Origin of the sequence: Sinomicrobium oceani (genome assembly GCF_900119185.1) — a bacterium.
In the GTDB taxonomy this organism is placed as follows: Bacteria; Bacteroidota; Bacteroidia; order Flavobacteriales; family Flavobacteriaceae; genus Sinomicrobium; species Sinomicrobium oceani.
Window position 1 is genome coordinate 1 of sequence record NZ_FPJE01000029.1, and the last position, 49,196, is coordinate 49,196.

Below are 49,196 nucleotides of genomic sequence, written 5' to 3' on the forward strand. Positions count from 1 at the left end.
GAGGAAGCGGGTGCTGTTTGCCAAAGCATATTAAACAAAAAAACCGGCATGTCATTCTGGATCCGCCGGTTTTTTTATGTGTTGTTCTCTCTTTAAGGTATTTACTGATCTGCCGTATTTACTGTTTCCGCTTTAATGTGTTTGGAACGAACCTTGAATTTCCGGCGATGGGGGCGTAATTTTCCGTAAGACCCCATGATTATTTTACCTCTTTTCGTTTTTTTGTCTCCTTTTCCCATTTTTTAATCATTTGGTTAAACTTAGCCACAAGTTACTAAATTCTATAGAAAGACAAAAACGGATTCGGGTGTGAGACGCTAACGAATCGTACGGATAAAATCCGGGATGCCGTCTTTTCCCTTGTCATTCAGAGATTTGATGAAAGCAGAGCCTATAATGGCGCCTTTAGCCAGATGGGTGGCGGCGCGGAATGTTTCTTCATTGCTGATCCCGAAGCCTACAATTTGAGGGTTTTTCAGCCGGAGGTTATGAATGCGCTCAAAATACTGTTGCTGTTCTTCTCCGAAAGTACTTTTTGCTCCGGTAACACTGGCAGAGCTTACCATATAGATAAAACCGTCCGAGACCGAATCGATAAAGCGTATTCTTTCGTCCGGGGTTTGCGGTGTAATGAGAAATATGTTGGCCAGGCCGTATTTTTCGAACATATCTTTGTACTCTTCTTCGTAAACATCCACCGGAAGGTCCGGAATGATGAGTCCGTCTATCCCCGTGTCCGCACATTTTTTGCAGAAATCTTCCACGCCGTATTGCATAATGGGATTGAAATAGCCCATGATAATAAGGGGAATGTCTACAGTTTTACGGATATCCCGGAGCTGCTCGAATACCCTGGCTGTAGTCATGCCGTTTTTCAGGGCTTTCGTAGAGCTTTCCTGAATGGTGGGGCCATCGGCCAGCGGATCGCTGAAGGGGAGGCCTATCTCTATCATATCCACCCCGCTGTCCTGAAGGCTTTGGATGATGGAGACCGTGTCTTCCGGCCCCGGATAGCCTGCTGTGAAATATATGGACAGGATTTTTTTATCTTCCTGTAACTTTTTGTGTATCCTGTTGGTCGTCATTCTTTATATTTTTTTTCGGTGCCTTTCAGTACCGTTGAGATTCGAAATATGATGTGCCCGGTTCCCGGAGGAAAGGTGTGTTCCCAAGCGGGTTTATCACGATTTAAAGTCCGAAGTGATCGATATATGTGCTGAGGTCTTTGTCTCCCCTTCCGGAAAGGGCAACCACAACCACATCATCACTTTTAAATGAGGTATTTCCGAAAATGGCCAGGGCGTGGCTCGATTCTATAGCGGGAATAATACCTTCTGTTTTACACAGCTCGAGTCCGGCTTTCATGGCTTCGTCATCCGTGATCGATTTGAAAGTAGCACGGCCCGAGGTACAAAGGTGGGCGTGCATAGGTCCTACTCCCGGATAGTCAAGCCCGGCTGAAATGGAATAAGGTTCGGTAATCTGTCCGTCAGGAGTTTGCATGAGCAGGGTCTTGCATCCGTGAATGATACCCTGATGTCCGAGGACGGAAGTTGCGGCGCTTTCCCCGGAATCAATTCCTTTTCCGGCAGCTTCCACGGCGATAATCTTCACTTGTTCTTCATCCAGAAAGTGATAAAAAGTTCCGGCAGCATTACTTCCTCCTCCGATGCAGGCTACCACATAATCGGGATTTTCGCGTCCTTCTTTTTCCTGGAGCTGAGCCTTGATCTCTTCGGATATTACGCTCTGGAATCTCGTCACCATATCCGGGTAGGGATGCGGGCCAATAGCCGACCCGATAATGTAGTGCGTATCTACCGGATTGTTGATCCAGTCGCGGATAGCCTCATTAGTGGCGTCTTTCAGGGTTTTACTCCCGGAGCGTGCGGGGCGGACTTCAGCGCCGAGCATTTTCATACGGGCTACATTCGGTGCCTGTCGTGCAATATCGATCTCTCCCATGTAAACAACACAATCCATTCCCATGAGTGCACAAACCGTAGCGGTAGCCACGCCGTGCTGCCCGGCACCTGTTTCGGCGATGATCCTCGTTTTTCCAAGCCGTCTGGCCATGAGGATCTGGCCTATGGTGTTATTGATCTTATGGGCGCCGGTATGGTTGAGGTCTTCCCGTTTGAGATAGATTTTTGTGCCGTATTTTTCGGACATCCGTTTTGCAAAATAGAGCGGGGAAGGACGACCTACATAATCTTTAAGGAGCTGATCGAATTCTTGCTTAAACGAAGGTTCGCTCATGACTTCGAGATATTTCCGTCGGAGTTCTTCGACATTCGGGTATAACATCTCGGGGATAAACGCACCTCCGAATTCACCGTAGTAACCGCGTTCGCTGACATGATAAGCCCCTTTACCCGCATTTCCTCCGATCGGGGAGGCAATTTTTACTGGTGCTGACATAATATTTTTGATTTAAATTCTTGTAATTGTTTTGTGTTCTTCCTGCCAGGCTCCGTTTCGAACCTGCTGTTTACATCGATAGCGTGGCATAGCGCGGCCACTTTGTTATACCCCGGACTGTTCAGGAATCCGGTGATCAGTCCGGTTTCTTCCGGTCCGATTCCTCCGCTCAGGAAAAAGGGTTTCTCCGAAGGGTAATTCCGGAAGACACCCCAGTCGAACGTGTAACCGTTTCCTCCGGGTTGCTCGCCTTTGGTGTCGAAGAGAAAATAATCCACATCATCTTCGAAAGGGTGCAACCGACTAAAATCGAATTGGTCTTTTACCGAAAATACTTTGATGATTTCCACTGCTGGTAAAACCTGCCGGAGTTCCCGGCAGAATACCGCATGTTCCCCGCCGTGAAGCTGCACGGCCTGTAATTGATATTGCGTGGCTTTTCGGGTTATCTCATGTATGGTCGCATTGACGAATACCCCGGTTTTTTTTATTTTCCCGGGAATCTCCGGAATAATTCCGTCGAAATATCGCGGAGATTTGTCATAAAAAATAAAGCCGAGGTAGTCGGGCCCAAGCGCAGCGACCTCCAGGATGTTTTCCGGGTATTTCATGCCGCACACTTTGAGTAGTGGTTGATGGTGATATGCTGAATGTTCGGCCATTTAACGGAGGATGTCTGTAATAAATGCACCGGCGCTCCGGCCGGGATCTTCTGTTTTCATAAAGTTTTCTCCTACCAGAAAGCCCTCGTAGCCATATTGTTGCAGGTCTTTTATAGTAGCCGGATCACTGATGCCGCTTTCGGATACTTTGACGAACTCATCGGGGATGATGCCGGAGAGTTGTTTACTGGTATTGATACTGACCTCGAAAGTTTTCAGATTACGGTTGTTTACCCCGAGCATATCGATACCGGGCATAATGGATTTGCGGAGTTCTTCTTCGTTATGAACTTCGAGCAGTACATCGAGCCCGAGCGATTTGGCAAATCCGGAAAGGAATTTAATCTCTTCTTTGGTCAGGACCGCGGCAATAAGAAGTATGACATCTGCTCCATATGCCCTGGCTTCGAGGAGCTGATACTCGTCCATGATGAACTCTTTTCGGAGCAGGGGAAGGGTAGTGGCTGCCCTGGCCTGTAACAGGTCGTCGAGCGATCCGCCGAAATATTTGCCATCGGTAAGTACCGACATACCACATACTCCTGCGTTTTCATATCCTGCGGCTACATCAGCAACACTCAAGGCCTGGTTTATTACGGCCCTTGACGGCGAACGCCTTTTGTGTTCGGCAATAATACCGGATTTGCTGGCTTTCAGTTTGCCCGCAAGCGATGTTGTTGTACGGCTAAAAAGGACAGCGTTTTCCAGTTGAGAGACCGGGACTATACTTTTTTTGAGTTCGACCTCTCTGCGTTTATCAGCTATGATCTTGTCTAAGATGTTAGACATAAGGTTCTGTTTTTAAGGTTCCTGATAATTAATATTTGTTTGTCGTTTACCTGCTGATTTCCTGTAGTTTGCGGAGGGATTGCAGAGCCTTTCCGGAGAACAGGCTTTCCTTTGCCATATCGTACCCCTCCTTTGGAGTGAGGTCTTTTGCGGTGGCAATGGCCATTCCTGCATTGGCGCAGACTACATTGTTCTGGGCTTCTGTTCCTTTTCCGCTGATAACGTCCATAAAAATGGCAGCCGATGCTTCTATGGTTTCACCTCCTTTAATAGCCGCACTGTCCAGGCTGTTCACCCCGAAGTCTTCCGGGGTAAGCATTTGTTCGGAGTTGTTGCGGATTGCTTTGGCCGGACCGGTGAGTGAAAGTTCGTCATACCCGTCGAGCGCGTGCAATATGGTATAGTTTTTATCGGTATTCTGATAGAGATATCCGTACATTCTTGCAAGTTCGAGGTTGAATACCCCGACCATCTGGTTTTTGGGAAACGCTGGATTCACCATAGGGCCGAGCATATTGAAAAATGTTTTTACGGCAAGCTCTTTACGGATCGGACCGACGTTTTTCATGGCCGGGTGGAAGAGCGGTGCGTGAAGGACACAGATATTGGTTTTGTCAATAGAACGTTTCAGGAAATCGGGATCGTTTGAGAATTTGATACCCAGGAATTCCATAACATTGCTGGAGCCGCATTTAGAGGAAACACCGTAATTACCGTGTTTGGTAACCGGAATTCCGGCCCCTGCCGTGATGAACGATGCCAGTGTGGAAATATTGAATGTGTCTTTTCCGTCTCCACCGGTTCCGCACAGGTCAATAGCTTCATAGCCGTCCAGTTCTACGGCGATGCAGAGTTCCAGAAGCGCATCGCGAAAACCTTCCAGTTCTTCTACGGTTATACTCCGCATCATATAGACCGTTAAAAATGCTGCGATCTGGCTGGTGTTGTATGACCCTTGTGAAATATTAACCAATACGTTCCTGGCCTCTTCCTTGGAGATGGTTTCGTGGTTGATCAGTCTGTTTAGTATGGCTTTCATTATTGTTTTTTTATCCGAAGTCCGAAGTATAAAGCCGGAGTTCGGAGTTATTTGATGTTTTTCTTCAGTACCATCATCATATCGGATGATTTATTTTCGCTCCGGACTTGTGACTTCCTGCTATTAGCTGTTACCGCTTTTAAGCCAGTTTTTCAATATTTTTTTGCCATCCGGTGTGAGGACGGATTCGGGGTGATACTGTACTCCTTTTACATCGTATTCGCGGTGACGAAGCGACATCACCTGTCCGTTCTCGTCGAAAGAAGTGGCTTCGAGCGTATCGGGAAGTTCCGGGGCTACTACCCACGAATGGTAGCGGCCGACTTCAATGTCTTTATCGAGGCCTTCGAAAAGAGGTTCGTCTTTTACGATAATCTTTACGGTAGTAGCTACACCGTGATACACCTTGTTCAGGTTAATGATCTTTCCGCCGAAGACTTCGCCTATGGCCTGCTGGCCGAGACAAACCCCGAGAATGCTCTTTGTCGGAGCGTATTTCCGGATGATGTCTTTGAGAAGGCCGGCTTCGTCGGGGATTCCGGGCCCCGGAGACAGTAATATTTTGTCAAAATCTTCGGCTTCTTCCAGCAGGAGCTGGTCATTACGCTTTACGGTAACTTCTCCTCCGAGGTCTTCGAGATAATGTACGAGGTTGTATGTGAAACTGTCGTAATTATCGATAACCAGTATTTTCTGTGTTTTCATCACTTTGCTGTTCTTGTATTGATAGGACGTGATTAAATGCTTTCGGCCAAGTCCATGGCTTTGTTAAGTGCCCCGAGTTTATTAAAGACCTCCTGTAATTCGCTTTCGGGACTCGATTCGGAGACGATCCCTGCCCCCGCCTGATAATGAAGCCTGTGATTTTTGCTGAGAAAGGTCCGGATCATGATGGCATGATTAAAGTTGCCTTCAAAATCCATAAACCCAATGGCTCCGCCATAAAAGTCCCGGTTACAGTTTTCGTACTTGTCGATGAGCTGCATGGCCATATGTTTGGGAGCCCCGCTGAGTGTACCCGCAGGAAACGTATCGGCGACAACCTGCATGGTAGAGGCCTTTTCATGAAGTTTACCGGTTACCTTAGAGACAAGGTGGATGACATGCGAGAAGAATTGTACTTCCCGGTAGGTCTCTACTTTGACATGATGTCCGTGCCGGCTCAGATCGTTACGCGCAAGGTCTACAAGCATTACATGCTCGGCATTTTCCTTGGCATCTTCGGCCAGTTGCCTGGCCAGAACCGTATCCTGTTCGTCATTTCCGGTACGGCGGAAGGTTCCGGCTATGGGGTGTATCTCTGCTTTTCTGTCTTTGACAACGAGCTGTGCTTCCGGTGAAGAACCAAAGATCTTAAAGTTACCATAGTCGAAAAAGAAGAGGTAAGGAGAGGGGTTTATACTTCTCAGGGCACGGTACACATTAAATTCGTCTCCTTTGAATTCCTGGGAGAATCTTCTGGATAATACAAGTTGGAAGACATCGCCGCGATAACAGTGTTTTTTGGCGTATTCCACACTTTTTTTGTATTCCTCATCGGTGAGATTGGATACGGGAGCCCCGGTTTTGAAAAAATTGTACGTGGCGAAATTTTTGGACTGGAGCAATTGCTCGATCTCCGGGATATTATTGGTGCCGTCCGTACTGTGACAGAAAATATAAGCCTCGTTTTTAAAATGATTGATGGCTATGATGTTCTGATATACGGCATAATAAATGTCAGGGATGTCCAGTGTGTCTTCCTTGCGGGAGATCTCAATATCCTCGAAATGTCGGACACCGTCATAGGCAATGTAACCGAAAAGCCCTTTGTTGATAAACTTAAACCCGTTGTCTTCGGTCTGGAAAGCACGGGCAAAATCATGTATGGCCTGGGGAACGTCGGTGTTTTTTTCTATGTCGGTCTGTGCGCTCTTACCGTCCGGATAGGAGGTGGTGATGATCCCTTTTTTCACCTCTATACTGGCTATGGGATTGCAGCATATATAAGAGAAGCTGTTGTTGTTGGCGTGATAATCGCTGCTTTCCAGCAGGAGGCTGCCGGGATACCTGTCTCTTATCTTAAGGTAAACGCTGACCGGCGTTATCGTATCTGCGAGTATTTGTTTGTAATGTGTGGTTAAATGTATCATTGTTCTTTCAAAGTTATATAGCGTACGGAAAACAAAAAAGGCTTGTCGTGATTGACAAGCCTTTTGTATTTTGGTTTTAAAAATACTTAACAGGGTCTTAGCTCACGACGTTCTGACGTAAGTTGCTCCACCACCAAGTATTGTTTAAAATGTTGTGCATTTGATTTTGTTTGCTACAAATATAGAAAGGAAAACGATAATTACAAGCTGCAAAATGCTTTTATAACAATTTTTTAGCTGAGATTTAAAAAAAAGGTCCTTTTTGAGAGCAAAAGGACCCTTTTTTGTCATAGGTATTTTTCTGCTTTACTTAGAAATTCAGATCGACAACCAGGTCGAATTCATCGTAAATGGTTTTGTCTCCAAGATTTTTGAAAAAGCTACCGGAATTGTACTTAACGTCATACTTACTTCGGTCAATTTTTATCGCTCCCGTTGCTTTATTTCCGTAAACAGAAAGTTCGAAACTTACCGGATGGGTTTTTTCTTTAATAGTAAGGTCTCCTGTTACTTTATAAGCATTTTTTCCGGTAGATTTTACTTTGGTGATCACCATTTTGGCTGTAGGATACTTTTGTACATCGAAAAAGTCTTCGGACTTCAGGTGGCCGTCAAGTTTATCTTTGTATTCACCTTCAAGGTCGGTAGCACTGATCGTGGTAAGATCTACTACGAATTCTCCTCCTGTAAGCTTATCACCTTCAAAAACAAGATGTCCTTCTTTGATGTCTACTACACCTTCGTGAGAACCGGTTACTTTATATCCTTTCCAGGTAACTTTACTGGTAGAGGTGTCAACGGTTTTCTTCTCTTTTTCGATAGTTGAAAAAGCTACGGCACTAAAAGCCACTGTGAGCGTTAAAGCTACTTTTGCAAATTTGTTTTTCATGTTTCAGATAATTGTGTATTGATGTTAAATGTTAAGATGTTACTTATATAGTGTGAAATAATTCTTCTGCAGTTTTCCTTACTTTCGGCAGGTGTTGCATATCATCTTCCGGGGCACGGTAACCTACCGCGGCAATAACGGCAGTATGTAGCCCTTGGGCTTTGAGCCCGAGTATACGGTCATAACCATCGGCATCAAAACCTTCCATAGGGCACGCATCGATACGGAGTTGGGCGGCTGTAGCCAGTAAATTTCCCAGTGCTATATAGGCTTGTTTAGCGGTCCAGTTACCTTTAATGTCTGTAGGTAACTGTACTACGGCATTGTTTATCATATTTGCGTATCCGGAAAGGTTTTCGACGGGAATATTCCGGGTTTTACTGATATTTTTCATGTAAGCTTCGGTATCGGAAGCCGTTACATCGGTTTTGGATGCGAAAACGATAAGACATGAAGCATCTGTAATCTGTGACTGTCCCCAGGATACTTCTCTGAGTTGTTTACGAATTTCCGGGTCTTGTATGATAAATACCTCATAAGGCTGCATACCGTAAGAAGAAGCGGATAAACGAATGGCTTCTTTCAGAGTATCCAGATGCTCATCGGATAATTTGGCCGCAGAGTTAAACTTTTTAGTCGCATACCTCCATTGTAGCGATTCTATAACATGATTCATTTTAATTCGGATTTTGTCGGATTGTATATTCATATTATGTTTAAATTCGGGTCAGCTCCTTAGGGTGTCCAGCACCTGATTGAGCATCTCCAGTTGATCTTCGCTCAGCCGGCTTACGATTTCTTTTTCCGTATCGGCTACTGCAATATTTACTTTTTCGAGAAGTGTGAGCCCTTCTTTAGTAATAAAGATCTCTACTTTTCTACGGTTTTTAGGGCATTGGATACGCTTTACCAGTCCTTTGTCTATCAGTTTGTCTACAATACGGGTGGTATTACTCATCTTGGCAATCATGCGGTCCTGTATGGTAGACAGGTTTGCAGGTTGCCCTTTTTGCCCTTTCAGAATACGCAAGACGTTGAATTGCGGTATTGAAATTTCAAAAGGTTTTATCGCATCGGATATACTGTTGTTTATTTCATTGGCCGTGTACACCAGGTTGATGATAGTCCGGGTGTGCATTTGCATATTCTGTGTTTTTATAACATCTTCAATTTTCATTGTCCATACAACATTTGTATGTACAAATATGTAATTGTTTTTAAGATTGTCCTTGCTAACATTTGCTAAATTTTTGTTAAATCGCAAACGAAGGAAGTCCTTATTTTTATCTTTATAAAGATGTGGTGTTGTTTAAATGATTAAAAATTAGCATATAACTTGCGGAAGATGCCGGTATGGAATGTGCTATGGGAATGTTAAAAAAAATGAGCTTCGGGAAGTATGGTGATAAGGATTTACGGAGCACCGAATAAAAAAATATGGAAATGAAACTGTGTGTAACCTGCTTGTTTTTTGTAATTTTGATTTCCTGTAACCGGGCTGGCAAAAAAGGAGTCCGGAAAGTTGACGAAGGGCTTAAAATGGGCCTTCCCAAAAATGTTGTGACTGACGGAGCTATTCAGATCGGTGTTTATGATTTTGAAGGGCTAGAGCCTTTACTGAACAGGAAGAACGGGAAGACCTATGTCGTTAATTTCTGGGCGACATGGTGTAAGCCCTGTGTGACAGAACTGCCGTATTTTGAACGTCTTGGGGAAAAGTATAAGGATAGCGGAGTGGAAGTGGTACTGGTGAGTCTTGATATGCCTGGCACATTGGATAAAAAACTCCTCCCTTTCGTGAAGCGTGAAGCGTTGACATCGAGAGTGGTTGTTCTCGACGATCCCCGGCAGAACGACTGGATACCCAAGGTAGCCGAGGAATGGTCCGGAGCCATACCTGCAACATTGATATATAACAAGGATCGACGCGCATTTTATGAGTCGTCCCTGACCTACACAGAACTCGAAGAAAACCTGAATGCTTTAACAGATACAAAATGAAACCACTACTACGAATCTCATTGTTACTCACCGTCGTATTGACCATGGGGTCTTTCAGCGGGCCTTCGCATCCTGTGGATGAAGGATACCGTATAGGAGATATTGCCGAAGATTTCAGTCTTATTAATATCGATGGGAAAATGGTATCCCTGTCCGATTATGAAAATGCCAAAGGATACCTTCTTATTTTTACCTGTAACACCTGTCCTTATGCACAGGCTTATGAAGACCGGATTATTGCCCTGGACAGAAAATACAGCAAGATGGGGGTTCCGGTTATTGCCATTAATCCCAATAATCCGGAAAAGTCTCCACGAGACAGTTTTGAGGAGATGAAGGTTAGAGCGCATCAGAAGAAATTTGCTTTTCCGTATTTGCTCGACAAGGAGCAAAAGATCTATCCCCTTTACGGGGCAACCCGTACTCCTCACGTGTTTTTGCTGGAACGTAAAACTCATGGAAATGAGGTTAAGTATATAGGTGCTATAGACGATAATTACCAGGATGCTGCTTCGGTAGAAAACCGTTATGCAGAAGATGCAGTCAATGCTATGCTTGAGGGGAAGGAAATACGGATTACAACAACCAAGGCTATAGGATGTGGAATAAAATAAATCCCTGGCCTTTGAAGAAGATAAATAATCCGTGTACATATAGTCGCGGGTTTTTTTGTTTTGCTTAATTTTGAAAAAAAGAAAAATTATGGCAGATTTAACTCAAGAAGAATGGGCGGAGCAGGTGGCTCAGCATAAAGAGGCTGTTGTTCTGGATGTTCGAACCGAAGAAGAATTTGAAGACGGTTATATTCCCGATGCGATCAATATAGATATCCGTCAGGGACAAGGGTTTATAGACGAACTCGAAAAGCTGGATAAGTCCAAGACTTATTATGTGTATTGTCGTTCGGGAGCCAGAAGTGCTCAGGCTTGTGCATTGATGGAACAGTTGGGCTTTGATGAAGCTTATAATCTCCTCGGTGGTATCCTGGAGTGGGAGGGAGACATCGTAGCATAAAATATAAAGAGTAAAAAAAGCGCCCTTTCTCCGTTTTTGTGAGAAAGGGCGCTTTTTTTTACTGGTTCTCGCTTCCCCAGTCTATTTTTCGGGAAATAAACATCACGATGGCCAGTATAACAAAAAGACCTGTACTTCCTGTGATGAGCGCATAGTTTTCGAGCTGTATGATGATATATATAAAGGTGTAAATTGCAACCAGCGACAACATAATAAACAGGGAGAACATCCGTGATTTCAGTATGGATAACGAATATGTGCTGATGAGCACAATCACGGAGGTGCCTGCTATGAGATAAGCCTTAAAAAAATTACTGTGCTCCGATATGGAAATCAGTAAAGTGTAGAACATAACCAGGGCGAGCCCTATCATCAGGTATTGAAAAGGGTGGATATGGATCTTGCTGAGGGTCTGGATCAGGAAAAAAACGAGGAAGGTCAGGCTTATCACCATAAAACCGTATTTGGAAGTTCGCTCGCTTTTCTGGTAATCGTCGACAGGGATCATGAAATTAACACCGAAGGCGTATGTTTCCAGATCGGGAAGCTGATTGATAAACTGTTGGGAGAAGGGGCGGTTGATCTCCAGTATTTTCCATTGTGCATCAAAACCGTTTTCGTGTATCTTACCGTCGTTATGTGGCAGAAATTTTCCGAAAAAGTTAGCGGTTTGCCATGGGGAAGTCATGGCTACTGTTGTTTGTTTTCCGACAGGGATAAAGCTCATTTGCCGGCTTCCGCGTATATCCAGCGTCATGGAAAAACCGGTATTTGCCGTGTGTGGCACATCTTTTTCTTTTAATACAGGACTTTCCAGGGTTTGCAGTGCCGGCCTGTTCCCGTAGTTTTCCTCCGCCACGTAGCGGGATTTCAAATCGTATGTATGCGATCCCATGGTAATTTTGGCCTGGTTGCTAACCCCTTTCTGATTGGACATCTTCATGACGATCCTGACCCTCTCCCACAGTATGTTGCTTTCTTTTATTTCCTGTTCTGTAAAGTCGGGTATAGAAAATGATCCGGACAAGGATGTCGAACTCTGGTACACACTGGTCTTGTAGATGCCGTAATATTTCTCTTCCGGATTCACCCGGGAATTGATGTCGAGAGCATCGGGGAAAACATAAAGATACGAAACTTCTTCAATGGTCTCCGTAAACATTTTTTTGGTGCTTTCTTCTACAACAGTCTTTTGGCGGAATGTTTTGTATGGAATCTCAAGAACAGGTCCGAATAAGATCACTTCGTCTCCCCATTTTTCGCTGATTTCATTCATTACCCCCTGTTTTCGTGACGATCTTTCCCGAATAAGATCTTTGACAAAGGATAATGGTATCAATAATATAAGGATGAGAAATCCTACCATAAGCATTCTGGCTGTTACGGATGTTCTGATCCAGGCGCCGAATTTTCCCCTGTCTTTTTGATGTTGTTCCATATTTTTATTTTTTAAAGTACTTTGTATTTCAAAGTTGTTAGTTAAAAAAATTATTGATTTCTGTTAATGAGTTTTTCGAGTGCGTCCAGGTGTTTTTTAAAAGCGGTTTTCCCGGTAGTCGTCACAACATATTTGGTATTTGGTTTTTTTCCTATAAATTGTTTTTGTACTGATATGTATCCGGCTTGTTCGAGTGCTTTGGCATGGCTGGCCAGGTTGCCGTCGGTTACATCGAGGAGCTCTTTCAGCGCCCTGAAATCGGCATGTTCATTTACCATAAGGACAGACATAATCCCCAGGCGTACGCGATGGTCGAAAGCTTTGTTTATATTGTTGATGATACCCAAAACCTACGCTTTGTCGTATTTGTAATACATAATAAGACCATAGATGATGTGCATGACGCCGAAGCCGATACACCAGAACCAGAATCCGTAACCTGGAAGCATGGCACAGATAAGCCCCAGGGCTATTTCCGTATAGCCGAGATAACGTATATCACCCAGGCTGTATTTGGAGGCATTGACAAGGGCCAGTCCGTAAAATATCAGCATCAAAGCCCCGGTTTGCCCGTATTTCTGCTGATTCAGTACGATTAGTATATATAGGCCTCCTGTAACCATGGGGATCAGGAAATTGATGATGAGTCTTCGTGAAGCACTGTCCCATATTTTTTCCCCGTTTTTTTTGGCTTTACGCGTGGTGAGGAATATAGCCGTAGCAGCACTCAGGAAAGCTACGAGAAAAAGGTCGAGGAGTACCAGCCGGAATATATAGCCATCCAGGATCAGATACGACCTTGGAGAGTTGGTTACGAGCAGGTAAGCGATCGCCGCACCGGTAAGGGCATAGATGCCCGCCAGTATTCCCGAAAGTCCGCTCAATGAAATAAAACGGGTGGACTTTTGCATCATAGTTCTGATGTCACAGAGGTCCTGAAGGTATTTGTTCGATTCCAAAATAAAGTACTTTGAAATGCAAAGTTAATTTTAAAACGGACATATACAAGATGGATTGTAAAAAATATGTCTATTTTATGATAGGGCTTGTTGTAATGGACTCAATTTTATATATTTATGTCTTGAAGTTTTTTCGAGCACTGTGTAAACTGTATTTTATCAACGTATAATCATTGTTTTTTAAGCGTGATATGAAAGAAGACTTTTTACATTATTTGTGGAAATTTCAAAAGTTTCAGGTCCGGGAGTTGCATACCGTTGCAAGAGAAAAGATAGAGATCATTACCCCGGGACAGCACAATCATTTATCGGGTCCGGATTTTTTTGATGCCAGGTTGCGTATAGGCGGACAATTATGGGCGGGCAATGTGGAAATACACATCAGGTCTTCGCACTGGTATGCGCATGGGCATGAGAAAGACAGGGCTTACGACAATGTGGTTCTTCATGTGGTATGGGAAGATGATGCGCCCGTTTTTCGGGGAGATAATACGCGTATCCCTGCTTTGGAACTTAAAACTGTAACCCCGGATAATTTGCAGCAGAATTACCGTAAGCTGTTGAAGAACAGTTGTAGTTTTATTAATTGCGAAAAAAGTATGGCTCGTGTAGATCCTTTTTTGCGCGATGCTTATCTCGAACGCCTGTTTTTTGAAAGGATGGAACGGAAGTCGGTAACGGTGCTGCAGGATCTCAAAAGATCCGGTAATGACTGGGAGGCCGTTTTTTTCAGGCAGCTCATGCGCAATTTCGGATTGAAGATCAACGGAGAATCTTTTCGAAGTGTCGCGGATTCAATAGATTTTAAGGTCGTACGTAAGGTACAACACGAAGTGCTTCTTATGGAAGCGTTGTTGTTTGGCCAGGCAGGATTGCTCGGAGAAGACGAAACACCCGATACCTATATGAAGGTGTTGAGGAAGGAGTATCTGTATTTGCAAAGAAAGTTCGGATTATCGTCCGCCGGGGTAGTACCTCCTTATTTTCACCGGCTGAGACCGGCCAATTTTCCCACGGTACGCTTGTCGCAGCTGGCTAATCTTTATTGCCAAAGAAAGACCCTTTTTACACTGGTTATGGAAACGGACCGGGTGGCCGATTTTTATTCCGTACTGGAGAGTAGTGCATCGCCCTACTGGGACGACCACTATACGTTCGGCAAAATATCCGGAAAGCATCGAAAAGTAGTTTCGCGTAATTTTATGGATCTGCTAATCGTCAATACGGTACTTCCCGTTAAGTTCTGTTACATGCGTTATCTGGGGAGGGAAGCGGATGAGCGCCTACTGGAACTGGCCCGTAGCCTGAATCCTGAAAAAAACAGTATTACTGCCGGTTATACAGGAATAGGGATCAAGCCCGGGGATGTGGCCGACAGTCAGGCATTATTACAGCTTTATCATGCATACTGTTCTGAAAATCGTTGTGTGGAATGTACTATAGGGCACCAATTGCTCAAGACCTGATAGAACGTGGTGTTTTGTTGTTGCAATGTGCAATTATTACGTATCTTAGCATCCGTGAAAACGCTGACCAACATCCGGTATTTTTTCGAAAAACACGGTTTTGCCGTTTCTTCCCGTCTGGCAGACAGACTGGGGATGAAAGCCAAAAATGTCCGGTTATTCTTTATTTATGTTTCTTTTGCAACCTTGGGAGTATGGTTTGCCGTGTATCTTACCCTGGCTTTCGTATTAAAACTCAAAGATATGGTCTATACCAAAAGAACATCGGTATTTGACCTTTAGCCAAAAAACAGCTTGTTTTAATTTTATGCTTTCCCGGTACTTTTTTTAAATTTTTTTTAGCTTTCAGGATGTGAAAACAGATTCAAAACTTGATTTAGACTCTTTTTTTTTGGATATTGCTCCCTTTTAACGAATTACCCTTTTATTCGTTAATTTTGAAATATTTTGTTGTAGTATATTTTTGAAAGATAAACACTAACACTAATCTAAAAATTTAATATGCATTTTATGAGAAATAAATTTCTCTCTCTTCTCTTAACACTAACTTCTTTTACAGTATTTTCACAAGAATTAACCCTGAAAGAAACCCTTGAAAATCCTTCTAACGTCATCAATGACGGTAGAATAGAGGTCCGGGTGGAAGGAGGTCAGGAGCCTTATACTTATAAATGGAGTAATCAGTCGACCCCCCTCAAGTCCAACACGGCATCCGGGCTTACAGAAGGGATACCCTACACCTTAACCGTCACCGATGCCAACGGGATGTCAGTCACCGAAAAGTACGAAGTCCCTGCCAAGTCGATTACAGAAATATTCAACGGAACCACGCAGCCTATAGTAGATGCAATTGGTTCCGTTTTGTTTTGGGACCCTTTTGCGGCAATGGGATTATACGATCCTGTGATGTATGACGACAATGGTAGTCCTCTTTTACATCCCAACGGAGATCCCAGAACAATAGCCGTACCTTTTATTGTAATATGGCTTATTATCGGGGGCCTCTTCTTTACCCTTCGGATGAAATTTATCAACATTCGTGGTTTTAAGCATGCCATTCAACTGGCCCGCGGACATTATGACGAGTCCGAGGCTCCGGGGCAGGTGACCCATTTTCAGGCTCTGGCCACTGCGGTTTCCGGTACGGTCGGATTGGGTAATATTGCCGGTGTGGCCATTGCTATTGCCGTAGGAGGTCCCGGCGCTACTTTCTGGATGATCCTGGCCGGGTTTTTCGGAATGTCATCCAAGTTCGTCGAGTGTTCCCTCGGGGTAAAATACAGAGAAATCCATGCCGATGGCCGGGTATTCGGAGGCCCGATGAGTTACCTGGTAAAGGGACTCAAAGCCCGTGGAAAAGAAAGGTTCGGTAAGGTACTTGCCGTGGTTTTTGCCATATTGTGTATCGGAGCATCTTTCGGCTCCGGTAATATGTTCCAGTCCAACCAGGCCTTCGATCAGTTACAGGGGCAGTTTCCGGTGCTGGAAGGAAATGGTTTCTGGTTTGGCGTGCTTATGGCGTTACTGGTAGGTGCTGTGATTCTCGGAGGGATAAAAAGTATAGCCAAAGTAACGGAAAAGATCGTGCCTTTTATGGCGTCGCTATATGTGTTTTTTGCCCTGGTGGTGATTTTTATGCATATCAATCATATCGGCAGTGCGTTTATGGAGATATTTGACGGGGCTTTTGACCCCGGAGCACTTAAAGGTGGAATTATAGGGGTGCTGATACAAGGTTTCCGTCGTGGTACCTTCTCTAACGAAGCCGGTGTGGGATCTGCTGCTATAGCACACTCCGCAGCCAAAACAAAGCATCCGGTCTCCGAAGGTTTTGTAGCTTTGCTCGAACCTTTTATCGATACGATTGTAGTGTGTACCCTGACGGCTCTGGTGTTGATCTTTACCGGAGTTCATGAAGGAGCAGAAGGACTTGGAGGAGCTCAGCTGACCTCTGCAGCTTTCGGAAGCGTAATCAGCTGGTTCCCTTATGTACTCGCCGTTGCGGTATTCCTGTTTGCCTTTTCAACGGCAATCTCCTGGTCGTATTACGGTATGCGTGCGGCTACGTTTCTTTTCGGGAAAAGCAAAAGAGTGGAGTTTATATACAAGATATTATTCTTAATGTTCGTAGTTTTGGGCGCTTCTATCAGCCTGGGGGCTGTTCTGGACTTTTCGGATATGATGCTGCTGGCCATGGCACTGCCAAATATTATCGGTTTGTATATCATGTCAGGTGAAGTTCGCTCAGATCTTAGGGAATATGTTCGTAAGCTGAATGCCAACGAACTCTTTAAGAAACCCCAACCAGTAAAACCGGCTAAGAGAGAGCACTAACTATTATTGTTGAAATATGACAAAGACTAAAGAATCCTGGGGCTCCAGGATCGGACTTATTCTTGCCATGGCAGGAAATGCCGTAGGGTTAGGGAATTTCCTGCGTTTCCCCGTGCAGGCCGTGCAGAACGGAGGCGGAGCATTTATCATTCCTTACCTGGTGTGTTTTCTCCTCATGGGAATTCCTCTGTTATTTATAGAATGGTCTTCCGGACGTTACGGAGGAAGGTTCGGAAATCACAGTACTCCTTATATACTGGATACGATGACCAAGGGAAGGGTGTTGAAGTATATTGGAGTATTCGGAATTTTCACCAACATTGCGGTAGCAGCCTACTATGCGTATATAGAATCCTGGACGATGTCTTATGTGGTTCATTCCCTGAAAGGTACTTTTTCCGGTATGGACCAGTCGCAGGTCGCTGATTTTTTCCTTTCGTATACGGACGTGCTGCACAGTACAACAGGAATACCCTTTGAGGCTGTGATCTTCTATATATTGTGCCTTGCTATTAATGTATATGTACTTTCCAAAGGATTGGGCGGGGTAGAAAAAGTGGCCAAGATCGGAATGCCGTTATTGATCATCTTCGGTGTGATACTGGCGGTGCGGGGACTAACGCTTGGAACCAGCGGGGCTTCGGAGATATTTCCGGATGCCAATGCATGGGACGGGTTGAATTTCCTGTGGACACCCCAATACGAGTCTATTCTGGACCTGAAAGTCTGGATGGCCGCAGCCGGACAGATTTTCTTTACGCTTTCCGTGGGTATGGGTACGGTACACTGTTACGCAGCCTATGTGAAAAGTAAGGATGATATTGCGTTGAACGCTGTTTCTGCCGGGTTTATGAACGAGTTTATCGAAGTGGTAATAGGGAGCTCTATCGTTATTCCTATCGCTGCAGGTTACCTGGGAATGGACTGGGTCATGGAAAATGCAGGCTTCGGAATGGCGTTCCAGACCATGCCTTATCTTTTTCAGCAATGGGGCCCTGTTTTTGCAGCGATAGCCGGGGTCATGTGGTTTGGTCTGCTGTTCTTTTCAGGGATCACCAGCTCTCTGGCCATGGGGACGCCCTGTGTGAGTTTTATGCAGGACGAATTCGGATGGAATCGTAAAAAGGGAGCCTGGGCCTTTGGCCTGGTAACACTTATTATGGGGCTGCCTACCGTTTTCTTTTTCGGAGAGGGAGTTTTTGACGAATATGATTATTGGGCGGGTACCGTGAGTCTTGTGGTATTTGCCATGATGGAAACGATACTCTTCTCATGGGTGTTCGGTTTAAATAAGGGCTGGCGCGAGATTACTATGGGGGCAGACATCAAAGTTCCCGGTATCTACAGGTATATTATCAAGTACATAACTCCGGTTATTCTTATAGTTGTTTTTCTCGGAACCGTATTTGCGCCTAAAGCCAATGACTGGTCGGGAAATATCCGGAGCCTGTTTTCCGGAAACGGATGGCCGCTGGATAATATGTCTATCATTAATAAAATTACCAATGTGGGGCTGAGGCAGCAATTGGCCGACGCAACGGATCCGGAACAGATCCGGGTTTTACAGGATAACCTGTTTGCTGTGAATATGGCCAGAGGATTCCTGTCTGCCCTGTTGCTGTTTATTTTGATATTAATTTATGTATCTTACAAAAAACGAGTCAGAGAAGGGAGGGTAACATCAGTATGAATACAACAGCACTAATAACGATGCTTCTTGCGCAAGGTATTGTAACCGCTATAGCAGGATACTTTTTTTACAAGGTGATGGTAACTCCTCCGAAACAGGAGCCCGATTCCTATGCGGAAAATGACGACGAAATTATCCGGCAGGAATAGTACGATCATCATTAAAATATTAGCTTATGAAAAAGTCCCGTTTCCGTTTTGACAAGAAAGAGAGAAGCGGGATTTTCTTTTTGCTGGCCATTATTTTTTTTACCCAAATCAGCTATCTGTGGTATAAAGCCCTGATGCCTGCAGTGAGGGAAGTAGAAGATGACCAGGTATTACTGGCGCTCAGGGAGCAGTTAGATTCGCTGGCAAATATTCAGGAGAGAGATACGGTATATCCGTTTAATCCTAATTACCTTTCGGATTATAAAGGCTATATATGGGGTATGAGCGTAACCGAAATCGATAGGTTACACGCCTATAGGAGCGCGGGGAATTTTGTGAATTCAGCAGAAGATTTTGCACGGGTTACCGGCGTGTGCGATACGGTTTTACATCGGATGGCGCCCTATTTCCGGTTTCCTAATTTTCCGGAGAAGGTTGCTTCTTCCAAAAAGATAAGCCGGAAAGTAATTTCTGATACCGGTAAAAAGTATGACCTGAACCGTGTCGGAGAGCATGAACTTAAAAAAGTATCCGGTGTAGGTGAAAAGCTTTCTGCGCGTATCGTGAAATACAGAAATTTGCTTGGCGGTTTTTCTGTTCCCGAACAACTTTATGAGGTTTACGGCCTGGACTCCGTAGTGGTGGAAAGACTTTTGAAATATTTTGAGATCGTAGATCCGCCGGAAATACGACAGGTCAATATCAATACGGCCTCTCTGAACCAGCTGGCCTCTGTAGTCTATATCAGTAAAGAAGATGCACGGGCTATTATAACCTATCGTACCCGGGTAGATACGATTTATTCGGTCGGTGAACTCCGTAAAATAGAAGGTTTCTCCAAAGAGAAAATTGCGAGAATTGAACTATATTTGACCGCACGATAAAAAACGGTGTGATTTTGGGAATATTTGTCACGGTAAAGGAGCGTTTTTTCTGTTTCTTTTAAATAAAGATACTTTTATCGGTTTATCCCCTTATGAGATCCCGAAAATCAAGGGGGGGCGGTGTTTTGGCTTTATTTTAAGATGAATTGCTTGTTTCGTGTTTTTGAACATCGTATTTTTGTTTCGTTTTGTTGTTTGATTATCATGTATTTAAAAAAATAATACGCTGAATGAATATCGATATAAATACCGCTATGAACTTCGAGTACTCGGAGACGCAGCAAATGGTTAAGTCTTCCGCCAAGGAGTTTGCAGAGCAATTTATCAGACCTCACGTAATGGAGTGGGATGAAACGCAGGAATTTCCTGTGCAATTGTTTAAAAAGGCCGGAGCGTATGGTTTTATGGGGGTTTTGGTGCCCGAGCAATACGGAGGAGCTGGTTTTGGGTATCATGAGTATATAGCAGTGATAGAGGAAATATCGAAGGTAGATCCTTCCATAGGGCTGTCAGTTGCAGCGCATAATTCTCTGTGTACAAATCATATCCTTGAGTTTGGTAATGAGGAGCAAAAGCAGAAATGGCTGCCTAAACTGGCCACGGGCGAATGGATAGGTGCCTGGGGGCTTACGGAGCACAATACCGGGTCCGATGCGGGAGGAATGAATACTACGGCTGTCCGGGAAGGCGACGAATGGGTGCTGAACGGGGCTAAAAATTTTATTACGCACGGAAAAAGCGGAGATGTTGCCGTAGTGATCGTGAGAACAGGAGAGAAAGGAGATTCCAGAGGGATGTCCGCCTTTGTGGTAGAGAAGGGAACTCCGGGATTCGGAAGTGGTAAAAAAGAAAATAAGCTGGGGATGCGAGCCAGTGAAACAGCAGAACTTGTATTTAACGACTGTCGTATACCTGATGCCAACCGGTTAGGGGAAGTAGGTGAAGGTTTTATACAGTCTATGAAAGTGCTCGACGGTGGGCGTATTTCTATTGGGGCATTGTCCCTGGGGATTGCCAGGGGGGCTTACGGGGCTGCTTTAAAATACTCGAAAGAACGTATGCAGTTCGGAAAAGCGATTTGTGAATTTCAGGGTATTTCGTTCAAACTTGTAGATATGGCAACGGAAATAGAGGCTTCTGAGTTGTTGTTGCATAAAGCGGCTTCAGGTAAGAATGCCGGAAAGGATATTACCAGGATTAGTGCTATGGCAAAAATGTATGCTTCCGAAGCTTGTGTGAAGATAGCTAATGAAGCGGTACAGATCCATGGTGGGTATGGGTATACCAAGGATTTTCCGGTAGAAAAATTCTACAGGGATTCTAAGCTGTGTACGATCGGTGAAGGGACTACGGAAATACAGAAGGTAGTGATTTCCCGTCATATCCTGAAGTAAAATGGGTGTCGGGGAGCGCTGATTGGTCCGTCTGGCTCCGTTTTTGTAGTATAGCGAAAAGAAAAAGCAGATTTGTTTGGATATGTAAGATGTATTATAGTATCTTTGCAATCCTAAATGAAAGGGGGTGGTAAAGATATGTTAATAATTCCAATTAAAGAAGGCGAAAATATAGACAGAGCGCTGAAGCGTTTTAAGCGAAAGTTTGATCGTACGGGGACAATGCGTCAGCTGCGTTCAAGACAGCAGTTCACGAAACCGTCTGTGAAAAAAAGAACTCAGATTCAGAAAGCACAGTACATTCAGCATTTGAGAGATCAGGAGGATATTTAATTTTCCGGATTATAAAAGTTAATAAAGGAGTCACCTGTACATTGTGTATAGGTGACTTTTTTTTATGCTTCTTTCTGAATGTTTAAAAAGGTGTATCTTTAGGTTTGATAATTTCTTGAGTGAATGTTATGGCTGTTACGTCATTTTTGGGATACCTGCGTTACGAAAAGAAGTATGCTGTGCATACGGTAAATGCTTATGAAAGAGATCTTCGTTTCTTTTTGGATTTTATCGGGAAGGAATATGATGTTTCCGAAGCTGCAGAAGTCTCTTACGGAATGATTCGTAGTTGGATAGTGAAGATGGTGGACGAGGGTATTTCCAACCGTTCTGTAAACCGTAAGGTCGCTGCTTTGAATGCGTATTATAAATTCCTGGTGAAGTCGGGAGGACTGGTCGTGAATCCGCTTGCTGGTCATAAGGCGCTAAAAACCCCGAAGAAAATTGAAATTCCGTTTTCGGAGGAAGAGATGCGGGCGGTTCTGAATGAGATCGTGTATCCCGAAAATTTCGAGGGCATCCGGGACAGGTGTATTATCGAATTGTTTTACGCTACGGGGATGCGGAGAAGTGAGCTGGTGAATCTGAAGATTTCCGATATCGATTTTTCGTTGCGTACCGTAAGGATTTTTGGAAAGCGAAATAAAGAGCGGCTGGTGCCTCTTATGGAGCATATGGAGGGATTGTTGAGGGTGTATATCAGGGAGCGTGAAGCAGTAGTGACAGAAGCCTCGGGGGATATCTTAATTTTAGTTAAAAATGGTAATAAAGTCTATGAAGCTCTTGTTTATCGGGTGATAAATCGCTACCTTAGTAAGGTATCTTTAAAGGTAAAAAAGAGTCCGCATATTTTAAGGCATACTTTTGCGACTCATATACTGAATAAAGGTGCGGATTTAAATTCGGTAAAGGAGTTATTGGGGCATTCCAGTCTGGCTTCGACTCAGGTGTACACGCACAATAGTATTGCGCAGCTGAAAAAAGTGTACGGGGAAGCTCATCCGAGGAATAAAAAATAAATCCTTTCCGGAATCAATTAATGTTTAACCCAGAAAGCGCTTGTGTTTTATCCGGTACGACAAATCAGAATCTCAGACCTTTGTTTTTTTAGTCCTGTGTTGTCTCGGTGAGCAGTTGCCGGACAGGGGATGGGGTCTAACCGCAAAGTACAGGTGGTTTCGTAATACCCAATGCAATGAGAGTAAACATGCAATCAGTGAATTTTACCGCTGACGGAAAGCTGGTAGATTTTATCCAGAAACGTATGGATAAGCTTGATAATTTTTATGACCGTGTCGTTTCTTCGGATGTTTATCTGAAAGTGGAAAACACCAGTGTCAAAGAGAATAAGGTTGTCGAGGTGAAAGTTCATGTTCCGGGGGATGAGTTTATGGTCAAAAAACAATGTAAAACATTTGAGGAAGGCATAGATAGTGCTGCCGGTTCGCTGGAGCGCGTGTTGCTGAAACGCAAAGAGAAGCTGAGGGCACATATATAAGTAAAAAATTCAGTAAAAATGTTTTGAATAAAAAAATAAATATATACATTTGCAGTCCGTTAGAAATAGCGGACTTTTTTTATGGTTTCAATCCGGTGGGAAGCAGTGTTGGAAAAGCCGGAAATACAAGGCTTTATTTCTTGTGGATGAAGCTGATGAGATCGGAAAAGTAGGTGTCGGGGAGATACTCAAGCGGCCAACGAGGACAGACTGTAAATCTGTTGGTTTTTACCTTCGCAGGTTCGAATCCTGCTCTCCCCACGAAAACTCGGTTTTTGGCCGGGAAAATGAAATACTGTTTTAAGATTTGCGGGAGTAGCTCAGTTGGTAGAGCGTCAGCCTTCCAAGCTGAATGTCGCGAGTTCGAACCTCGTCTCCCGCTCTGAAAAGGAATAGATCATTTGTTTTTAAATGCTCTGTTCGGTTTTGCGAAACCAATTTAATGCCGACGTAGCTCAGGGGTAGAGCGTTTCCTTGGTAAGGAAGAGGTCACGGGTTCAAATCCCGTCGTTGGCTCACGGAGAACTTGAATTTGAACACTAATATATAACTAAGATTAAATTATTAAATCATGGCAAAGGAAACATTTGATCGTTCCAAACCGCACTTGAATATTGGTACTATTGGACACGTGGATCATGGTAAGACAACTTTAACCGCGGCTATTACTAAGGTTTTGGCTGATGCTGGTTTTTCAGAAGCAAGAAGCTTTGATCAGATTGATAACGCTCCGGAAGAAAAAGAAAGAGGTATTACAATTAATACATCACACGTAGAATATCAGACTGCTAACCGTCACTACGCTCACGTTGACTGTCCTGGTCACGCTGACTACGTTAAGAACATGGTTACCGGTGCTGCTCAGATGGACGGTGCTATTCTGGTGGTTGCTGCTACCGATGGTCCTATGCCGCAAACTCGTGAGCACATCCTTCTTGGACGTCAGGTAGGTGTTCCGCGTATCGTAGTTTTCCTTAATAAAGTTGACCTTGTTGATGATGCCGAGCTTTTGGAGCTGGTTGATATGGAAGTAAGAGACCTTTTGAGTTTCTATGAGTATGATGGGGATAACGGTCCTGTAATTCAGGGTTCTGCTCTTGGTGCTCTTAACGGAGAGAAAGAGTGGGTTGATACCGTATTGGAATTGATGGAAGCTGTCGATAACTGGATCGAATTGCCTCAGAGAGATGTTGATAAGGATTTCTTAATGCCGGTTGAAGACGTGTTTACTATTACAGGTCGTGGTACTGTGGCTACCGGTCGTATCGAAACTGGTGTTGCTAAAACTGGTGATCCTGTAGAGATCATTGGTATGGGAGCTGAGAAATTGACTTCTACTATTACCGGGGTTGAGATGTTCCGTAAGATATTGGATAGAGGTGAAGCCGGAGATAACGTAGGTCTGCTTTTGAGAGGTATTGAGAAAACTCAGATCAAAAGAGGTATGGTTATTTGTAAGCCTGGATCTGTGAAGCCTCACGCTAAGTTTAAAGCAGAGGTTTATATCCTTAAGAAAGAAGAAGGTGGTCGTCACACTCCTTTCCATAACAACTACCGTCCTCAGTTCTATGTACGTACTACTGACGTAACAGGTACTATTTCTCTTCCTGACGGAGTAGAGATGGTTATGCCTGGAGATAACCTTACTATCACTGTTGAGCTTATTCAGCCTATCGCTCTTAACGTAGGTCTCCGATTTGCAATCCGTGAAGGAGGTAGAACAGTAGGTGCTGGTCAGGTAACTGAAATCTTAGACTAATTACGGTCTTTAAATTATAAGTAAAAGCCGGAAGACGCCTTTTATAACAGGATCTTCCGGCTTTACCAACGGGTGTAGTTCAAGGGTAGAATAGCGGTCTCCAAAACCGTTGATGGGAGTTCGAATCTCTCCACCCGTGCAAAGAAAATAGAAGATGACAATAGTAGGTTATATAAAAGAATCCTTCGTAGAGTTGAAAAATAACGTGACCTGGCCGACATGGGCTGAAGGACAAAAGCTTATGGTTGTGGTAGCGGTTTTTTCCATATTGTTTTCTTTGGCTGTTTGGGGAATTGATGTAGCTTTTGGTGAGCTTATCAGTTTGTACTACAGTAAATTAAGTTAACATACGAATAGATTGCTATGGCAGAAGCATTAGTGAAACGGTGGTATGTGGTAAGGGCAGTCAGCGGTCAGGAAAACAAGGTGAAGTCTTACATCGAAAACGAGGTGGCTCGTCTTGGTTATTCCGATTATGTTGATGAAGTACTGGTTCCGACCGAAAAAGTTGTTCAAATACGAAATGGTAAAAAGGTCAATAAGGAAAGGGTTTATTTTCCTGGCTACGTAATGGTTAAGGCGAACCTCGGAGGTGAGGTTACGCACATTATCAAGTCTATTACCGGTGTTATCGGCTTTCTCGGAGAGGTTAAAGGCGGAGATCCTGTTCCGTTACGAAAATCCGAAGTAAACAGAATGCTTGGTAAGGTTGATGAGTTGTCTGTGAAAACAGATAATGTGGTGATACCTTATGCTGTAGGAGAGACTGTAAAGGTTATAGATGGACCTTTTAACGGTTTTAACGGTACTGTGGAGAAAGTTAACGAAGAAAAACGAAAGCTTGAGGTGATGGTGAAGATTTTCGGTAGAAAGACCCCACTGGAGCTTAGTTACATGCAAGTAGAGAAAATTTAAATGTTACATATAGAAGTGTCTTTGCTTCCTTGATAAAGATGCTTCCTTGTATTAAATTCTGAACAATGGCAAAAGAAGTTAGTAAAGTAGTTAAACTACAAGTTAGGGGAGGTGCTGCGAATCCGTCGCCACCGGTTGGACCCGCTTTAGGTGCTGCCGGCGTTAACATCATGGAGTTCTGTAAGCAGTTCAATGCGCGTACACAGGACAAACAGGGTAAGGTTTTACCTGTTGTTATCACGGTTTATAAAGATAAATCATTTGAATTTATCGTAAAGACACCGCCGGCGGCAGTTCAATTGAAGGAAGCGGCTAAGATTAAAAGTGGTTCCGGGGAACCTAACCGTAAGAAAGTGGCCAGCATTACCTGGGATCAGGTAAGAGCTATAGCCGAAGATAAAATGCAGGATCTTAATGCGTTTACCGTGGAGTCTGCCATGAGTATGGTTGCAGGTACCGCAAGATCTATGGGATTAACGGTTACTGGTGACAAGCCTTTTTAAATCTTAAAAGACAAGGAAAATGGCAAAATTGACGAAAAAGCAAAAAGAAGCTTTAGCTAAAATAGACAGAAATAAGCTGTATTCGGTAAACGAGGCTTCCGCACTGGTAAAAGAAATTACCAATGTGAAGTTTGATGCTTCTGTAGACATTGCTGTAAGGCTTGGTGTAGATCCGCGTAAAGCAAACCAGATGGTTCGTGGCGTGGTGACTTTACCTCACGGTACCGGTAAGGATGTTAAAGTTCTTGCGCTGGTAACCCCGGATAAAGAAGCTGAAGCAAAAGAAGCAGGTGCGGATTACGTAGGTCTTGATGAGTATCTGCAAAAGATCAAAGACGGCTGGACAGATGTTGATGTGATTATTACCATGCCAAGTGTTATGGGTAAATTAGGGCCTCTGGGACGTATTCTCGGACCAAGAGGGTTGATGCCTAACCCTAAGACCGGAACGGTAACTATGGATGTCGCTAAAGCTGTTAGTGAAGTAAAGGCAGGTAAGATCGATTTTAAGGTTGATAAAACCGGTATCGTTCATGCTGCTATAGGAAAAGCCTCATTTACTCCCGAGAAACTTTCCGGGAATGCGAATGAATTGATTCAAACATTAATTAAACTAAAACCAACTGCAGCTAAAGGTACTTACATTAAGAGTATTCACTTGTCCAGTACAATGAGTCCTAGTGTACCTGTAGACCCTAAAGCAGTTTAATTGGTAGTTAATAATTCTTTAAATCATGACGAGAGAAGACAAAGCAACGGTAATCAGTGATTTAACTGCACAGTTGGCGGATAATACAAATATCTATCTCGCAGATATATCCGGCTTGGATGCGACAGCTACCTCTAACTTGCGTAGGGCGTGTTTCAAAGCAAATGTGAAACTGGCAGTTGTGAAAAATACATTGCTTTCCAAAGCAATGGAAGCGTCTGATAAAGATTTTGGAGAGTTGCCTTCTGTATTGAAGGGTAATACCTCTCTTATGTTTTCCGAAACAGGTAATGTTCCTGCGAAACTTATCAAAGATTTCCGAAAGAAGTCTGATAAGCCCCTTCTTAAAGGTGCTTTTATCGCAGAAGCAATCTATATCGGAGATGAGCAGCTGGATGCTCTGGTTAGCCTCAAATCCAAAGAGGAAGTTATCGGAGATATCATCGGATTGCTGCAATCGCCTGCTAAGAACGTTATTTCCGGTCTTAAGTCCGGAGGTGGTAAACTTGCAGGTATCCTGAAGACTTTATCAGAGAAGGAATAAGTACGCACTTAATAACAATTTATATTTAAAATTCTAAAAACGATAGAAATGGCAGATTTGAAAGACTTTGCAGAACAATTAGTTAACTTAACAGTTAAAGAAGTAAACGAGTTAGCTGACATATTAAAAGAAGAATACGGTATCGAGCCTGCTGCTGCTGCAGTTGCTGTTGCCGGAGGTGGAGCTGCTGCCGGAGGTGGAGAAGCTGCTGAAGAAAAAACTGAGTTTGATGTAATCCTGAAAGCTGCCGGTGGATCTAAATTGGCAGTTGTTAAATTGGTAAAAGAACTTACCGGTCTTGGATTGAAAGAAGCTAAGGAGATCGTAGATAGCGCTCCTAAAGCGATCAAAGAAGGAATTTCCAAAGACGAAGCAGAAGGAATCAAATCTTCTTTAGAAGAAGCTGGAGCAGAGGTTGAGCTTAAATAAGTTCCCTGAGCTTTAAAGCCTTGGTTTAGGTCTTTTCGCTATGTGCGAACTAGGCCTAAACCCTTTTGCATATATAATTATATGCGTTATATTACTTATATTTTAATCAAAATTTTGTCCATTGATGTTCACAAATCAGACTGAAAGAATAAGTTTCGCCTCGGCCAAGAACACACCGGATTATCCCGATTTCTTGGATATTCAGATCCAGTCATTCCAGGACTTCTTCCAACTGGAAACAAAATCTGAAGAAAGGGGACGTGAAGGTTTATACAATACCTTCATGGAGAACTTCCCGATTACTGATACACGCAATCAGTTTGTATTAGAGTTTTTAGATTATTTTGTGGACCCTCCCAGGTATACCATTCAGGAATGTATTGAAAGAGGGTTAACCTATAGTGTGCCTTTGAAGGCAAGGTTGAAACTGTATTGTACCGACCCGGAACATGAGGACTTCGAAACCATAGTACAGGACGTTTACCTGGGAACCATCCCTTACATGACGCCCAGTGGTACTTTTGTTATCAATGGAGCCGAAAGAGTAGTAGTTTCTCAGTTACACCGTTCACCGGGAGTATTCTTTGGGCAATCTTTCCATGCGAACGGAACCAAATTGTATTCTGCAAGGGTAATCCCTTTTAAAGGGTCCTGGATAGAATTTGCTACGGACATCAACAGTGTGATGTATGCATACATCGACAGAAAGAAAAAATTACCGGTAACCACGCTGTTCAGAGCTATAGGTTTTGAAAGAGATAAAGATATCCTGGAGATCTTCGACCTTGCGGAAGAAGTTAAAGTTTCTAAAACGGGACTTAAAAAAGTTCTCGGAAGGAAGCTTGCTGCAAGGGTATTGAATACGTGGCATGAGGATTTTGTAGATGAAGATACCGGAGAAGTGGTTTCTATCGAGCGTAACGAGATCGTGCTCGACCGGGATACCATTCTTGAAAAAGAACACATTGACGAAATTATCGATGCGGACGTAAAAACGATACTGCTTCACAAAGAAGACAGTCAGACGGCCGATTACGCGATAATCCACAATACCTTACAGAAGGACCCTACCAATTCCGAAAAAGAAGCGGTAGAACATATATATCGTCAGTTGCGTAATGCAGAACCGCCAGATGAGGAAACTGCGCGCGGAATTATCGATAAGCTTTTCTTCTCCGATCAGCGTTATAACCTCGGAGATGTAGGGCGTTACAGAATGAATAAGAAGTTGGGACTGAATATCGATATGGATAAGCAGGTCCTGACCAAAGAAGATATCATTACCATTATCAAGTATCTGATAGAACTTATCAGTGCCAAAGCAGAGGTGGATGATATCGACCACCTTTCCAACAGGAGGGTGCGAACCGTAGGAGAGCAGTTGTCTGCACAGTTCGGCGTAGGATTGGCCCGTATGGCCCGTACGATCCGCGAGCGGATGAACGTAAGGGATAACGAGGTGTTTACCCCGATAGACCTTATCAATGCCAAGACGCTTTCATCGGTTATAAATTCTTTCTTCGGTACCAACCAGTTGTCCCAGTTTATGGATCAGACCAACCCGTTGGCCGAGATTACACACAAAAGACGTCTTTCTGCCCTGGGGCCGGGAGGTCTTTCGAGAGAGCGTGCCGGTTTTGAGGTACGTGACGTTCACTATACGCACTACGGGCGTCTGTGTCCTATCGAAACACCTGAAGGACCGAATATCGGTCTGATCTCTTCCCTGAGTGTATTTGCCAAAGTAAATACCATGGGATTCATCGAAACACCGTATCGTAAGGTTGATAACGGGAAAGTCGATGTTTCGGAATTCGTTTATCTCAGTGCCGAAGAAGAAGAAGAAAAACTCATTGCTCAGGCGAATATTCCGCTCGATGAAGACGGAACGATCCTGAAAGATAAGGTTATTGCCCGCGAGGAAGGTGACTTCCCGGTGGTAGACCCCGGACAGGTACACTATACCGATGTGGCACCGAACCAGATCGCTTCCATATCGGCATCGCTTATTCCGTTCCTCGAACACGATGATGCGAACCGTGCACTGATGGGATCAAACATGATGCGGCAGGCCGTTCCGATCCTGAAACCCGATTCGCCAATCGTAGGTACCGGACTGGAAAGACGTGTAGCTTCTGATTCCAGGGTACTTATCAACGCCGAAGGTAATGGTGAGGTAGAGTATGTGGATGCACAGAAAATAACGATTAAATACGACAGGACAGAAGAAGAGCGAATGGTAAGTTTTGACGATGATTCCAAAACTTATGAGCTCATCAAATTCCGTAAAACCAATCAGGGGACTTCGATCAACCTGAAGCCTATTGTTAAAAAAGGTGACCGGGTAGAAAAAGGACAGGTCCTTTGTGAAGGATATGCTACGCAACAGGGAGAACTTGCTCTCGGAAGAAATATGCAGGTAGCCTTCATGCCCTGGAAAGGTTATAACTTTGAAGATGCGATCGTAATCTCGGAAAAAGTGGTACGTGAAGATATCTTTACGTCCATCCATATCGATGAGTACTCGCTGGAGGTCCGGGACACCAAGCTCGGTGCGGAAGAGCTGACCAACGATATCCCGAACGTATCGGAAGAAGCCACCAAAGATCTCGACGAACAAGGGATGATAAGGATCGGAGCCGAGGTTAAACCCGGTGATATCCTGATCGGTAAGATTACACCGAAAGGAGAATCCGACCCGACGCCGGAAGAAAAACTGCTCCGGGCGATCTTCGGAGACAAGGCCGGAGACGTAAAAGACGCGTCGCTGAAAGCTTCTCCTTCGTTAAGCGGGGTGGTTATCGACAAGAAATTGTTCTCACGGGCTATCAAAGACAAGCGCAAGAGAGCAAAAGACAAGGAAGATATCGCCAAACTCGACCTGGAATATAACACCAAGTTCGAGAACCTGAAAAGTGTACTGATCGAAAAACTGTTTACCCTGGTAAACGGAAAAACATCACAGGGAGTCCTCAATGACCTCGGAGAGGAAGTATTGCCTAAAGGTAAGAAGTACACCCTGAAAATGCTTAACGGTGTTGATGACTTCGCACACCTGGTGGGTGGTACCTGGACAACAGACGACCATACGAATGTGATGATTGCCGATTTGCTTCACAATTATAAAATTAAACTTAACGACCTTCAGGGAGCGTTGCGAAGAGACAAGTTTACGATCTCGGTAGGAGATGAACTTCCTGCCGGAATCATGAAACTGGCCAAGATCTACATCGCTAAGAAACGTAAACTGAAAGTAGGAGATAAGATGGCCGGACGTCACGGTAACAAAGGTATTGTGGCACGTATCGTTCGTCAGGAAGACATGCCTTTCCTGGAAGACGGAACACCGGTTGATATTGTGCTCAACCCGCTTGGGGTACCTTCCCGTATGAACATCGGGCAGATATATGAAACCGTACTCGGATGGGCTGGTAAGAAACTGGGAAGAAAATTTGCCACACCTATCTTTGACGGTGCTTCACTCGATGAGATCAATAAGTACACCGATCAGGCAGGTGTTCCGAGATTCGGACACACTTACCTTTATGACGGAGGTACGGGTGAGCGTTTTGACCAGCGTGCCACCGTCGGGGTAATCTATATGATTAAACTCGGCCACATGATCGATGACAAGATGCACGCCCGTTCTATCGGACCATACTCCCTTATTACCCAACAGCCGCTCGGTGGTAAGGCACAGTTCGGAGGGCAGCGTTTCGGAGAGATGGAGGTATGGGCACTGGAAGCCTACGGAGCATCCAGCACGCTTAGGGAAATCCTTACCGTCAAGTCTGATGACGTGATCGGTAGGGCAAAAACCTATGAGGCGATTGTGAAAGGAGAAGCCATGCCGGAACCCGGCCTGCCGGAATCCTTCAACGTGTTGATGCACGAACTCAAAGGTCTGGGACTCGACATCAGACTGGAGGAATAATTGATATAACGAGGTTACGGCAGCCGGTTTGTACAGGTTGCCGTTGCCCGTACCAAATTACACTTAATTCATTATCACCATACATCATGGCAAGAGGAAAAGATAAGAATACAGTAACGAGATTTAATAAAATCTCTATAGGCTTGGCGTCACCGGAGTCTATCCTCGCGGAATCCCGCGGTGAGGTTTTGAAGCCGGAAACCATAAATTACCGTACGCACAAACCGGAACGTGATGGTTTGTTCTGCGAACGTATTTTTGGTCCGGTAAAGGATTATGAATGTGCTTGTGGGAAATACAAGAGGATCAGATATAAAGGTATTGTATGCGACCGGTGTGGTGTAGAAGTTACAGAGAAAAAAGTACGAAGAGACCGCGTAGGACATATCAATCTGGTAGTTCCTATTGCACATATATGGTATTTCAGATCACTGCCCAATAAAATAGGATATCTGCTGGGACTTCCTTCCAAGAAGCTGGATATGATCATCTATTACGAGCGTTATGTGGTAATCCAGCCCGGAAATGCCAAAAATGCCGAAGGGGAGCAACTGAAGCAGATGGACTTCCTTACGGAAGAAGAATACCTGAACATTCTGGATAGTCTTCCGCAGGAAAACCAATACCTCGAAGATACCGATCCCAATAAGTTTATCGCTAAGATGGGAGCGGAGTGTATCATCGAACTGTTAAACAGGATCGATCTGGATGCATTGTCTTATGATCTTCGTCATAAAGCCAATAACGAAACATCAAAACAACGTAAAACAGAGGCCCTCAAGAGACTTCAGGTGGTAGAGGCTTTCCGTGAAGCACAGCAGAACAGGGAAAATAAACCGGAATGGATGATCCTTAAGGTAATCCCCGTTATTCCGCCCGAACTGCGTCCGTTAGTGCCGTTGGACGGTGGACGTTTTGCTACATCGGATCTCAATGACCTGTACCGAAGAGTTATTATAAGAAACAACCGTCTGAAAAGACTGATGGAGATCAAAGCTCCGGAAGTAATCCTCCGAAACGAGAAGAGGATGCTTCAGGAGTCCGTAGATTCCCTGTTTGATAATACCCGAAAATCTTCGGCAGTGAAGACAGAGTCCAACAGACCGCTGAAATCACTATCCGATTCCCTGAAAGGTAAGCAGGGACGTTTCCGTCAGAACCTCCTCGGTAAAAGGGTGGATTATTCGGCACGTTCCGTTATTGTCGTAGGACCGGAACTGAAAATGTACGAATGTGGTCTGCCGAAAGATATGGCAGCCGAAATATATAAACCTTTCGTGATCCGTAAGCTGATCGAACGCGGTATTGTAAAAACCGTAAAATCTGCGAAAAAGATCATCGACAGAAAAGAGCCTGTAGTATGGGATATCCTGGACAACGTGATCAAAGGACACCCCGTACTGCTCAACCGTGCCCCCACACTGCACAGGTTGGGGATCCAGGCTTTCCAGCCGAAACTGATAGAAGGAAAGGCCATTCAGCTTCACCCGTTGGCATGTACGGCATTTAACGCCGACTTCGATGGTGACCAGATGGCAGTACACCTTCCGCTCGGGCCGGAGGCTATCCTGGAAGCACAGTTGCTGATGCTTGCTTCGCATAATATCCTGAACCCTGCAAACGGTTCGCCGATAACCGTACCTTCTCAGGATATGGTACTCGGATTGTATTACATGACCAAGGAGCGAAGAAGCACCCCTGAAGAACCCGTAAAAGGAGAAGGGCTGACATTCTATTCTCCGGAAGAGGTGATTATAGCTTACAACGAAAAAAGAGTAGATCTCAATGCTATAATTAAAGTCAGAACCAAAGATTTTAATGAAGAAGGTAAGCTTGCGATACAGATCATCGAAACCTCGGTAGGTCGGGTACTCTTTAATGAAGTGGTACCGGAACAGGCCGGATTTATCAATGCCGTACTGACCAAAAAATCATTGCGGGATATCATCGGTTATGTGTTGAAAGTAACAGATGTACCTACTACGGCTGACTTCCTGGACAAAATCAAAAGTACAGGATATGGTATGGCATTCAAAGGAGGACTTTCTTTCAGTCTCGGGGATATTATTATCCCGGCTGAAAAACACCAGATGATTGCCGAAGCCAATGAGCAGGTAGATGGTATTATGATGAACTATAACATGGGTCTTATTACCAATAACGAACGTTATAATCAGGTCATTGACGTATGGACATCGACTAACGCTATGCTTACCGAGCTGGCGATGAAGCGTATCCGTGAGGATAAGCAAGGGTTTAACTCGGTGTATATGATGCTCGACTCCGGAGCGAGGGGATCTAAAGAACAGATCCGTCAGCTTACCGGTATGAGGGGATTGATGGCGAAACCTAAAAAGTCTACTGCCGGCGGTGGAGAGATTATCGAAAACCCGATCCTCTCTAACTTTAAGGAAGGACTTTCTATCCTGGAATACTTTATCTCTACCCACGGTGCACGTAAAGGTCTTGCGGATACCGCTCTTAAAACGGCGGATGCAGGATACCTTACCCGTCGTCTCGTAGATGTTTCCCAGGATGTTATTATCAATACGGAAGATTGTGGCACGCTCAGAGGAGTGGAAGTAGAAGCGCTTAAGAAAAATGAAGAGATCGTTGAATCTCTCGGTGAGCGTATCCTCGGACGTGTATCGCTACACGATGTATATGATCCGTTAACCGAAGAACTGCTCGTAGAGTCCGGTGAAGAGATCAGTGAAGAAATCGTTAAAAAGATCGATGCATCTCCGCTGGAGCGTATCGAAGTACGATCTGCACTGACCTGTGAGGCTAAGCAGGGAATTTGTGCCAAGTGCTACGGAAGAAACCTCGCTACCGGTAAAATGGTACAAAAGGGTGAGGCCGTCGGTGTTATCGCGGCACAATCTATCGGTGAGCCCGGTACACAGCTTACACTGCGAACCTTCCACGTAGGAGGGATTGCGGGTAACATCTCTGAAGAGAGTAAGCTGCATTCCAAATTTAATGGTCTTGTGACTATAGAAGACCTTAAAACGGTACGTAGTGAAAATGCCGAAGGAAAAGAAGTAGATGTGGTAATATCGCGTACTTCCGAAGTGAAGATCACTGACGAGAAAACCGGGATAGTACTCAGCACCAACAACGTTCCTTACGGTTCCCAGATATTTGTAAAAGACGGTCAGAAAATCACCAAAGGTGATGTTATCTGCCAGTGGGACCCTTACAACGGTGTGATTATTTCCGAATTCTCGGGAAGCATCGTCTACGAAAACGTAGAGCAGGGAGTTACCTACCAGGTAGAAATAGACGAACAGACAGGATTCCAGGAGAAAGTGATTTCTGAATCCAGAAACAAGAAACTTATTCCTACCCTGCTGATCAAGAGCAGTAAAGGAGAGACCTTGCGTTCGTACAACCTACCTGTCGGGGCACACATTATGGTTGATAACGGCGAAAAGATCAAAGAAGGTAAAGTATTGGTTAAGATCCCGCGTAAATCGGCCAAAGCCGGTGATATTACCGGGGGTCTTCCAAGGGTTACCGAACTTTTCGAGGCGAGAAATCCTTCCAATCCAGCTGTAGTTTCGGAAATAGACGGTGTCGTTTCTTTCGGAAAAATCAAGCGCGGAAACAGGGAGATCATCGTTGAATCCAAGATCGGTGAAATAAAGAAATACCTGGTAAAACTTTCGAACCAGATCCTTGTTCAGGAAAATGACTTCGTAAGAGCAGGAATGCCACTTTCTGACGGATCTGTAACTCCGGAAGATATCCTTAATATCAAAGGACCTTCTGCAGTACAGCAGTATCTGGTGAATGAAGTACAGGAAGTTTACCGTTTACAGGGGGTTAAGATCAACGACAAACACTTTGAAGTTGTAGTGCGTCAAATGATGCGTAAAGTACAGATCAATGACCCGGGAGATACGATCTTCCTCGAAGGACAATTGGTACACAAAGATGACTTTATCGAAGAGAACGACGGACTGTTCGGTAAGAAAGTGGTAGAAGATGCCGGAGAATCAACTTCATTGAAAGCCGGTCAGATTGTAACCTTACGTCAGCTGAGAGATGAAAACTCGCTCCTTAAGCGAGCAGATAAAAATCTGGTTGTGGCCAGAGATGTAGTGCCTGCTACCGCTTCGCCGGTACTTCAGGGTATTACCAGAGCGTCACTGCAGACCAAATCGTTTATCTCCGCTGCGTCGTTCCAGGAAACTACGAAAGTGCTCAATGAAGCAGCCGTTAGCGGAAAAGTAGACTCTCTGGAAGGATTGAAAGAGAACGTTATAGTAGGACACAAAATTCCTGCCGGTACCGGTATGCGCGATTACGATAATATCATTGTAGGATCGAAAGAAGAATACGATGAGATTATGAGCAGCAAACAGGAGGCAAGTCTTTACTAAAAAATAACAGTAAATAAAGACAGGGCCGGAATGTACATTCCGGCCCTTTTAATTCCGACACTTAAACCGTACGAAATGAGTGACCAGAATACGCCGAAAAAAGCTAAAATAGATATAGAGCTCGACGAGAGTATCGCAGAAGGGACCTATTCCAACCTTGCCATTATCAATCATTCCATCTCGGAATTTGTAGTGGACTTTATCAATGTAATGCCGGGAACCCCGAAAGCGAAAGTGAAGAGCCGTGTTATCCTCACACCACAACATGCCAAAAGGTTTATGAAGGTGCTGGCCGATAATATAAATCGTTTTGAAGCTGCACACGGAGAGATTAAAGATTATGATCAACCTCCAATTCCGCTGAATTTCGGACCTACGGGAGAAGCTTGAATATAAAGACCCGGACTATCTATACTGATATTCCGGGTTTTTTATTCGGACGTTGTGACAGGGAAGTATGGGGAATACTAAGGAAGCCCGTGTGCGAGTCCGGATAAACGGTATTGCTGCATTTCCCGGGAAGCGCTAAAATTTTGCCTGGATAGTGGATATATGAAGAGAATTTCAGAACTTAGCAAAATACAATATTTTGTAAATGAGGCTGCACCTTCGGTGATACATAGCCCGCTACGCAGGAAAAGCATCGGGTCGGATTTGTTTGCTAACAGTAAAATACAATATACGATGAAGAGAATATTAGTTTTGATGATTGCCGTATTTGCGATGTTTTCGGGATTGGCCCAGAACAGCGTCAACGGATATAAATACGTGATCATTCCCAAGAAATTTGATTTTCTGAAGAAAGAAAACCAATATCAGGTGAATGCTCTGACCAAGTTTTTGTTTGAGAAATACAACTTTTCGCCCGTTTATGCCAATAGTCTGCCGGCAGAAATAGAGCAGAGCAGCTGTCTTGCACTTCATGCAGATGTTAAGGACGATTCGAATATGTTTACGACAAAGCTGAAGGTAGAACTGACCAACTGTCGTGGAGAAGTTGTTTTTGTCTCGGAAGAGGGTACGAGTAAAGAAAAGGATTACAAGGCTGCTTATCACGATGCTTTGCGAAAGGCTTTTGCTTCGATAGCAGAGTTGAATTATAAATACGATCCTTCGTTGTCTATTGTTTCGCAACGTCAGAACGTATCCGTTCCTGCGGTATCAGCTGCTTCACATGCGGCTACAGAGACCAGAACCCGGACCGCTGAGACCAAAGAGGCTGCTCAGGCTACGGCGAGAAAGGTAGAGAGTAGAGTAAGTGAAGCTAAAAGCAGTGCCGATGTTTTGTATGCACAACCGGTTGAAAACGGCTATCAATTGGTAGACCGTACGCCGAAAGTTGTTTTTGTATTACAGAGTACCAGCGCGGATAATGTTTTTATTATAAAAGACAAAAACGGAATGCTGATTGAAAAAGACGGAAAGTGGATTGCAGAATATTACGAAGGAGGAGAACGCATTACACGTGAACTCGACATCAAGTTTTAGTTATACCTTATAACACGGAAATAGATAAAAAATAGATACCGTACTTCGTGTACAGTATCTATTTTTCTTTCTCCGGATCCCGGGGTTCTTCTTCCGGGAACTCTATAAAATTGCCGTTCTGGTCGAAATGTTTAAGAAAAGGATCGGCATTCTCATCGTAATCTTCTTTCTCCCACGAATATCTTACAGGTTTGGGCAAATTATCGCGGATGAGCACGGCGAGTATAAACCCACTGATAAAGCCTGACAGGTGTCCTTCCCAGGAAATTTCGTTATCAATGGGAAAAAGATACCATAACAGGCCGCCATACAGAAAAACGACCAGAAGCGAAAGTGCTATCAGCCGATAGTAACGGGTAAATATCCCTTTAAAAAAGATAAAACTGGTCAGCATGTATATAATTCCGCTGGCCCCTATATGATAAGCTTCCCTTCCGGTTAACCAGGTGAGAAAACCGGTGAGCAGCGTACCGTAGATAATAACCTTTGTACTTTGCTTTTCATAGAAATAGAGCAAGATACACCCCAAAATGAGTAAAGGGAAAGAATTGTTGTAAAGGTGTTTCACGGAGCCATGTAAAAACGGACTGCAAAGAATACCCCGGAGTCCCGAAATTTTTCTGGGAAGTATCCCGTAGTTGGTAAGATCGTAGCCAAACCGTACCTGTGCCCAATAAACAAACCATAAACTTAATACAAAGAAAAAGGGGTAGAGTATCGTAGTCGGAGCGAAGCGAAAATTTTGCTGGTCTTTTATCATGGAGGTGTGTTAACAATATCAAAAATGACTGCCAAAACGGATTGTCCGGTAAATGTTCATCAAAATAAATATAGTAATTTTATAGCATGAATGAACCACTTGCAGAACGAATACGTCCCCGAACCCTGGAAGATTATATCAGCCAGTCGCATTTGGTTGGTGAAACCGGGTCTTTAACCAGGCAGATCAAGAGAGGAATGATCCCATCGTTGATCCTTTGGGGACCTCCGGGGACAGGTAAGACCACACTTGCCAATATCATAGCGAATGAGAGCGACAGGCCCTTTTATACGCTTAGCGCGATAAGCAGTGGGGTTAAGGATGTCCGTGAGGTTATAGATAAAGCTAAGAAAAGTGGTGGCCTTTTTACGACAAAGAATCCTATTCTTTTTATCGATGAAATCCATCGTTTCAGCAAGTCTCAACAGGATTCCTTACTCGGTGCGGTAGAAAAAGGCTGGGTGACGTTGATTGGAGCTACCACAGAAAACCCGAGTTTTGAGGTAATCCCCGCGCTCTTGTCGAGATGTCAGGTGTATATACTGAATGCTTTTGACAAGGCCGATATGGAAGCCTTGTTACACCGGGCCATGGAGAAGGATACCGTATTGTCGGAGCTGAACATCGATCTCAGGGAAACGGAAGCATTATTGCGATTATCCGGAGGAGACGGCCGGAAACTACTTAATATCTTTGAGCTGGTCATTAATTCGGAAGCCAAGGACGAAGTGGTTATTACCAATGATCTGGTCCTTCAAAAAGTACAGAACAACATCGTTCGTTACGATAAGACGGGAGAGCAGCATTATGACATTGTTTCCGCTTTTATCAAATCTATTCGTGGTAGTGACCCCAATGGAGCAGTGTACTGGCTGGCACGTATGATAGAAGGCGGGGAAGATGTGAAATTCATCGCAAGACGCATGCTTATCCTGGCTTCCGAAGATATAGGTGTGGCAAACCCGACGGCTTTGGTTATTGCCAATAATACGTTCCAGGCTGTAACAACGATCGGCTATCCCGAATCCCGGATCATACTCAGTCAATGTGCAATATACCTGGCAACCTCACCCAAAAGCAACACGGCCTATATGGCTATAAACAGGGCGCAGGCCATGGTAAAACAAACAGGGGACCTGTCCGTTCCCTTACATTTGCGTAATGCACCGACCAAGTTAATGAAAGAACTGGGATATGGAGAGGATTATAAATATGCGCACGACTATAATCAGAATTTCGTAAACCAGGAGTTTCTCCCGGGGGAGATTAAAGGGACTTCCTTTTATGAACCCGGTAATAATAGCAGGGAGCAGGGAATGGACGAATTTATTCGCAAACGCTGGGGCGATAAATACAAAAGGAAATAATCATCGGTTATAAAACAAAACCCATCCTTAATCGGGGTCAAGGATGGGAAAAAATTGCTATGAAAAAGAAAAAAATTAACACTAAGATTTCTTAGTGGGTTTTCAAATATACATTTTTTTTATGATATTTTTATGAAATGAATAAAAATTGAAGTAAAAAATTCACATAGAAGTATTGTTTTCATCTGGAGTCAGAAAACAAGCTGACCCGCACCCGAGTTTCCTGTTTTGTAATCTCCGGAGCACTGCATAAAAAAAGACAGCTTTCGAAAGAAAGCCGCCTTTTAATCTTATCGTATATGGTGTCTCCCACTTAGGAGAACATGTCTTTTACTTTTTCAAAAAACGATTTGTCGCTTTTTTCCGGTTTGGGTGCAAAGTGTTCATCCTCGAGCATTTGCTCGAAAAACTCTTTTTGATCTTTATTAAGAGTTTTTGGGGTCCAAACGTTGACATGAACGAGCAGGTCCCCGCTTCCGTAGCCATTGATACTAGGGATGCCTTTGCTTCGGAGCCTTAGTATTTTTCCGGACTGAATACCGGGTTCCAGCTTAATTCTGACTTTTCCGGTTACGGCATCGATCTCTTTGGATGTTCCCAGTACGGCTTCGGGGATACTGACATATAAGTCGTAATGAAGATTGTCTCCTTCCCGTTTCAGGGTCTCGTGTTCTACCTCTCCGATCACAACAAGTAGGTCACCAGGTATTCCGTTTCCGGGAGCTTCATTCCCTTTTCCGGTAACTTTAAGTTGCATACCGTCTGCAACCCCTGCAGGTATTTTTATAGAAACCGTTTCTTCTGTTACTTTAAGTCCCTGGGCATCGGCATCAGCCGGTTTTTTATCGATGATCTGGCCGGCGCCCCCGCAAGCGTTACATGGAGCGGATGTTTGCATCCTTCCCAGAATGGTATTGGTAACCCGGGTTACTTGTCCTGAACCGTGGCAGGTAGGGCAGGTTTTATAAGAGACTCCCGGAGCCTGTATTTTTCTGCGGACTTTTACTTTCTTTTCTACGCCTTTGGCTATTTCTTCCAGTGTGAGCTTTACATGAATTCTGAGGTTGCTTCCCTTTACACGGCGCTGCCCTCCGAATCCGCCACCGCTAAATCCTCCGAATCCGCCACCGAAAGCACTCCCGAAAATATCTCCGAACTGGCTGAATATGTCGTCCATGTTCATGCCGCCGCCGCCGAATCCGCCATTGCCGTCAAAAGCAGCATGGCCGTACTGATCGTATTTGGCACGTTTATCCGGATCGCTCAGCACTTCATAAGCCTCCGCAGATTTTTTGAACAGTTCCTCTGCTTTGGTATCTCCCGGATTTTTATCGGGATGATATTGTATGGCTTTTTTTCGGTAAGCTTTTTTAATTTCCGAAGCCGAAGCACTTTTGTGAACTTCCAGTATTTCGTAATAATCTTCTTTCATCTGTTCCGTTTTTTACCCGGATTTCATTTACTGAAAAACGGGAAATTCCATCATTTATCTTACTTTCCTACGACCACTTTAGGATATCGTATGATCTTGTCTCCGAGCTGATATCCCTTTTCTATGACATCGATGATCCTGCCTTTCAGATCATCCGAAGGTGCCGGGATCTGGGTGATGGCTTCATGCAGTTCGGCATCGAAAGCATCGCCCTGGGAAGTTTCTATTTCTGTAAGTCCTTTACCTTTCAGGGCTTCTCTGAACTTATTATTGATGAGTTCGACACCGACGAGTAGTTCGTTGACCACTTCATTTTTCGAAGTCTCGTTGTCATGTTTTGCCTGTTTCTGGATTTCGTTTAACGCTCTATCGAAATCATCCAGTACGGGCAACATGGCAGATACGACATCTTGTCCTGCTGTCTTAAACAGTTCTATGCGTTCTTTTGCAGTTCTCTTTTTGTAGTTCTCAAATTCGGCAAAGAGACGGAGGAACTTGTCTTTTTCCTTTCCGAGTTCTTCGCTGAGCTTTTCTTCGGCAGAAACTTCCTGATTTTCTGCATTTTCTTCGGTTACCGGAGTATTTTGTTCCTCGGTATTAATATCTTTATTGATAGTCTCTTCGTTTTGATCCTTTTTTGCCATATCTCGTAACTATTTATATCGGCTTGCGTACTGCAAAAGTGCTGCCAAACCTGTTTATATGCTTTTCCGTCTCTTTTCAACAGCCTATTTGTTCCTGAAATGCCATAATGTCATTTTGGTCCGCAGGAAATTCCGGGCGGTTCAGCCTTGCTGCTCTTTGCTTAGCATATAGCGCAGCAAAAGTGCAAAAATTATACCGGTAATACCAAGCCCGCCCATAAAGAGCCAGTTGGCATTATACCCCCAGCGGTCTATGATTTCCATACCTGTCTTAGCGCTCCATATATGAGCGAGAGAAAAACTCATCGTGTACAGTGCCATATACCTGCCTTCTCTTCCTTTACTGGCCCTGCTCATGGCGAAGGCATTGGTGTACGGAAAACCGATCATTTCTCCTATGGTTATAATGATCATACTTATAATGAGGATAGCGGTCTGGCCCGGGTAGAGCAGTACAAGAAAGCTCAGTGTAAAAAGGAGGGTACTTGTAAAAATAAGTTTTGCCTTGGTGACGCCAGCTTTTTCGATGGCACTTACCAGAGGCATTTCAAACAGAAATATGAGAAGTCCGTTTAAAGACATGAGGAGTCCGGTCTGAAATTCTGAAAGTCCGTATACTTCTTTGTGATAAACAGGTAAGGTGGTGAATAATTGGAAGAACAACATACCGATAACGAAGGTGATGAACAGGAATACCCAATAGGGTTTATCCCGGAATACGGGAATACCGGTTTTGCTTAACGTATTGTCGGTATCGTCTTCCGGAGTTTTTTTCTTTTCCCTGACCAGGATACGGAAGAGCGTAATGGCTATAACACAGGAAGCTCCGTCTATCCAGAAGAGTGAGGAATATCCCATATGTATAATAACAAGCCCTCCCATGGCGGGACCTGCGGCAAAACCGAGGTTAATAGCGAGCCTGACAAGAGTGAGAGCCCTCGTCCTGTTTTCGGGTTTGCTGTAAGCACTGAGCGACACAAACATAGCCGGCCGGAACATGTCGGCGATGGTCATGATAACAAACATGGCAATACAGAGCCCGTAAAAACCGGTAATAAACTGCAAGGTGAAAAACGCGATGCCGCTGGTAAAAAGACTGAATACCATGACTTTGTAAAACCCGATCTTGTCAGATAACTTTCCTCCGAGCCAGGAACCTGCCATGGAACCAAGGCCAAAGCATACCATGATCCACCCGATCTGACCGTACGTAAAAAGCAGATCCTCTTTGAGATATCTGGATAAAAAAGGAAGTACCATTGTCCCGGCTCTGTTGATAAAGGTGATGAGAGTGAGAAACCATATCTCTCTTGAAAAACCTCCAAAGGAAGCCATGTATTTTTTGAAGAAGTGATGCAGCATATAACGGGAAAATGAAATGTCAAACTTAGCTATATTCTCGTTAATCGCAGCCGGATAAGTTGTTATTTTAACAGATATCTTCACAGAAAATTATAGCTTTGTAAAAGAAGTTTTTAGCTATACACACAAAACAGACGGAACGTATGAGAACGATATGGGTTACATTGGTATTTCTTACCGTTTTTAGTAGTTGCAAAGGAGATAAAAGGTATCATCAGCCAAAGGATTCCGCCATTGCGGATACTACGAACGCGATTTGGGATATAGAGCAGTTTCAGCGGGAGCTCAATGAGGAATTCCGGAATCCTGAAGTATCTCCTTTAAGGGCCAGAGACCGAAAGAATTTTAAAGGGCTCGATTTTTTTTCTATAGATACGACCTGGAGGGTCAAAGCGAAATTGAAAAGGACGCCGGGAGAGTCTTCTTTTTTTATGCCTACGACGACAGATCGTGTAACGGAAGAAATCCGTTATGGGATTCTTTATTTTGAGATAGCGGGAAAGGAATATCAGCTTAATGTTTACCAGAATCAGGAACTGATTACCCGTGAGGGATATGAAGATTATCTCTTTCTGCCGTTTTCGGATGAAACCAACGGAGAGGAAACTTACGGAGGGGGACGGTACATAGATCTGCGTATTCCGAAGGGAGAGGAGCTCATTCTGGATTTTAACAAGGCTTACAACCCGTATTGTGCGTACAACAAAAAATACTCATGCCCTATAGTACCCCCGGAAAATATGCTTCCCGTGGCAGTAAAGGCCGGAGTAAAATCTTTTGAGACCAGGTAAATATTATCAGCTGACAGAAAAACGGACCAGGGCCGGAACTATCAGAATTCCGGCCCTGGTCTGGTATAAGAAGATACCTAAAACTTTCGGTATATTAAAATTTATAGATAGCGGCAAGGACAAAAGATCCGAGGCTTCCTTCACTCGGGATATTTGCTCTGAAGCTCTCTTTGTCGAAGAAGACGTCTTCAGAAACCGTATCAAGACGTAATTCAGGCTTAATGGTGAGGTCTCCGACGGTGTAGCTTCCGGTAAGTGTAAAATCCCAGGTGCTGATATCCGGGCCGTAAACGGGGCCTCCGTCTTCGAGTTCCTTAAAGTACTCCGCACGAAGCCCAAGGGCAAAACTTTCGGAAGTCTTTACCTGCGGATAGAGGGCAACACCATAAAAACCTCCTGCATCTTTGGTTTCGTTATAGGTGGCATTCAGCCCGAGGTAAAACATATCGGTAAGATCATATCCTGTAGTCAGATCTATCTGGAAGGTCGGTTCTTCACTTATGGCTGTTCCGTCATACTGTTTTCCGTAAATCGCATTCAGCCAGGTACCTCCGTTTTCAGTTTCATATCCCAGTTGTGCTCCGAAGGTGTAGACTCCGGAGGGGTTATACTCCGTATAATCCGTAGGGTTCATTACGGCGAGCATTGCAGACCAGTTCTCGGACAGGCTAAAATCGGCTTTTAGACCTGTGTGGGAGAACGGACCGTAGGAAAACATATAAGATGTGGAGTAGTTGAAGTTCCCGGTAGGCGATATTACTTCATATCCCAGGAAGGTATTGAAGTTACCAAAGGTAAGTGTTACTGCATCGCTCACGGTCCAGTATACATACAACTGGTTGACGATATTGGAGGATCCTGTGGACAGAAAGACAGCATCTTCTCCCCTTGGGCCAAAGACGAGGTCGGCTACAAAGCCTACTTTTTCGCCTTCATAAGAAGCAATTACATTGGCCATTCCGAGTGCGAATCCCGGGTTGTTCGCAAACGAGGAGAGAGGAGCCTGTCTTTGTTCGTCCGAAAAATTATACCTATAGTAACCATCTACACTACCACTGATTTGAAATTTGGGTGTTTCTTGTGCAAAAACGATGAAATTTGCAAGTGCTGCAATGGTGAAAAGCACTTTTTTTACGAACTTTGTCATAGTAATCGATTTCATAATAAAAAGATTAATTGTTTTGATTTTACTGGATTTGTGTGTCGAAACGCCTCAGGGTCTTTTTAGAAATGAAGGTTACTTTGCGGAGCGTTCTGCCAAACGCTCCGCTTCCCTTTTCTTAAAAAAATCCCAGGACTTTTTATGATGTAGTTTTAGTGTTGGTTCATTCGGAAGTCGGGATAAGCTTCCATTCCTCCGTGTTCGTGAAGGTCAAGCCCTTCGAGCTCTTCTTCTTTGGAGACACGTAATCCCATGGTTTTTTTGATGGTAAACAATATAATAAATGCGCATACGATGCAGAATACACCTACAATGGCGACACCTGCAAGTTGCACCAGGAACTGGTCCATCCCTGCCATAGAGCCAAAGAGACCTACCGCAAGCGTTCCCCATATTCCGCATATCAGGTGAACAGCGATAGCACCCACGGGGTCATCGAGTTTCAGTTTGTCTACGAGGGCCACACCCAATACGATAATAACACCGGCGATCAGGCCAATAATAATAGCATCGGTAGGTGTCATGAGGTCTGCACCTGCGGTAATCCCTACCAGGCCTCCCAGTATACCGTTGAGGAACATGGTGAGGTCATAGTTTTTATACATAATGGTGGAGAATATGAAACACGATACCCCTCCGGCTGCTGCTGCAAGACAAGTAGTTACCAGGGTCAGAGAGGTGGTTCCCGGGTCGGCCGAAAGCACGGACCCGCCATTAAAACCGAACCATCCAAGCCACAGAATCAGTACCCCGGCCGTAGCCATCGGGATATTGTGTCCTGGTATGGCATTAACTTTTCCGTCTTTCCCGAATTTTCCTATCCTTGCTCCCAGGAGATAAACAGCTACCAATGCAGCCCATCCGCCTACGGAATGTACTATGGTTGATCCTGCAAAATCATAGAAACCCCACTCATCAAGGAATCCGCCTCCCCATTTCCAGGAACCTGCAATAGGATAGACAACCCCTACATATATAATAGAGAATACCATGAAGCTCGTCAGTTTTACACGCTCTGCGACTGCACCCGAAACTATGGTAGCTGCAGTAGCGGCAAACATACCCTGAAAGAGGAAATCTGTCCAGTACGTATATCCTCCGTCGGCATAGGCAGCAGTAAGCCCGTCTTCCGGAAGAGAAAGTCCGAAAAGATCAATAAAATAATCGGGTAGTATACCTCCTATAAAGCTTCCGGGATACATCAGATTAAATCCTACGAAACAGTAGAGCAGTAGACCTATACATATGATAAATACGTTTTTGAAGAGAATGTTTATAGTATTCTTTTGTCTCGTCAGCCCTATTTCCAAAAAGGAAAAACCCAGATGCATAAAGAATACCAGTCCGGTACATACCATCATCCATATATTATTGGCTGTCAATAAAGTTTCTTCCATAACTTTTCTTTTTTAATTGTTTACTTTGTCGGTTAGTTTGTTATCCGTTTGTTAGTTGAGTGATGTCGATCCTTTTTCGCGAGTACGTATTCTATAGGTCTCCTCCACGTGAGAGACGAATATCTTTCCGTCACCCACGCTTCCGGTTCCGGCTGAATCGAGAATGGCATTAATAGCCGTGTCAGCAAATTCATCGGATACTACAATAGAGAGGTATCGTCGCTGGATGTCTGCCGTACTATAGGTTACACCTCTGTACACATGTCCTTGTTGCTCGTTACCGAGCCCGGTTACATCCCAATAGCTGAAAAAGTTTACACCAACCTGATGAAGAGCTTCTTTCACATCATCAAATTTTGACTTTCGGATAATTGCTTCTATTTTTTTCATTAGAGAATAAATTTTATGAATGTTAAATTTATATTAAATGGAATACACCCCTTACTAAAACATACTAAACATCGATATTTTTATTAAATATTCATAAATACCCCTATTTTTATTGGGGTGTTTGTTTGAAAAATATGATTAAAATGATGTGTTGCTATTTTTGGAAGAAAAAAAATCGAAGTTTTTAGCTTTGTGTTTGAAAAACGAAAACGTTTTCGAAAGCTTTTGAGCGTACTATCATGCGAGTTTTTAATCCGACTTGGTAAAAAAGAGTCGTTAATGTGTTGAAATGTGCTTTTCGTAGAAAGAAAAAGGTTATTTATAGAATGTTATATTATTCCTGTTTCTTGTGTTTTACTGTTCTTTTATAACAGCATACCGGAGAGCTAAAGGATGTTATGATAGAAGAAAGCAACGGACAGGTGAAATGAATTTTGCCTTTGGGATACATCAGTTTTATACGGGAGCAGGAAATTAAAAACCCCGACGTAGCGTTGGTGCCGGCGGGGTAGATAGTCGTTATGTCTTTGAGCTCCGGGGAGACTATTCGGCTATAGGAGGGATATTGAGTTCGGATACCGGAACGTATATTTCCGTTATCCATTTGGCAGGATTGCGGGTGTCGTTGGCATTTACAGGATAAAACTCCATGTACGGACCTGTAGAGTCCTGGGCAATCTGACGCTCTGACAAATAAGCATAAGCACTTTGCCATGCTTCTTCCAGATTTTTGGTGTCGCCCTTCAGCGTTACTTTGAGGGCACGAAAAGGAGGCATTTCTCCGGTTAATATATCGCTCTCCGGATCAGTTATGATTTTTGCGGATGTAAAGACCCCATTCGAAAAAATTGTAGCATTATTTTCTTCATCCCTGGAATAATACAGCGTAAAGGGAATACTGACGTTAGATATCCTGTTCTTTTTGATATAGTCCTCTATAACCTGTATCCGGGAAGCTATTTTTTTCCGGCTGTCCGATATTTTGCTTGAAGTAGTAGTGTAAAGGTAGAAACCACCACCTTGTTCAGCGATACCATCTACGGATATGCTGTACTTTTTCATATCGGTTATGACGAGGCTATCCAGTTTTTCCAGGCTTCTTTCCAGTTGTGGGCCCACTCGTCCGGAAAGACTTCCTTTCCATAATATATAAGCTTTAGATATAAAGTTGAGTGGTCCTTCCGTTTTCCAGGTTACTTTGGTGTTGTTGTCTTCCGGTTCGAATATCCAGGAAATATGTGCCGGCTCATGCTCCCCGTAGAGCAGTTCCTGGTCGATATGTGTATGTGGAGTGAGAGCAGTGGTCTCGAGTTTTCCTTTTATTTTGTCATTGTTCCATCTGAAATTGGCCCCGATCCCTTTGGTAGTCTCTCCGAAGGTGATTTTTGTACCTGTATTTCCTGCTGTCCAGTAGATCCAATCCTGCCAGTTTTTGAGATCTTCCACATAGTTGAATACCACAGGAGGATTGGCATGTATGGTACGGGTCCTGGTTATACTGTAAGACGAGGGTTGAATAGCTACATATATAGATAAGCCTATCACCAATATCAGGAGAAGGAAAAAAAGATATTTGAGGATTTTCATACTTTTCTGAATTTGTATCGATGCTAATTTAAGCAATAACACAAAAATTAACGCAAAAGAAATCCACAATCATTCTTGCCGTAGCAAAAAAGACCTGTTTTGAAAAGGTTTACACAGAAAAACCGGTAAAATAATTATACGGCTTCCCTGTAATTTTTGATGTCGAACTGAGGGGAAAAATTTTTTCCTGCCTTTTCCGGATAGAACCTAAAAGGCTTCTTTGTCTTCTTCTCCGTCTTATTAATGCTGAATGTTAATAGAAGCACATTAATAATAAGAAGCGAAAACAATACACTTAGAAATGTAATCATTGCTTTTACTTTTTTAAACCACGGTGCTAATTTATGATTTTTTTTAGAATAAAAGCTGCATTAAAAAGTAAAAAACGCCTTATAATATTAAGGTTTTCCTGTTCGATAGATGGTTTTTTTGGAGATAAATTAATATTGAAGTGATCTAAACTTTTTTTGAAAGAAAAAATAGGCTGTGGATATTTGTGTTGCCAAACAAAAAACATCACACAGCCATGTACATCGTACTGTG

At 43.9% G+C, this 49,196-nt stretch carries 49 protein-coding genes and 4 tRNA genes; 30 read left to right on the forward strand and 23 right to left on the reverse strand.

What is annotated here, in order from left to right:
• Positions 1–101 precede the first annotated feature (101 nt).
• The 11 genes from BT112_RS18595 to BT112_RS18645 form a co-directional block, all read right to left on the reverse strand.
• Positions 102–239 (reverse strand): 30S ribosomal protein THX, encoded by a 138-nt coding sequence (locus BT112_RS18595; protein ID WP_072318976.1) that lies wholly within the window; start codon positions 237–239, stop codon positions 102–104.
• A 78-nt stretch (positions 240–317) separates the two neighbouring features.
• Positions 318–1,085 (reverse strand): tryptophan synthase subunit alpha, encoded by a 768-nt coding sequence (gene trpA / locus BT112_RS18600; RefSeq protein WP_072318977.1) that lies wholly within the window; start codon positions 1,083–1,085, stop codon positions 318–320.
• A 103-nt stretch (positions 1,086–1,188) separates the two neighbouring features.
• The gene (gene trpB, locus BT112_RS18605) at positions 1,189–2,421 is read right to left on the reverse strand and encodes a tryptophan synthase subunit beta (RefSeq protein ID WP_072318978.1); all 1,233 of its coding nucleotides are present in this window, start codon (positions 2,419–2,421) and stop codon (positions 1,189–1,191) included.
• Positions 2,406–3,083, reverse strand: a complete 678-nt coding sequence (locus tag BT112_RS18610) for a phosphoribosylanthranilate isomerase (protein WP_072318979.1) — start codon at positions 3,081–3,083, stop codon at positions 2,406–2,408. The genes trpB and BT112_RS18610 overlap by 16 nt, the downstream gene beginning before the upstream one ends.
• Positions 3,084–3,872 (reverse strand): indole-3-glycerol phosphate synthase TrpC, encoded by a 789-nt coding sequence (gene trpC, locus BT112_RS18615; protein ID WP_072318980.1) that lies wholly within the window; start codon positions 3,870–3,872, stop codon positions 3,084–3,086.
• 46 nt (positions 3,873–3,918) lie between these two features.
• A complete protein-coding gene (gene trpD, locus BT112_RS18620; protein WP_072318981.1) occupies positions 3,919–4,911 on the reverse strand; it encodes an anthranilate phosphoribosyltransferase in 993 nt (330 codons plus the stop codon).
• A 123-nt stretch (positions 4,912–5,034) separates the two neighbouring features.
• Positions 5,035–5,616 carry an anthranilate synthase component II gene (locus tag BT112_RS18625; protein ID WP_072318982.1) on the reverse strand — a complete coding sequence of 194 codons (582 nt, stop codon included), beginning with the start codon at positions 5,614–5,616 and terminating at the stop codon, positions 5,035–5,037.
• Positions 5,617–5,648: 32 nt separating this feature from the next.
• A complete protein-coding gene (locus BT112_RS18630) occupies positions 5,649–7,043 on the reverse strand; it encodes an anthranilate synthase component I family protein (RefSeq protein ID WP_072318983.1) in 1,395 nt (464 codons plus the stop codon).
• Positions 7,044–7,353: 310 nt separating this feature from the next.
• Positions 7,354–7,932 (reverse strand): YceI family protein, encoded by a 579-nt coding sequence (locus BT112_RS18635; protein ID WP_072318984.1) that lies wholly within the window; start codon positions 7,930–7,932, stop codon positions 7,354–7,356.
• Between the two features lie 43 nt (positions 7,933–7,975).
• Positions 7,976–8,608: an NAD(P)H-dependent oxidoreductase gene (locus BT112_RS18640; RefSeq protein WP_072319014.1), complete on the reverse strand. Its 633-nt coding sequence runs from the start codon at positions 8,606–8,608 to the stop codon at positions 7,976–7,978.
• 51 nt (positions 8,609–8,659) lie between these two features.
• Positions 8,660–9,109 (reverse strand): MarR family winged helix-turn-helix transcriptional regulator, encoded by a 450-nt coding sequence (locus BT112_RS18645; RefSeq protein ID WP_072319015.1) that lies wholly within the window; start codon positions 9,107–9,109, stop codon positions 8,660–8,662.
• Between the two features lie 266 nt (positions 9,110–9,375).
• Between BT112_RS18645 and BT112_RS18650 the strand changes: the two genes are divergently transcribed.
• The 3 genes from BT112_RS18650 to BT112_RS18660 all read left to right on the forward strand — a co-directional run bounded on the left by BT112_RS18650 (position 9,376) and on the right by BT112_RS18660 (position 10,947).
• On the forward strand, positions 9,376–9,933 hold the full coding sequence (locus BT112_RS18650; RefSeq protein ID WP_072318985.1) for a redoxin domain-containing protein: 558 nt from the start codon (positions 9,376–9,378) through the stop codon (positions 9,931–9,933).
• A complete protein-coding gene (locus BT112_RS18655; protein WP_072318986.1) occupies positions 9,930–10,547 on the forward strand; it encodes a thioredoxin family protein in 618 nt (205 codons plus the stop codon). Before BT112_RS18650 ends, BT112_RS18655 begins: the two co-directional genes overlap by 4 nt.
• An 88-nt stretch (positions 10,548–10,635) precedes the next feature.
• Positions 10,636–10,947, forward strand: a complete 312-nt coding sequence (locus BT112_RS18660) for a rhodanese-like domain-containing protein (protein ID WP_072318987.1) — start codon at positions 10,636–10,638, stop codon at positions 10,945–10,947.
• A gap of 58 nt (positions 10,948–11,005) precedes the next feature.
• Here BT112_RS18660 and creD read toward each other — a convergent pair whose 3' ends face one another.
• From creD to BT112_RS18675, 3 genes are read right to left on the reverse strand one after another with little or no spacing between them, the layout of a single operon-like run.
• A complete protein-coding gene (gene creD / locus BT112_RS18665; RefSeq protein ID WP_072318988.1) occupies positions 11,006–12,385 on the reverse strand; it encodes a cell envelope integrity protein CreD in 1,380 nt (459 codons plus the stop codon).
• 50 nt (positions 12,386–12,435) lie between these two features.
• Entirely contained in the window at positions 12,436–12,732 is a 297-nt protein-coding gene (locus BT112_RS18670; protein WP_072318989.1) for a winged helix-turn-helix domain-containing protein, read from the reverse strand.
• A 3-nt stretch (positions 12,733–12,735) separates the two neighbouring features.
• Complete coding sequence (locus tag BT112_RS18675) at positions 12,736–13,296, reverse strand: hypothetical protein (RefSeq protein ID WP_245777069.1); 561 nt, start codon at positions 13,294–13,296, stop codon at positions 12,736–12,738.
• Positions 13,297–13,535: 239 nt separating this feature from the next.
• On the opposite strand from BT112_RS18675, the gene BT112_RS18680 reads away from it, so the two are divergent.
• From BT112_RS18680 to BT112_RS18795, 25 genes are all read left to right on the forward strand, one after another.
• Complete coding sequence (locus BT112_RS18680) at positions 13,536–14,810, forward strand: DUF2851 family protein (protein WP_072319016.1); 1,275 nt, start codon at positions 13,536–13,538, stop codon at positions 14,808–14,810.
• A gap of 54 nt (positions 14,811–14,864) precedes the next feature.
• The gene (locus BT112_RS18685) at positions 14,865–15,092 is read left to right on the forward strand and encodes a PspC family transcriptional regulator (protein WP_072318991.1); all 228 of its coding nucleotides are present in this window, start codon (positions 14,865–14,867) and stop codon (positions 15,090–15,092) included.
• Between the two features lie 228 nt (positions 15,093–15,320).
• Positions 15,321–17,144 (forward strand): amino acid carrier protein, encoded by a 1,824-nt coding sequence (locus BT112_RS18690; protein ID WP_072319017.1) that lies wholly within the window; start codon positions 15,321–15,323, stop codon positions 17,142–17,144.
• A gap of 16 nt (positions 17,145–17,160) precedes the next feature.
• The gene (locus BT112_RS18695) at positions 17,161–18,834 is read left to right on the forward strand and encodes a sodium-dependent transporter (protein WP_072318992.1); all 1,674 of its coding nucleotides are present in this window, start codon (positions 17,161–17,163) and stop codon (positions 18,832–18,834) included.
• Positions 18,831–18,983 carry a hypothetical protein gene (locus BT112_RS21920; RefSeq protein WP_175545825.1) on the forward strand — a complete coding sequence of 51 codons (153 nt, stop codon included), beginning with the start codon at positions 18,831–18,833 and terminating at the stop codon, positions 18,981–18,983. Before BT112_RS18695 ends, BT112_RS21920 begins: the two co-directional genes overlap by 4 nt.
• Positions 18,984–19,009: 26 nt before the next feature.
• Positions 19,010–19,867 (forward strand): ComEA family DNA-binding protein, encoded by an 858-nt coding sequence (locus BT112_RS18700; RefSeq protein ID WP_072318993.1) that lies wholly within the window; start codon positions 19,010–19,012, stop codon positions 19,865–19,867.
• A 254-nt stretch (positions 19,868–20,121) separates the two neighbouring features.
• A complete protein-coding gene (locus BT112_RS18705) occupies positions 20,122–21,261 on the forward strand; it encodes an acyl-CoA dehydrogenase family protein (RefSeq protein WP_072319018.1) in 1,140 nt (379 codons plus the stop codon).
• A 138-nt stretch (positions 21,262–21,399) separates the two neighbouring features.
• On the forward strand, positions 21,400–21,594 hold the full coding sequence (gene rpsU / locus BT112_RS18710) for a 30S ribosomal protein S21 (protein ID WP_072319019.1): 195 nt from the start codon (positions 21,400–21,402) through the stop codon (positions 21,592–21,594).
• A 128-nt stretch (positions 21,595–21,722) separates the two neighbouring features.
• Entirely contained in the window at positions 21,723–22,613 is an 891-nt protein-coding gene (locus BT112_RS18715) for a tyrosine-type recombinase/integrase (RefSeq protein WP_072319020.1), read from the forward strand.
• A gap of 176 nt (positions 22,614–22,789) precedes the next feature.
• Complete coding sequence (hpf, locus tag BT112_RS18720) at positions 22,790–23,092, forward strand: ribosome hibernation-promoting factor, HPF/YfiA family (RefSeq protein WP_072318994.1); 303 nt, start codon at positions 22,790–22,792, stop codon at positions 23,090–23,092.
• A 178-nt stretch (positions 23,093–23,270) separates the two neighbouring features.
• Positions 23,271–23,353, forward strand: a tRNA-Tyr gene (locus BT112_RS18725).
• A 48-nt stretch (positions 23,354–23,401) separates the two neighbouring features.
• Positions 23,402–23,474: transfer RNA gene (locus BT112_RS18730), tRNA-Gly, on the forward strand.
• A 62-nt stretch (positions 23,475–23,536) separates the two neighbouring features.
• Positions 23,537–23,608, forward strand: a tRNA-Thr gene (locus BT112_RS18735).
• Between the two features lie 55 nt (positions 23,609–23,663).
• On the forward strand, positions 23,664–24,851 hold the full coding sequence (gene tuf / locus BT112_RS18740; RefSeq protein WP_072318995.1) for an elongation factor Tu: 1,188 nt from the start codon (positions 23,664–23,666) through the stop codon (positions 24,849–24,851).
• A gap of 68 nt (positions 24,852–24,919) precedes the next feature.
• A tRNA-Trp gene (locus BT112_RS18745) sits at positions 24,920–24,990 on the forward strand.
• A gap of 15 nt (positions 24,991–25,005) precedes the next feature.
• Positions 25,006–25,197, forward strand: a complete 192-nt coding sequence (secE, locus tag BT112_RS18750) for a preprotein translocase subunit SecE (protein ID WP_072318996.1) — start codon at positions 25,006–25,008, stop codon at positions 25,195–25,197.
• Between the two features lie 17 nt (positions 25,198–25,214).
• Entirely contained in the window at positions 25,215–25,766 is a 552-nt protein-coding gene (gene nusG / locus BT112_RS18755) for a transcription termination/antitermination protein NusG (RefSeq protein ID WP_072318997.1), read from the forward strand.
• Positions 25,767–25,831: 65 nt separating this feature from the next.
• Entirely contained in the window at positions 25,832–26,269 is a 438-nt protein-coding gene (gene rplK, locus BT112_RS18760) for a 50S ribosomal protein L11 (RefSeq protein ID WP_072318998.1), read from the forward strand.
• Between the two features lie 19 nt (positions 26,270–26,288).
• Positions 26,289–26,978 (forward strand): 50S ribosomal protein L1, encoded by a 690-nt coding sequence (rplA, locus tag BT112_RS18765; RefSeq protein ID WP_072318999.1) that lies wholly within the window; start codon positions 26,289–26,291, stop codon positions 26,976–26,978.
• A 25-nt stretch (positions 26,979–27,003) separates the two neighbouring features.
• On the forward strand, positions 27,004–27,522 hold the full coding sequence (gene rplJ, locus BT112_RS18770) for a 50S ribosomal protein L10 (RefSeq protein WP_072319000.1): 519 nt from the start codon (positions 27,004–27,006) through the stop codon (positions 27,520–27,522).
• Positions 27,523–27,570: 48 nt separating this feature from the next.
• Positions 27,571–27,951 carry a 50S ribosomal protein L7/L12 gene (gene rplL, locus BT112_RS18775; protein ID WP_072319001.1) on the forward strand — a complete coding sequence of 127 codons (381 nt, stop codon included), beginning with the start codon at positions 27,571–27,573 and terminating at the stop codon, positions 27,949–27,951.
• Between the two features lie 124 nt (positions 27,952–28,075).
• On the forward strand, positions 28,076–31,885 hold the full coding sequence (gene rpoB, locus BT112_RS18780; RefSeq protein WP_072319002.1) for a DNA-directed RNA polymerase subunit beta: 3,810 nt from the start codon (positions 28,076–28,078) through the stop codon (positions 31,883–31,885).
• Positions 31,886–31,971: 86 nt separating this feature from the next.
• On the forward strand, positions 31,972–36,273 hold the full coding sequence (gene rpoC / locus BT112_RS18785) for a DNA-directed RNA polymerase subunit beta' (RefSeq protein ID WP_072319003.1): 4,302 nt from the start codon (positions 31,972–31,974) through the stop codon (positions 36,271–36,273).
• A gap of 75 nt (positions 36,274–36,348) precedes the next feature.
• On the forward strand, positions 36,349–36,663 hold the full coding sequence (locus tag BT112_RS18790; RefSeq protein ID WP_072319021.1) for a DUF3467 domain-containing protein: 315 nt from the start codon (positions 36,349–36,351) through the stop codon (positions 36,661–36,663).
• A gap of 294 nt (positions 36,664–36,957) precedes the next feature.
• Positions 36,958–37,761 carry a hypothetical protein gene (locus BT112_RS18795; RefSeq protein WP_072319022.1) on the forward strand — a complete coding sequence of 268 codons (804 nt, stop codon included), beginning with the start codon at positions 36,958–36,960 and terminating at the stop codon, positions 37,759–37,761.
• A 58-nt stretch (positions 37,762–37,819) separates the two neighbouring features.
• On the opposite strand, the gene BT112_RS18800 is transcribed toward BT112_RS18795, so the two are convergent.
• A complete protein-coding gene (locus BT112_RS18800; RefSeq protein WP_072319004.1) occupies positions 37,820–38,521 on the reverse strand; it encodes a rhomboid family intramembrane serine protease in 702 nt (233 codons plus the stop codon).
• A gap of 86 nt (positions 38,522–38,607) precedes the next feature.
• Here BT112_RS18800 and BT112_RS18805 point away from each other — a divergent pair, with 86 nt between their 5' ends.
• A complete protein-coding gene (locus BT112_RS18805; protein WP_072319005.1) occupies positions 38,608–39,888 on the forward strand; it encodes a replication-associated recombination protein A in 1,281 nt (426 codons plus the stop codon).
• Between the two features lie 313 nt (positions 39,889–40,201).
• Here BT112_RS18805 and dnaJ read toward each other — a convergent pair whose 3' ends face one another.
• From dnaJ to BT112_RS18820, 3 genes are all read right to left on the reverse strand, one after another.
• Positions 40,202–41,320, reverse strand: coding sequence for a molecular chaperone DnaJ (gene dnaJ / locus BT112_RS18810; protein WP_072319006.1), 1,119 nt, complete (start codon positions 41,318–41,320; stop codon positions 40,202–40,204).
• Positions 41,321–41,379: 59 nt separating this feature from the next.
• Entirely contained in the window at positions 41,380–41,964 is a 585-nt protein-coding gene (locus BT112_RS18815; RefSeq protein ID WP_072319007.1) for a nucleotide exchange factor GrpE, read from the reverse strand.
• 141 nt (positions 41,965–42,105) lie between these two features.
• Complete coding sequence (locus BT112_RS18820; protein WP_072319023.1) at positions 42,106–43,326, reverse strand: MDR family MFS transporter; 1,221 nt, start codon at positions 43,324–43,326, stop codon at positions 42,106–42,108.
• Positions 43,327–43,469: 143 nt separating this feature from the next.
• Between BT112_RS18820 and BT112_RS18825 the strand changes: the two genes are divergently transcribed.
• A complete protein-coding gene (locus tag BT112_RS18825; protein WP_072319008.1) occupies positions 43,470–44,117 on the forward strand; it encodes a DUF1684 domain-containing protein in 648 nt (215 codons plus the stop codon).
• 94 nt (positions 44,118–44,211) lie between these two features.
• Here the strand turns inward: BT112_RS18825 and BT112_RS18830 are convergent, their stop codons facing one another.
• The 5 genes from BT112_RS18830 to BT112_RS22010 all read right to left on the reverse strand — a co-directional run.
• Positions 44,212–45,279 (reverse strand): porin, encoded by a 1,068-nt coding sequence (locus BT112_RS18830; protein ID WP_072319009.1) that lies wholly within the window; start codon positions 45,277–45,279, stop codon positions 44,212–44,214.
• Between the two features lie 152 nt (positions 45,280–45,431).
• The gene (locus tag BT112_RS18835) at positions 45,432–46,676 is read right to left on the reverse strand and encodes an ammonium transporter (RefSeq protein WP_072319010.1); all 1,245 of its coding nucleotides are present in this window, start codon (positions 46,674–46,676) and stop codon (positions 45,432–45,434) included.
• A 51-nt stretch (positions 46,677–46,727) separates the two neighbouring features.
• Positions 46,728–47,066, reverse strand: a complete 339-nt coding sequence (locus BT112_RS18840) for a P-II family nitrogen regulator (RefSeq protein WP_072319011.1) — start codon at positions 47,064–47,066, stop codon at positions 46,728–46,730.
• Between the two features lie 543 nt (positions 47,067–47,609).
• Entirely contained in the window at positions 47,610–48,653 is a 1,044-nt protein-coding gene (locus tag BT112_RS18845; protein ID WP_072319012.1) for an SRPBCC family protein, read from the reverse strand.
• 337 nt (positions 48,654–48,990) lie between these two features.
• A partial coding sequence (locus BT112_RS22010) for a hypothetical protein (protein ID WP_217652431.1) occupies positions 48,991–49,196 on the reverse strand: 206 nt, incomplete at its 5' end.

Excerpts from the sequence above, each read along its gene's own strand:
- BT112_RS18595 (WP_072318976.1), bottom strand. The coding sequence starts at position 239 with ATGGGAAAAGGAGACAAAAAAACGAAAAGAGGTAAAATAATCATGGGG.
- trpA (WP_072318977.1), bottom strand. The coding sequence starts at position 1,085 with ATGACGACCAACAGGATACACAAAAAGTTACAGGAAGATAAAAAAATC.
- trpB (WP_072318978.1), bottom strand. The coding sequence starts at position 2,421 with ATGTCAGCACCAGTAAAAATTGCCTCCCCGATCGGAGGAAATGCGGGT.
- BT112_RS18610 (WP_072318979.1), bottom strand. The coding sequence starts at position 3,083 with ATGGCCGAACATTCAGCATATCACCATCAACCACTACTCAAAGTGTGC.
- trpC (WP_072318980.1), bottom strand. The coding sequence starts at position 3,872 with ATGTCTAACATCTTAGACAAGATCATAGCTGATAAACGCAGAGAGGTC.
- trpD (WP_072318981.1), bottom strand. The coding sequence starts at position 4,911 with ATGAAAGCCATACTAAACAGACTGATCAACCACGAAACCATCTCCAAG.
- BT112_RS18625 (WP_072318982.1), bottom strand. The coding sequence starts at position 5,616 with ATGAAAACACAGAAAATACTGGTTATCGATAATTACGACAGTTTCACA.
- BT112_RS18630 (WP_072318983.1), bottom strand. The coding sequence starts at position 7,043 with ATGATACATTTAACCACACATTACAAACAAATACTCGCAGATACGATA.
- BT112_RS18635 (WP_072318984.1), bottom strand. The coding sequence starts at position 7,932 with ATGAAAAACAAATTTGCAAAAGTAGCTTTAACGCTCACAGTGGCTTTT.
- BT112_RS18640 (WP_072319014.1), bottom strand. The coding sequence starts at position 8,608 with ATGAATCATGTTATAGAATCGCTACAATGGAGGTATGCGACTAAAAAG.
- BT112_RS18645 (WP_072319015.1), bottom strand. The coding sequence starts at position 9,109 with ATGAAAATTGAAGATGTTATAAAAACACAGAATATGCAAATGCACACC.
- BT112_RS18650 (WP_072318985.1), top strand. The coding sequence starts at position 9,376 with ATGAAACTGTGTGTAACCTGCTTGTTTTTTGTAATTTTGATTTCCTGT.
- BT112_RS18655 (WP_072318986.1), top strand. The coding sequence starts at position 9,930 with ATGAAACCACTACTACGAATCTCATTGTTACTCACCGTCGTATTGACC.
- BT112_RS18660 (WP_072318987.1), top strand. The coding sequence starts at position 10,636 with ATGGCAGATTTAACTCAAGAAGAATGGGCGGAGCAGGTGGCTCAGCAT.
- creD (WP_072318988.1), bottom strand. The coding sequence starts at position 12,385 with ATGGAACAACATCAAAAAGACAGGGGAAAATTCGGCGCCTGGATCAGA.
- BT112_RS18675 (WP_245777069.1), bottom strand. The coding sequence starts at position 13,296 with ATGCAAAAGTCCACCCGTTTTATTTCATTGAGCGGACTTTCGGGAATA.
- BT112_RS18680 (WP_072319016.1), top strand. The coding sequence starts at position 13,536 with ATGAAAGAAGACTTTTTACATTATTTGTGGAAATTTCAAAAGTTTCAG.
- BT112_RS18690 (WP_072319017.1), top strand. The coding sequence starts at position 15,321 with ATGAGAAATAAATTTCTCTCTCTTCTCTTAACACTAACTTCTTTTACA.
- BT112_RS18695 (WP_072318992.1), top strand. The coding sequence starts at position 17,161 with ATGACAAAGACTAAAGAATCCTGGGGCTCCAGGATCGGACTTATTCTT.
- BT112_RS21920 (WP_175545825.1), top strand. The coding sequence starts at position 18,831 with ATGAATACAACAGCACTAATAACGATGCTTCTTGCGCAAGGTATTGTA.
- BT112_RS18700 (WP_072318993.1), top strand. The coding sequence starts at position 19,010 with ATGAAAAAGTCCCGTTTCCGTTTTGACAAGAAAGAGAGAAGCGGGATT.
- BT112_RS18705 (WP_072319018.1), top strand. The coding sequence starts at position 20,122 with ATGAACTTCGAGTACTCGGAGACGCAGCAAATGGTTAAGTCTTCCGCC.
- rpsU (WP_072319019.1), top strand. The coding sequence starts at position 21,400 with ATGTTAATAATTCCAATTAAAGAAGGCGAAAATATAGACAGAGCGCTG.
- BT112_RS18715 (WP_072319020.1), top strand. The coding sequence starts at position 21,723 with ATGGCTGTTACGTCATTTTTGGGATACCTGCGTTACGAAAAGAAGTAT.
- hpf (WP_072318994.1), top strand. The coding sequence starts at position 22,790 with ATGAGAGTAAACATGCAATCAGTGAATTTTACCGCTGACGGAAAGCTG.
- tuf (WP_072318995.1), top strand. The coding sequence starts at position 23,664 with ATGGCAAAGGAAACATTTGATCGTTCCAAACCGCACTTGAATATTGGT.
- secE (WP_072318996.1), top strand. The coding sequence starts at position 25,006 with ATGACAATAGTAGGTTATATAAAAGAATCCTTCGTAGAGTTGAAAAAT.
- nusG (WP_072318997.1), top strand. The coding sequence starts at position 25,215 with ATGGCAGAAGCATTAGTGAAACGGTGGTATGTGGTAAGGGCAGTCAGC.
- rplK (WP_072318998.1), top strand. The coding sequence starts at position 25,832 with ATGGCAAAAGAAGTTAGTAAAGTAGTTAAACTACAAGTTAGGGGAGGT.
- rplA (WP_072318999.1), top strand. The coding sequence starts at position 26,289 with ATGGCAAAATTGACGAAAAAGCAAAAAGAAGCTTTAGCTAAAATAGAC.
- rplJ (WP_072319000.1), top strand. The coding sequence starts at position 27,004 with ATGACGAGAGAAGACAAAGCAACGGTAATCAGTGATTTAACTGCACAG.
- rplL (WP_072319001.1), top strand. The coding sequence starts at position 27,571 with ATGGCAGATTTGAAAGACTTTGCAGAACAATTAGTTAACTTAACAGTT.
- rpoB (WP_072319002.1), top strand. The coding sequence starts at position 28,076 with ATGTTCACAAATCAGACTGAAAGAATAAGTTTCGCCTCGGCCAAGAAC.
- rpoC (WP_072319003.1), top strand. The coding sequence starts at position 31,972 with ATGGCAAGAGGAAAAGATAAGAATACAGTAACGAGATTTAATAAAATC.
- BT112_RS18790 (WP_072319021.1), top strand. The coding sequence starts at position 36,349 with ATGAGTGACCAGAATACGCCGAAAAAAGCTAAAATAGATATAGAGCTC.
- BT112_RS18795 (WP_072319022.1), top strand. The coding sequence starts at position 36,958 with ATGAAGAGAATATTAGTTTTGATGATTGCCGTATTTGCGATGTTTTCG.
- BT112_RS18800 (WP_072319004.1), bottom strand. The coding sequence starts at position 38,521 with ATGATAAAAGACCAGCAAAATTTTCGCTTCGCTCCGACTACGATACTC.
- BT112_RS18805 (WP_072319005.1), top strand. The coding sequence starts at position 38,608 with ATGAATGAACCACTTGCAGAACGAATACGTCCCCGAACCCTGGAAGAT.
- dnaJ (WP_072319006.1), bottom strand. The coding sequence starts at position 41,320 with ATGAAAGAAGATTATTACGAAATACTGGAAGTTCACAAAAGTGCTTCG.
- BT112_RS18815 (WP_072319007.1), bottom strand. The coding sequence starts at position 41,964 with ATGGCAAAAAAGGATCAAAACGAAGAGACTATCAATAAAGATATTAAT.
- BT112_RS18820 (WP_072319023.1), bottom strand. The coding sequence starts at position 43,326 with ATGCTGCATCACTTCTTCAAAAAATACATGGCTTCCTTTGGAGGTTTT.
- BT112_RS18825 (WP_072319008.1), top strand. The coding sequence starts at position 43,470 with ATGAGAACGATATGGGTTACATTGGTATTTCTTACCGTTTTTAGTAGT.
- BT112_RS18830 (WP_072319009.1), bottom strand. The coding sequence starts at position 45,279 with ATGAAATCGATTACTATGACAAAGTTCGTAAAAAAAGTGCTTTTCACC.
- BT112_RS18835 (WP_072319010.1), bottom strand. The coding sequence starts at position 46,676 with ATGGAAGAAACTTTATTGACAGCCAATAATATATGGATGATGGTATGT.
- BT112_RS18840 (WP_072319011.1), bottom strand. The coding sequence starts at position 47,066 with ATGAAAAAAATAGAAGCAATTATCCGAAAGTCAAAATTTGATGATGTG.
- BT112_RS18845 (WP_072319012.1), bottom strand. The coding sequence starts at position 48,653 with ATGAAAATCCTCAAATATCTTTTTTTCCTTCTCCTGATATTGGTGATA.